35 protein-coding genes (1 of these 35 running past the window's edge) are annotated in these 45,850 nt (G+C 73.6%); 19 read left to right on the forward strand and 16 right to left on the reverse strand.

The window, feature by feature from the left end; genetic code table 11:
- On the forward strand, positions 1 to 462 hold the 3' portion of the coding sequence (locus ACH5A8_RS30875) for an RICIN domain-containing protein (protein WP_399007281.1). Its footprint begins 1,362 nt before the window's first position; 462 of the gene's 1,824 nt are visible here — the last part of the coding sequence; its start codon lies beyond the left edge, outside the window; it ends in the stop codon at positions 460 to 462.
- A gap of 79 nt (positions 463 to 541) precedes the next feature.
- A complete protein-coding gene (locus ACH5A8_RS30880; RefSeq protein WP_399007282.1) occupies positions 542 to 3,676 on the forward strand; it encodes a SpoIIE family protein phosphatase in 3,135 nt (1,044 codons plus the stop codon).
- A gap of 22 nt (positions 3,677 to 3,698) precedes the next feature.
- Here ACH5A8_RS30880 and ACH5A8_RS30885 read toward each other — a convergent pair whose 3' ends face one another.
- Positions 3,699 to 4,571 carry an SGNH/GDSL hydrolase family protein gene (locus tag ACH5A8_RS30885; RefSeq protein ID WP_399007283.1) on the reverse strand — a complete coding sequence of 291 codons (873 nt, stop codon included), beginning with the start codon at positions 4,569 to 4,571 and terminating at the stop codon, positions 3,699 to 3,701.
- Between the two features lie 561 nt (positions 4,572 to 5,132).
- Here ACH5A8_RS30885 and ACH5A8_RS30890 point away from each other — a divergent pair.
- From ACH5A8_RS30890 to ACH5A8_RS30930, 9 genes are all read left to right on the forward strand, one after another.
- Positions 5,133 to 5,657, forward strand: a complete 525-nt coding sequence (locus ACH5A8_RS30890; protein ID WP_399007284.1) for a hypothetical protein — start codon at positions 5,133 to 5,135, stop codon at positions 5,655 to 5,657.
- A 396-nt stretch (positions 5,658 to 6,053) separates the two neighbouring features.
- The gene (locus ACH5A8_RS30895; RefSeq protein ID WP_399007285.1) at positions 6,054 to 8,180 is read left to right on the forward strand and encodes a hypothetical protein; all 2,127 of its coding nucleotides are present in this window, start codon (positions 6,054 to 6,056) and stop codon (positions 8,178 to 8,180) included.
- A gap of 88 nt (positions 8,181 to 8,268) precedes the next feature.
- A complete protein-coding gene (gene pelF / locus ACH5A8_RS30900; RefSeq protein WP_399007286.1) occupies positions 8,269 to 9,951 on the forward strand; it encodes a GT4 family glycosyltransferase PelF in 1,683 nt (560 codons plus the stop codon).
- Positions 9,948 to 11,354, forward strand: a complete 1,407-nt coding sequence (locus ACH5A8_RS30905) for a hypothetical protein (protein ID WP_399007287.1) — start codon at positions 9,948 to 9,950, stop codon at positions 11,352 to 11,354. The genes pelF and ACH5A8_RS30905 overlap by 4 nt, the downstream gene beginning before the upstream one ends.
- 239 nt (positions 11,355 to 11,593) lie before the next feature.
- Entirely contained in the window at positions 11,594 to 12,595 is a 1,002-nt protein-coding gene (locus ACH5A8_RS30910) for a GDP-mannose 4,6-dehydratase (RefSeq protein ID WP_399007288.1), read from the forward strand.
- A gap of 31 nt (positions 12,596 to 12,626) precedes the next feature.
- Positions 12,627 to 13,340: an NDP-sugar synthase gene (locus ACH5A8_RS30915; protein WP_399007289.1), complete on the forward strand. Its 714-nt coding sequence runs from the start codon at positions 12,627 to 12,629 to the stop codon at positions 13,338 to 13,340.
- A gap of 7 nt (positions 13,341 to 13,347) precedes the next feature.
- Positions 13,348 to 14,274: an NAD-dependent epimerase/dehydratase family protein gene (locus ACH5A8_RS30920; RefSeq protein WP_399007290.1), complete on the forward strand. Its 927-nt coding sequence runs from the start codon at positions 13,348 to 13,350 to the stop codon at positions 14,272 to 14,274.
- Positions 14,271 to 14,933: a spherulation-specific family 4 protein gene (locus tag ACH5A8_RS30925; protein ID WP_399007291.1), complete on the forward strand. Its 663-nt coding sequence runs from the start codon at positions 14,271 to 14,273 to the stop codon at positions 14,931 to 14,933. Before ACH5A8_RS30920 ends, ACH5A8_RS30925 begins: the two co-directional genes overlap by 4 nt.
- Positions 14,930 to 15,865 (forward strand): endo alpha-1,4 polygalactosaminidase, encoded by a 936-nt coding sequence (locus ACH5A8_RS30930; protein ID WP_399007292.1) that lies wholly within the window; start codon positions 14,930 to 14,932, stop codon positions 15,863 to 15,865. Before ACH5A8_RS30925 ends, ACH5A8_RS30930 begins: the two co-directional genes overlap by 4 nt.
- Positions 15,866 to 16,159: 294 nt before the next feature.
- Here ACH5A8_RS30930 and ACH5A8_RS30935 read toward each other — a convergent pair whose 3' ends face one another.
- From ACH5A8_RS30935 to ACH5A8_RS30955, 5 genes are all read right to left on the reverse strand, one after another.
- Positions 16,160 to 17,356 carry a cytochrome P450 gene (locus tag ACH5A8_RS30935; RefSeq protein ID WP_399007293.1) on the reverse strand — a complete coding sequence of 399 codons (1,197 nt, stop codon included), beginning with the start codon at positions 17,354 to 17,356 and terminating at the stop codon, positions 16,160 to 16,162.
- Positions 17,357 to 17,541: 185 nt separating this feature from the next.
- On the reverse strand, positions 17,542 to 18,462 hold the full coding sequence (locus ACH5A8_RS30940; protein ID WP_399007294.1) for a Rieske 2Fe-2S domain-containing protein: 921 nt from the start codon (positions 18,460 to 18,462) through the stop codon (positions 17,542 to 17,544).
- Between the two features lie 492 nt (positions 18,463 to 18,954).
- Complete coding sequence (locus tag ACH5A8_RS30945; protein ID WP_399007295.1) at positions 18,955 to 20,160, reverse strand: spore photoproduct lyase family protein; 1,206 nt, start codon at positions 20,158 to 20,160, stop codon at positions 18,955 to 18,957.
- A gap of 107 nt (positions 20,161 to 20,267) precedes the next feature.
- Positions 20,268 to 20,498: a DUF2945 domain-containing protein gene (locus tag ACH5A8_RS30950; protein ID WP_399007296.1), complete on the reverse strand. Its 231-nt coding sequence runs from the start codon at positions 20,496 to 20,498 to the stop codon at positions 20,268 to 20,270.
- 139 nt (positions 20,499 to 20,637) lie between these two features.
- Entirely contained in the window at positions 20,638 to 21,525 is an 888-nt protein-coding gene (locus ACH5A8_RS30955; protein ID WP_399007297.1) for an SDR family NAD(P)-dependent oxidoreductase, read from the reverse strand.
- 71 nt (positions 21,526 to 21,596) lie between these two features.
- Between ACH5A8_RS30955 and ACH5A8_RS30960 the strand changes: the two genes are divergently transcribed.
- Positions 21,597 to 22,520, forward strand: a complete 924-nt coding sequence (locus tag ACH5A8_RS30960; RefSeq protein WP_399007298.1) for a LysR family transcriptional regulator — start codon at positions 21,597 to 21,599, stop codon at positions 22,518 to 22,520.
- 188 nt (positions 22,521 to 22,708) lie between these two features.
- Here the strand turns inward: ACH5A8_RS30960 and ACH5A8_RS30965 are convergent, their stop codons facing one another.
- From ACH5A8_RS30965 to ACH5A8_RS30975, 3 genes are read right to left on the reverse strand one after another with little or no spacing between them, the layout of a single operon-like run.
- Complete coding sequence (locus ACH5A8_RS30965) at positions 22,709 to 24,115, reverse strand: NAD(P)/FAD-dependent oxidoreductase (RefSeq protein WP_399007299.1); 1,407 nt, start codon at positions 24,113 to 24,115, stop codon at positions 22,709 to 22,711.
- Positions 24,108 to 25,322, reverse strand: a complete 1,215-nt coding sequence (locus ACH5A8_RS30970; RefSeq protein WP_399007300.1) for an MAB_1171c family putative transporter — start codon at positions 25,320 to 25,322, stop codon at positions 24,108 to 24,110. Before ACH5A8_RS30970 ends, ACH5A8_RS30965 begins: the two co-directional genes overlap by 8 nt.
- Complete coding sequence (locus tag ACH5A8_RS30975) at positions 25,319 to 25,930, reverse strand: toxin (RefSeq protein ID WP_399007301.1); 612 nt, start codon at positions 25,928 to 25,930, stop codon at positions 25,319 to 25,321. The genes ACH5A8_RS30970 and ACH5A8_RS30975 overlap by 4 nt, the downstream gene beginning before the upstream one ends.
- Before the next feature lie 337 nt (positions 25,931 to 26,267).
- Here ACH5A8_RS30975 and ACH5A8_RS30980 point away from each other — a divergent pair, with 337 nt between their 5' ends.
- Positions 26,268 to 27,185: an SGNH/GDSL hydrolase family protein gene (locus ACH5A8_RS30980; RefSeq protein ID WP_399007302.1), complete on the forward strand. Its 918-nt coding sequence runs from the start codon at positions 26,268 to 26,270 to the stop codon at positions 27,183 to 27,185.
- Between the two features lie 96 nt (positions 27,186 to 27,281).
- Here the strand turns inward: ACH5A8_RS30980 and ACH5A8_RS30985 are convergent, their stop codons facing one another.
- On the reverse strand, positions 27,282 to 29,840 hold the full coding sequence (locus ACH5A8_RS30985) for a discoidin domain-containing protein (protein WP_399007303.1): 2,559 nt from the start codon (positions 29,838 to 29,840) through the stop codon (positions 27,282 to 27,284).
- A gap of 273 nt (positions 29,841 to 30,113) precedes the next feature.
- Here ACH5A8_RS30985 and ACH5A8_RS30990 point away from each other — a divergent pair, with 273 nt between their 5' ends.
- Complete coding sequence (locus ACH5A8_RS30990; RefSeq protein ID WP_399007304.1) at positions 30,114 to 30,719, forward strand: hypothetical protein; 606 nt, start codon at positions 30,114 to 30,116, stop codon at positions 30,717 to 30,719.
- 91 nt (positions 30,720 to 30,810) lie between these two features.
- Here ACH5A8_RS30990 and katG read toward each other — a convergent pair whose 3' ends face one another.
- The 3 genes from katG to pgm form a co-directional block, all read right to left on the reverse strand.
- Entirely contained in the window at positions 30,811 to 33,042 is a 2,232-nt protein-coding gene (gene katG / locus ACH5A8_RS30995; protein WP_399007305.1) for a catalase/peroxidase HPI, read from the reverse strand.
- A 24-nt stretch (positions 33,043 to 33,066) separates the two neighbouring features.
- Complete coding sequence (locus tag ACH5A8_RS31000) at positions 33,067 to 33,513, reverse strand: Fur family transcriptional regulator (protein WP_399007306.1); 447 nt, start codon at positions 33,511 to 33,513, stop codon at positions 33,067 to 33,069.
- A 525-nt stretch (positions 33,514 to 34,038) separates the two neighbouring features.
- On the reverse strand, positions 34,039 to 35,679 hold the full coding sequence (gene pgm / locus ACH5A8_RS31005; protein WP_399007307.1) for a phosphoglucomutase (alpha-D-glucose-1,6-bisphosphate-dependent): 1,641 nt from the start codon (positions 35,677 to 35,679) through the stop codon (positions 34,039 to 34,041).
- A gap of 410 nt (positions 35,680 to 36,089) precedes the next feature.
- Here pgm and ACH5A8_RS31010 point away from each other — a divergent pair, with 410 nt between their 5' ends.
- Positions 36,090 to 37,079 carry an ANTAR domain-containing protein gene (locus tag ACH5A8_RS31010; protein ID WP_399007308.1) on the forward strand — a complete coding sequence of 330 codons (990 nt, stop codon included), beginning with the start codon at positions 36,090 to 36,092 and terminating at the stop codon, positions 37,077 to 37,079.
- Between the two features lie 123 nt (positions 37,080 to 37,202).
- Positions 37,203 to 37,889 carry a GPR1/FUN34/YaaH family transporter gene (locus tag ACH5A8_RS31015; RefSeq protein ID WP_399007309.1) on the forward strand — a complete coding sequence of 229 codons (687 nt, stop codon included), beginning with the start codon at positions 37,203 to 37,205 and terminating at the stop codon, positions 37,887 to 37,889.
- Between the two features lie 150 nt (positions 37,890 to 38,039).
- Here ACH5A8_RS31015 and ACH5A8_RS31020 read toward each other — a convergent pair whose 3' ends face one another.
- The 3 genes from ACH5A8_RS31020 to ACH5A8_RS31030 all read right to left on the reverse strand — a co-directional run bounded on the left by ACH5A8_RS31020 (position 38,040) and on the right by ACH5A8_RS31030 (position 41,237).
- The gene (locus tag ACH5A8_RS31020; protein WP_399007310.1) at positions 38,040 to 38,408 is read right to left on the reverse strand and encodes a cytochrome C oxidase subunit I; all 369 of its coding nucleotides are present in this window, start codon (positions 38,406 to 38,408) and stop codon (positions 38,040 to 38,042) included.
- Entirely contained in the window at positions 38,405 to 40,090 is a 1,686-nt protein-coding gene (gene ctaD / locus ACH5A8_RS31025) for a cytochrome c oxidase subunit I (RefSeq protein ID WP_399007311.1), read from the reverse strand. The genes ACH5A8_RS31020 and ctaD overlap by 4 nt, the downstream gene beginning before the upstream one ends.
- Before the next feature lie 163 nt (positions 40,091 to 40,253).
- Positions 40,254 to 41,237 (reverse strand): LysR substrate-binding domain-containing protein, encoded by a 984-nt coding sequence (locus tag ACH5A8_RS31030; RefSeq protein ID WP_399007312.1) that lies wholly within the window; start codon positions 41,235 to 41,237, stop codon positions 40,254 to 40,256.
- A 94-nt stretch (positions 41,238 to 41,331) separates the two neighbouring features.
- Here ACH5A8_RS31030 and mdlC point away from each other — a divergent pair, with 94 nt between their 5' ends.
- The 3 genes from mdlC to ACH5A8_RS31045 all read left to right on the forward strand — a co-directional run bounded on the left by mdlC (position 41,332) and on the right by ACH5A8_RS31045 (position 45,720).
- Complete coding sequence (mdlC, locus tag ACH5A8_RS31035; RefSeq protein ID WP_399007313.1) at positions 41,332 to 42,912, forward strand: benzoylformate decarboxylase; 1,581 nt, start codon at positions 41,332 to 41,334, stop codon at positions 42,910 to 42,912.
- 28 nt (positions 42,913 to 42,940) lie between these two features.
- Positions 42,941 to 44,395 carry a benzaldehyde dehydrogenase gene (locus ACH5A8_RS31040; RefSeq protein WP_399007314.1) on the forward strand — a complete coding sequence of 485 codons (1,455 nt, stop codon included), beginning with the start codon at positions 42,941 to 42,943 and terminating at the stop codon, positions 44,393 to 44,395.
- Positions 44,396 to 44,478: 83 nt separating this feature from the next.
- Positions 44,479 to 45,720, forward strand: coding sequence for an MFS transporter (locus ACH5A8_RS31045; RefSeq protein WP_399007315.1), 1,242 nt, complete (start codon positions 44,479 to 44,481; stop codon positions 45,718 to 45,720).
- The last annotated feature ends 130 nt before the right edge of the window (positions 45,721 to 45,850 follow it).

The following is a 45,850-nucleotide window of genomic DNA, read 5'->3' on the forward strand; positions in this document are numbered from 1 at the left end:
CGTGTCCTCGCCCAGGCGTCCCACGGCTCCGCGACCACCTCGGACGCCCGCGCGAACGGCTCCGCCCGGCAGTCGTGGATCTTCACCGCCGACGGTGACGGCTCGTACCGCATCACCAACGCGGCCACCGGCGGCCTGCTGGGCGTCGACTCCTCCAGCACCGCCCAGCGCGCCTGGGGCACCCGGCCGACCGTCACCGCGGCCGGGCCCGGCGGCGCCGGTGTCGGCCGGCAGTGGTGGGTCGTCCCCGACACCTCCGCCGGCGGCATCCCCAAGGGCGCCTACCGGCTGGTCAACCGCTACAGCGGCCTGGTGATCGGGCTCCGCGCCGACGGGAAGCGGCGGGCGGAGACCACACCGGTCCGCTTCTGGCGGGACGCCCGCGGGCACGGCGTCGGCGGTGGGCGCACCGCGGCCGAGCAGACGCTGGCCCTCACTCCCACCGGCCCGGCGCCGTCCTGAGAGGCGGGGGCCGGGGCCGCCTCCGGCCGGTCGCCGGGCGCGCCGAGCGGATGCCCCCTGCTCCGCTTACGCTGGCCTGGTGGAGTCCTACCCAACTCCTCCGGGCGGTCACGGCAACCGGGAGCCGCCGGTCGCCGGTGTACGCCCGGAGATCCTCGCCTCCTGGCAGCGCTCGCACTCGCTCGGCATCGACCAGGAAGGCGTGGTCCTGCCGGTCGAGAGCGATCTGAACCCGGACTCCCGACTGGTCAGGGCCGCCGCTCCGGTGCTCGACCGGTTGCGCGAACGGTTCTCCGGTCTGCCGGTGACCATCGCGCTGGCCGACTCGCACGCGCGCCTGGTGGACCGGCGGGGCGATCCGGCGGGCCTGGACCTCATGGACGCCGCCTCGCTGGTGCAGGGGGCCAACGTCGACGAGCGGTTCATGGGGACCAGCAGCGTCAGCATGGTGCTGAGCACCCGGGCGCCGTTCGTCGTCGTCGGCCAGGAGCACTTCCTGCACAACCTGAAGGAACTGACCTGCATGGCCTCGCCGGTGCGCGACCCGCTGGGCGGCACCGTGCAGGGCGCGGTCAACCTGTCGGTGCCGCGGGTGCTGGGCGAACCCGGGATGGCGTTGGTGCTGCAGGACGCCACCGAGCGCATCGGCGAGCGCCTGATGGAGCTGAGCACGGCCCGCGAACGCGAGCTGATGCGTTCATTCCGCCTGGCGCGGCGGACCGGCGGGCAGGTCCACCTCGACATCGGCTCCGGAGAGCTGCTGCGGCCCGGCGGGCCGGCGCCCAGGCTGAGCGCGCAGGAACGGATGGTGCTGCTGGAGCGGGCCATCGAGCTGCTCTCCTCGCGGGGAGAGCCGTACGCCGAGGTGCCGCTGGCGGGCGGGCGCCTGGCTCTGCTGCGCCGCCGGGAGCTGCGGCACGGCGAGGCGGGCGGCGCGGCGGTCGAGGTCGGGTTCGCCGATCCCCGCGGCGCGGCGGCTCCCCGCCCCGTCACGGTCACCGCGACCGCTCCCGACGGCCGTGAGGTGCCGCTCCTGGGCGCTCCCGGTCCGGCGGCGGGCCCGGGCGCGGGCGCGGACGTGGCCCGGGCGGCGGCCGGCACGGAGGCGCCCGTGACGGCGATCGTCCCGCCCGCTGCCGCATCGTCCGCGACGGGACCGGAGGCGGGCGGACCGTCCGGAACCCGGCCGTCCGCGGCGCGACCCTCCGGGGCCGAGCCGGACACGGCCGCTCCGCCCGCGGCCCGACCGACCGGAGAGGGAGGCTCCCGTCCGGCCGGCGCGGGACCCGGGGAAACCGGTCCGGCCGGCGCGGGACCCGAGGAAGGGGAAGCCGGGGAGGCCCACATGCGCCCCGGTGAGGCCGGACCGGCCGGCGGTGGACAGCCCGAGGCCGAACCGGCCGACGCCTGGCTGCTGCTGGTGGGCGATCCGGGCGTCGGCCGGCTCGCCGCGGAGGCGCGGGGCCGGCTGTCGCTGCTGAACGAGGCGGGCATCCGGCTCGGCACCTCCCTGGACATGCGGCGCACCGCCGAGGAGCTGGCGAGGATCGCCGTGCCGGGGTTCGCCGATCTGGTCGTCGTCGACCTCGTCGAGAGCGCGTCGGCGGGCGAGGAGTCCACGCTCGGCCGGCCGTGCCCCGAGAAGACGCTGCGCCGCGTGGCCGTCTGGGCGGGCGAGGAGCGCGGCGACGTCCCGGCCGACCACCTGGACGAGGCGGTCGCCTACCCGGCCGGAACGCCCCAGGCCCGGTGCCTGGACACCGAGCAACCGGTCGCCGACTCGGTGCCGACCGCCGCGCTGGCCGGGCTCGCCGACCGGAGCGCTCATCCGGTGGAGCTGCTCGGCGAGGGCGTGCACTACTACCTGGGCGCCCCGTTGTGCGCCCGGGGCTGTGTGCTGGGCCTGGCGGGCTTCTACCGCCGCGGCGGTGAGCGGCCCTTCGAACAGGACGACCTGACGCTGGCGGGCGAGCTCGCGGCCCGGGCCGCGATCAGCGTGGACAACGCCCGCCACTACCGCCGGGAGCACCAGGCCTCCCTCACCTTGCAGCGCAGTCTGCTGCCTCGCGCGCTGCCCCGGCTGAGCGCCGTCGACCTCGCCTCCCGGTATCTGCCCGCGGACGCGCGGGCCGGTGTGGGCGGGGACTGGTTCGACGCGATCCCGCTGTCCGGGATGCGGGTGGCGCTGGTCGTCGGGGACGTGCCCGGCAACGGCCTGCAGGCGGCGGCGACCATGGGCCGCCTGCGGACGGCGGTACGGACGCTGGCCGGGCAGGATCTGCTGCCGGAGGAAGTGCTGAGCCACCTGGACGATCTGGTCAGTCACACCGTGGACGAGCCGGCCGGCGGCCCGGACGGCGACGAGGACCCCGCGACCGGGGCGACCTGCCTGTACGCCGTGTACGACCCGGTGTCCTGCCGCTGCACGGCGGCGCGCGCCGGTCACCCGCCGCCCGCCCTGCGGCCCCCGGACGGCGGGGCGCGGCTGGTCGATCTGCCGGCGGGTCCACCACTCGGACTCGGCGGGATCCAGCCGTACGAGTCGGCCACCGTCCCCGTGCCGGCGGGCAGCCTGCTGGCCCTGTACACCGACGGCCTGTTCAAGGAGGACCGCGGTTACGGGGACACCGACGCGCGCCTGGCGAGCCTGCTGGCCTCGCTGGACGAGGGCGGCCCGGCGCTCGGCGACGTCTGCGACCGGGTGACCGGGACCCTGCTGCCCGACGGCCCGCGCGACGACGTCGCCCTGCTGCTGGCCCGCGTCCACGCGCTGCCCGAGGACCGGGTGGCGTCCTGGGAGTTCACGTCCGACCCGTCGGTCGTGGCGCGGGCCAGGGCCTTGACCTCCGCCCAGCTGGCGGCGTGGGGGATGTCGGACCTGGACGCCGGCACGAGCCTGGTGGTCAGCGAGCTGGTCACCAACGCCGTGCGGTACGGCGGCCAGGGTCCCGTGGGGCTGCGGCTGCTGCGGGGCGACTCGCTGATCTGCGAGGTCTCCGACCGCAGCAACACCTCTCCGCGCATCCGGCGGGCGGCCACGACCGAGGAGGGCGGGCGCGGGCTGTTCCTGGTGGCGCAGTTCACCAAGAACTGGGGCGCGCGCTACATGCCGCAGGGCAAAACGGTCTGGGCCGAGCAGGTTCCGCACGGCGGGCAGCCCGCGCCGGAGATCGACGAGCAGGCGCTGCTGGACATGTTCGACGACCAGGGGTGACCGCCGGGCGGGCGGGTTCCGGTCAGCCGAGTCCGAGGACGCTCAGGGTCCGTTCCGCCATGCGCCGCTCGCCCAGGGCGTTGGGGTGGACGGGGACGACGTTGGTGCCGAACAGGAGCGGTTCGATCCACCGGGTGCCCTCGGGCCGGCAGGCGTCGTGGCCCTCGGAGGCCTGGGCGAAGTCCACGTAGGTCGCGCCGGTCTCCTCGGCGGCACGTTCGACGACGGCGTTCAGGTGTGCCTGGATGCCGCGCAGGTAGGCGACGTCACCGGAGGCGACGGGCAGTTTCACGAAGCAGGAGGGGTCGGGGGCGGCCGGGGTGATCCAGGGGTAACCGAGGACCGCCACGCGGGCGTTCGGCGCCTTGTCGCGGACGGCGCGCAGGGCCGCCTTGAGCGCGGGGTAGGTGTTCGCGTCGATCTGGTCGTCGAAGAGGGTGCCGTTCTCGTCCTTGCAGGGGCTGCCGGTCCCGCCGCTGAGGACGCCCGCGGAGGCGCAGGCGGTCAGGGCGTTGATGAAGGTGCCGTTGTCGTTGCCGCCGATGGTCAGGGTGACGAGGTCGGTCTCCGCGCCGAGCGCCTGGACCTGGGGGGCGACTCCCGTGTACTGGGCCTCGGTGAAGTCCTTGGTCTGGGCCCCGCCGCAGGTCACGTCCTTGAGGCGGGCGCCCGTCCGGGAGGCGAGGACGTGGGGGTAGTTCGCCGTGGAGCGCAGACAGAGCAGGTTGGTGAGGTCGACGGGCAGGACGCCGGATCCGGCGCTGTAACTGTCGCCGAGGGCGACGTAGTCCAGGGAGGTGGCGGCCTGGGCGGTGGCGCCGGAGAAGGCGAGGGTCAGCGCCCCGAGGGCAGCTGTTGTCGCGACCATGACATGACGCAGAAAGCGTTTCGGCATGTGTGCTCTCTCTTCTCGGAGACGGACGCGGGACGGCGGGCAGGGCGACGCCCCTGAGGGGCCGGGCGCACGGGAGCGGTCGGGCAGGAGGAAACCGGCGACCGCCGCGCACGCGGGAGCGCGCACGCCGGCGGCCACGGAGGGGACCACAGGGCTACCGGTAGGTACTACCGATAGGTAATGTGCAGCCGCCCGAGAGCGGGGTCAACATTGCGGACCGAAGTTCTTGAAATGCTCACGACCCGCCCAGGCAAGCGCCGACCGCCCGCGCGCGGCAGGCCGCGCAACCGCTTCCCACCCCTCGGCCGCCACGGCGGTAAGCGTCAGGTACGCGCCAAAGTGGCCCCGGCCGGACCAGCGGATTCCGGCGGTCCCGTACACCGTGCGCCCCACCAAGCCACCCTGTCACCGTGCGAATACCCTGCGTGTTCGCACCTCGCACACCTGACCTCACGGCTTCACCACGCCGCCTCCACGTGACGCACACCTTCAGCCAGCCGGATGCCGGGCGGCACGCGCGGGGCAGACGGGCCGCCCGTCGCTTCCCTAGCCTCCCGGGCCATGCGATCACCTCTGATGCGGCGCTTCGGCCTCGCCACCGTCCTCGGTCTCGTCCTCGCCGTCTTCGGCCTCGCCCCCAGCGCGAGCGCGGACCCGGCGCCGGCCGCCCTGACGTTCACCACCGACACCGCGACCACCACTCCCGGCGGCACGGTCCAGCTGTCCATGACGCTGACCAACAACAGGACCTATGACATCTGGTTCGTCTACCAGACGATCGACCCGACCTGGCTGACCACCCAGCGGCCGGACCTGAAGTACAGCTTCACCGGCTGCAGCCTGGCCACGGCCGCCGGCAGCACCCCCTGTTCGGGCACCGGCCCGGCGAACCTCGGAGCCGACTACGGCGCGACCGTCCCGCCCGGCCAGAGCCGCACCGTCACCCTGACCCTGCAGGTGGCCGCCGACTCGGGCTGCAACGGCAACATCGGCTTCTACTCGTACTACTACGCCGAGTTCAGCGACAGCACCAACACCAGCGGCGGTCCCGTGTACACGCCGGAGACCCGCGTGCTCTGCGCCTGAGGTCCCGGCGCCGTCCGCCGTGACCTGATTTCGGCCTGAGGCCGCGGGCGTGGCACGGACGGCGACGACGGCACTCCCACCGGCGGACCGGGGACGGTCCGCCGGTGCTCGCACAGGTTCCGACCTGCGCAGGCGGCCCGCCCGGCCCCTCTCGCGCCGCGGATCGCACCCGCCCTCCGCAAGCGCGTTCCCGGGCGGCGGCCGTCACCGTGGTCACCTGCGTTTTTCCGTCAGGACTCGCAACACGGCCACAAAGGTCACACAAAGCCATCACCATATGACGCGACGGATGCGCGACGACCGGTCTCGAGGGGATGCCGGCGTCGCGCGCGGGGGTGCGTCCGCTCCTTGGGAGCCGTGCTCACCCCTGCTCCGGGGGGAGAGGACCTCACCGCAATGAAGCGGACCATTCGCACCACCGCGCTCACGGTGGGCGCGCTCGTCGCCGCGCTGGGACTGCCCGCGGGCGCCGCGCAGGCCGACGGCACCGCGCCCCGCGTCGACCTGCGGACGCTGATCGTCAGCGACGGCGGGCCGGCGACCGACGCGATCGCCGCCGAGCTCGACACCGCGGGAACGCCCTACACCGAGGTCGACCTGACACAGTCCGGGAGACCCGTGATCGACGCCGGCTTCCTGGCGGACACGGTGGACGGCCGCCCGCGGGCCAAGTTCCAGGCCGTCGTGCTGCCCAACGACAACCCGTTCCCGGCGGGCTCGGCCGAGATGACGGCCCTCGCGGCCTACGAGAGCGCCTACGGCATCCCGCAGGTCGACGCCTACACCTACGCCCGCCCCGAGGCCGGCCTGCAGTACCCGACCGCCGGCGGCTACTCCGGCAGCATCGACGGCGTCCGGGCCGAGGTGACGGCGGCGGGCAAGGCGGGTCCCTTCGGGTATCTGGACGGAGCCGTGCCCTTCGAGGACAACTCGCCCACCGTCGGCGAGAGTTACGCCTACCTCTCACACCCGGCGGCGGGCGCGGACTTCACCCCGTACGTCGAGGCGCCCATCCCGGGCCGGTCCACCCGCGGCTCGCTGGTCGGCGAGTACCGGCACGACGGACGGCGTGAACTCGTCGTCACCTTCGTCTACAACCAGTACCAGCAGCAGTTCCGCCTGCTGGCCCGCGGCATCGTGGAGTGGATGACCGGCGGTGTGCACCTGGGCGCCACCCGGAACTACTTCGCCGTGCACGTCGACGACGTGTTCGCCGCCGACGACCGCTGGGACAGCCGGCTCAACTGCACACCCGGCGACGTCGACTGCCCCGTCGGCGAGGGCACACCCGACCCCATCCGCATGTCCCCGGCCGACGTCGACCACGCCACCGCGTGGGAGCGGGAGCACGGTCTCACCCTCGACCTGGTCTACAACGGCGCCGGCAGCGTCGACCAGCGCTCGGACAACAACGGCGTGGACGCGCTCGCCGACAGGCTGATCGCCGACCGCGACGACTTCCGCTGGGTCAACCACACCTACACGCACGCCTTCCTCGGCTGTCAGCAGGACGTCACCGTGGTGCCCTGGAAGTGCGACACCAACGCCGACGGCAGCACCAAGTGGGTCAGCCGGAAGGACATCTCCGACGAGATCGCGCTCAACCGGGTCTGGGGGCAGAGCGCCGGACTTCCCCTGCAGAACGACGAGTTGGTCACCGGCGAGCACTCCGGGCTGAGGATCCTGCCGCAGCAGCCGGACGACAACCCCAACCTGGCCCTGGCGCTCGCCGACAACGGCGTCGCCTGGCTCGCCTCGGACAACTCCCGTGACCCCGCGCAGCGCCAGGTCGGCCCCGCCACCACCGTCTCCCGCTACCCGATGAACGTCTTCTACAACGCCGGGCGGTCCGACGAGCAGGTCGACGAGTACAACTGGATCTACACCAGCCGTGCCCAGGGAGGCAGCGGCATCTGCGAGGACAACCCCGCCACCACCACCTGTCTGCCCGCCCCGCTGGACACCGCGACCGGCTACGCCGACCACATCGTGCCGCTGGAGACCCGCATCGCCCTCGGGCACGTCCTGGCCGGCGACCCCAAGCCGCACTTCATCCACCAGTCCAACCTCGCCGAGGACCGCATCGCCTACCCGATCCTCGACGGCGTACTGGACGGCTACCACGCGCTGTTCGCCGACGACACTCCCCTGGTGAACCTGCGGATGAAGGACATCGGCGCCGAGCTGAAGCGGCGCGCCGCCTGGCAGAGCGCCGTACGGGCCGGGCAGGTCACCGCGTACCGCGTCGGCGGCACGGTCACGGTGTCGGCCCCGGGCGGCGTGGCGGTCACCGCCACCATGCCCGTCGGAACCACCCTGGGCGGCGGCTCGTTCGGCACGGCCTACGCGGGCGCCGTCTCCGGCTGGACCTCGTCGGCCGGGCGGCCGCTCACCCTCACCGTGCCCTCGTCCGCCCCGGCGACCGCCGCCACCCCGGGCTCCGCCGCGCACGGCCCGGTGACCGCGCCCGCGCCCGGCACCCGGATCCCCGCGGGTGTGAGCCGGCCGGTCGCGACGAGCTGAACGGCGCACCGACCACCACCGGTCCCGGCCGCCACCCCGCGGCCGGGACCGGCACGACCACCCCACACCTCGGCCGTGGAGCACCTCGATGCACGTTCACCACGGCGCGCGACACACCGACCGGGCGCGCGTCACCCTGCTCACCGAAGGCACCTATCCGCACAGTCACGGCGGCGTCAGCGTCTGGTGCGACCAGCTCGTCCAGGGCATGCCCGATCTGGAGTTCGACGTCCTCGCCGTCACCGGAACCGGCCGCGAGCCCGTCGTGTGGGACCTGCCCGCACACGTGTCCCGTGTGCTGTCCCTGCCGATGTGGGGCGCCCCGCCCGAGGGCCGTCCGCCGCGCGGGCGCGCCCGCAACCGGCTCACCGCCGCCTACGAGCGGTTCCTGACCGCACTGCTCGATCCGTGCGCCGAGGACGACTTCGCCCCCGCGCTGTACACGATGGCGCGGGCCGCCGCCGACGGCGCCCTCAGTCCCTTCCTGCGCGGCGACCGGGCCGTCTCCGTGCTGAGCGCCGTGTGGAACCGGCCCGGGCTGGTGGTGCGCGAGGCCCGGCCGACCCTGCACGACGCGCTGACCGCGACCGGGCTGCTGGAGCACGCGCTGCGGCCGCTGGCCGCGCCGCCGCCGAACGGCGGCGTGGCCCACGCGGTCAGCGGCGGAGTCGCCGTGCTGCCGGGGCTGGCCGCGCTCGAACAGCACGGTGTGCCGCTGCTGCTGACCGAGCACGGCGTCTATCTGCGCGAGCGCTACCTCGGTTACCGCACCGCGCCGTACCGCTGGCCGGTGAAGGCGGTCGTCCTCGGCTTCTTCCGGCTGCTGGCCGAGGAGAGCTACCGCAGGGCGGCGCTGATCACCCCCGGCAACCGCTACAACCGGCTGTGGGAGGAGGAGGGCGGCGCCGACCCGCGGGCGATCCGCACCGTCTACAACGGTGTGGACCCCGCCGCGTTCCCGCCGGCCGGGCCCGAGCCGCGGACGCCCACGCTCAGCTGGGCGGGCCGGGTCGACCCGATCAAGGACCTGGAGACCCTGATCCGCGCCTTCGCGCTGGTGCGGGCCGAACTGCCCGAGGCGCGGCTGCGGCTGTTCGGCGGCACGCCGCGCGGCGGGGAAGGCTACCGGGAGCGCTGCGAGGCGCTGGCCGCCGAACTCGGGCAGGCGGACGCCGTCCGGTTCGAGGGCCGGGTCGAGGACATCAAGGACGCCTACGCCGCCGGGAACGTGGTGATGCTGTCCAGCATCAGCGAGGGGTTCCCCTTCACCCTGATCGAGGCCATGTCGTGCGGACGGGCGACCGTCTCCACCGACGTGGGCGGGGTGCGGGAGGCCGTGGGCGACACCGGTCTCGTGGTGCCGCCGCGCGATCCCGCCGCCATGGCCGCCGCCGCGCTGCGGCTGCTGGGCGATGCCGGACGCCGCCGGGCGATGGGCGAGGCGGCCCGGCTGCGGGTGATCGAGCAGTTCACGCTGCGGCAGACCATCGACACCTTCCGCTCCATCTATCTGGAACTGTCGGCAGGGCGGCGGCCGGCACCGGCGGCCGTGCCGGCGCCGCCCTCCCGGGCCGACGCGCTCACCGCGCCCGCGGGACCGGCCCGCGGCGCGCCGGACGCGTACACGGGCGGGGCAACGGGCCTGCGGGCGGCACCGGACACTCGTCGTCCTGAGCCACCGGGGCACGTCACGGCACTCACACCCGGCCCGGCGGACACGGGGACGCCCACGTCGTCGGCCGGACCGGTCGCGGGGAGCGTGGCCATATGAGCGGGCCCATGTCGCTGGAGCCGGGCGGGGCGGAACAGGACACGCTGGCGCTCCGGCTCGCCGCACCCCGGCGGATCCGGCCGCGCCGGACGGACGACAGCACCCTCGCCCTGCGCCTGTCCCGGCAGGGTCCCGACGAGGCGGAGGTCAGCCGGCTCGCCGCCGAGACCGCCGACCGCGTCGGCCCCGCGGTCCACCCCTACGAGGTCGCCGCGCTGCTGGAGGCGGAGGGCCTGTCCGCCGACGTCATCCGGCACCGGTACGGGCACCCCGACCTGTTCTCCCTGGCCTCGGCGCTCTACGAGCGGGTCCCCCGCACCTTCCCCGAGCCCGCGCCGACGACGGATCCATGGCGCCCGGACCACGTGCGCTGTCTGCTGCGCGGTGTCCTGTTCGCGCTGCCCGGGCTCGCCTACCTGCTCGCCGGACCGCTGTGGCACCCCGGCCCACACGTGTCCGCGCTCGTCGTGGCGGGCGTCGTCTCCTGGGCGTGGGGACAGGCCCTCGGCCACCGCGCTCACCTGCGCATGGTCACCGGACGGCGGGAGGCCGGGCGCACCCTGCTGACCGGCGCCCCGCTGGGTGCGGTGCTGGCCACGGCAGCCGCGGCCCCGCTCACCGGCGGCACGACGGACCTGTGGGTGGTGGCGGCGCAGTCGGCGTACCTGGCCGCCGCGGGAGTGCTGCTGGTGCTGGCCCGGGAGCGGTGGCTGCTGGCCGCGCTCAGTCCCCTGGCCGCCGGCGCCGCGGCGCTGCCGTGGTGGGAGCCGGGACCGCTGCCGCGGGCGGGCCTGCCGCTGCTCGCGCTGCTGACCACGTTCGCCGTGACGGCCCGGGCGCTGCGCGCCGTCCTGTCGGCTCCGGCCGGCACCGGCGGCCCGCGTCCGCGCCTCGCGGTGTCCCTGCCTTACGGTCTGTTCGGCCTGTCCGCGGCGCTCCTGGTGCTGCTGGAGGGCCGACGGCACCCGTACGCGGTGATCGCGCTGACGGTGAGCATGGGATGGGCCGAGTGGCTGCTGTACCGCTTCCGCGGTTGGTCGGTGGCCGCGCTGCGCCGGGCCGCGACACCCGGCGGCTTCCTGCTGCGCTCGGCCGGGGTCCTCGGCCTGTGTCTGCTCGCCTATCTGGCGCCACTGCTGCCCGCGGCGCTGCTCACCGGGGCGCCGCCGGCGGAACTGCTGCTTCTGGCGGCCACGTTGTGGACGGCGCTGCTGCTCCAGGCGTTCGGCGTCGCCTGGCCGCCGGCCGCCGTGTGCGTCCTGGCCGCGGCCTGCGCGGGCGCGGTCACGCTGCTGCGGCTGCCACCGGGGGCGGCCGCGCTCCCGCTGTGCTGCGGCGCGGGCGCGCTGTGTCTGTCGGCCTGCGTGCTGCGGCTGCTCGGCCGTCCCGCCCCACACCTGTGACCGGGCCGACGGCGCCGGGTCCTGGGCCGACGGCGCGGCTGCTTCCGCGGACACGGGACACGTCATGTCCGTCCACCCGGCCGGAGAAACCGAGCGCGACGCCCCGGAGAGAGCCGGCGGCACACCCGCGCCACAACGCTCGAACACACCTTCGTGAACATCCGTGAACACCGCCGAGGGCGGCCGTGAGGACACACCTCGCGACATGTCCCGGGAGAACCCCTTGAAGGGAGCACGAGTTGACATCCGCACCGCTCGCCGCCGTCACCGGGGCCGAGGGCTTCATCGGCTCACACCTGACCGAGGCACTCGTCGCCTCGGGGCACCGGGTCAGGGCCATGGCCCAGTACAACTCCTTCTCCTCCTACGGCTGGCTGGAGACCCTGTCCGCCGACGTCCTGGACCAGGTGGAGATCGTCCTCGGCGACGTCCGCGACCCCGGCTCCGTCCGCGGGCTGCTCGAAGGGGCCGACTGCGCCTACCACCTGGCGGCCCTGATCGCGATCCCCTACTCCTACCAGGCGCCGCACAGCTATGTGGACACCAATGTGACCGGCACCCTCAACGTGCTGGAGGCGGTCCGCGCCCTCGGCACACCGCGCCTGGTGCACACCTCCACCAGCGAGACGTACGGCACCGCGCGAACGGTGCCGATCACCGAGGACCACCCCATCAACACCCAGTCCCCGTACGCCGCCTCGAAGGCGGGCGGGGACCGGCTCGCCGACAGCTACCACGCCAGTTTCGGCACCCCGGTGGTCACCCTGCGGCCCTTCAACACCTTCGGGCCGCGCCAGTCGATGCGCGCCGTGATCCCCACCGTCATCGGTCAGGTGGCGGCCGGGCAGCGCACCATCACCCTCGGCGACCTGCGCCCCACCCGCGACTTCACCTACGTCAAGGACACCGCGCGGGCGTTCCTCGCGGTGGGCGCCGCCGAGGCCGAACGGGTCGTGGGGCGCACCTTCAACGCCGGGACAGGCGGGGAGATCTCGGTCGGCGACCTCGTCGCGCTGATCGGCAAGGTGATGGACACCCCCCTGGACGTGCGAGAGGACGCCGAGCGGCTGCGCCCGGCGAACTCGGAGGTGATGCGGCTGGTCGCGGACGCCTCGCGACTGGCCGAGGCGACCGGCTGGCAACCCGCGCACACCTTGGAGCAGGGACTCGCGCACACCGTGGAGTTCTTCCGCGACCCGGCCAACCTGGCCCGCTACAAGACCGGCATCTACAACATCTGACCCGTCCGGCACGTCCACGAAGGAGAGGCCCATGCACGCAGTGATCCTGGCCGGCGGAAAGGGTGTCCGGCTGCGGCCCTACACCACGGCGCTGCCCAAGCCGCTCGTCCCCATCGGCGACCAGCACGCCATCCTGGAGATCGTGCTGCGCCAGCTCTCCGCGGCCGGCTTCGCCGGCTGCACCATCGCCATCGGCCACCTGGGCGAGATCATCCGCGCCTACGTCGGGGACGGCTCCCAGTGGGGGATGCGCGTCGACTACTCCACCGAGGAGAGCCCGCTGGGCACGATGGGCCCGCTGCTGACCATGCGGGACCGGCTGCCGGAGACGTTCCTGGTGATGAACGGCGACGTCCTCACCGACCTCGACTACGCCGACGTACTGCGCCGGCACCGCGCCTCGCAGGCCCCGCTGACCATCGCGACGTACGCCCGTCAGGTGAACATCGACTTCGGGGTGCTGACCACGGACGCCGGCAAGGTGGTCGCCTTCACCGAGAAGCCCCGAATGGACTATCGCGTCTCCATGGGCGTCTACGGGCTGTCCCGGTCGACGCTCGACGGCTACACGACCGGCCTGCCGCTGGGCTTCGACGAACTCGTCCTGGACCTGCTCGCCGCCGGACGTCCGCCGCACGCCTACGAGTTCGACGGATACTGGCTGGACATCGGCCGCCCCGACGACTACGACCGGGCCAACGCCGAGTTCACCACCCGCAAGTCGCTTCTGCTCAAGGGAGCCTGAGCACCGTATGCGCATTCTCGTCCTGGGCGTCACCGGATACCTCGGGCGCCACGTCGCCGCACACCTGCGGGCCCTGCCCGGCGCCCGGGTGTCCGGCGCCGGGCGCTCCCCCGGCGCCGGCGTCCGCGTCGATCTGGGCTGCGACCCGCCGGAGCGGGTGGCCGAGCTCGTGGCTCCGGTGGCCCCGGACGCCGTCGTCAACTGCGCGGGCGCCACCGGCGGTGACGCCGTCGCCCTCGCGGAGGTCAACGCCCGCGGCCCCGCCGTGCTCGCCGCCGCGCTCCGCGAGGCGGCGCCCGCGGCCCGGCTGGTGCACCTCGGCTCGGCCGCCGAGTACGGTCCCGGCACTCCGGGGACGAAGGTGACCGAGTCGGCGGCGACCTGCCCGCTCGGCCCGTACGGGGCGACCAAGCTCGCGGGCACGGCCGCGGTGACCGGCTCCGGGCTGGACGCCGTGGTGCTGCGGGTGGGCAACCCGGTGGGGCCCGGGGCGCCGGTCACCTCCCTGCCCGGCCGGATCTCCGCGCTGCTGCGCGACGCCGGCGCCGATCCCGGGGCGGTGCTGCGGCTCGGCGACCTGTCCGCGTACCGCGACTTCGTGGACGTGCGCGACGTCGCCCGGGCGGTGGGGCTCGCGGTCACGGCCGCCGGGCCGCTGCCGCCGGTGCTCAACATCGGCGGCGGCGAGGCGGTCCGCGTGCGCGAGCTGGTGCGGCGGCTGGCGGACACGGCGGGTTTCGCGGGGCGCGTCGAGGAGGCCGGGGGCGGCTCGGTCCGCTCGGCACGGGTGTCCTGGCAGTGCTCCGACGTCACCGCGGCCGGCGCCGCCCTCGGCTGGCGGCCGGAGCACTCCCTCGACGCGTCGCTGGCCGCGCTGTGGGCGGCCGTGCGAGGGCGGCCGCGCGGCCCGGAGGGAGGCGACGGCACACCATGAGTCTGCTGATTCCGCTGTACGTCCACCCGGCCGAGGACCCGGGCGCCTGGCACCGGCTGATCAGGGCGGCGGCGCACACGTACGCGGTGGTGCTGAACCCGGCGAGCGGACCGGGCGCCGCCCCCGACCCGGCGTTCACCGCCGTGGCGGGCGCCCTGCGGGAGGCCGGCGCCCGGCTGCTCGGCTACGTCGACACCGACTACGGGGCGCGGGACGCCGCCGAGGTCGCCGACGAGGTGCGCCGGCACCGCGAGTGGTACGCGGCCGACGGCTGTTTCCTGGACCGGGTGACCGCGGCCCCGGACGGGCTGGCCGCCTGCCGGAGGCTGGTCCGCTCCGCCCGCCGCCTGGGCGCGGGGACGGTGGTGCTGAACCCGGGGGTGCACCCGGCGCCCGGCTATGCCCGGCTCGCCGATCTGACGGTCACCTTCGAGGGCCACTGGTCGACATACGTGTCGGCGTTCAGCCGCCCGTCGTGGGCGGCCCGGCAGCAGCCCGGGCGGCTCTGCCACCTCGTCTACGGCGTGCCCGAGGCGCTGGTGCCGCTGGCCGTGCGCACCGCGCGCGAGCGCGGTGCGGGGGTCTGCGGCCCGGTGACGGGCGAACCCCCCAATCCCTGGGTCGAGTTGACCCCCGCACTGACCGGGGCGGAGCGATGAGGAGAACGGCACTGACGGGGGCGGCCGTGCTGGCGGTGGTGGCGGCCTCGGCGCTGTCCGGGTGTTCCGGGGCGGACCGGGGCGAGGGCGCCCACCGGCCGTCCGGCCCGGGCGGCACGACGCGGGCGCCTCTCCGGCCCTCGGCGTCCGGTCCGGCGCACCCGCCCTCGACCGGCCGCCCCTCCCCCACCACCGCGTCCGGCTCCCCCTCCGCGTCCGGCGGCCTCCGCGGGGCACGGTGGCGTCCGCGGCCGGGCCTGGCCTGGCAGTGGCAGCTCGACGGGAAGGTCGACCCGTCGGTCGAGGTGCCCGTCTACGACATCGACGGCTTCGAGAACTCCGCCGCGGACGTGGCCCGTCTGCACCGCGCCGGCCGCAAGGTGATCTGCTACGTCAACGTGGGCGCCTGGGAGGACTTCCGGCCCGACGAGGACGACTTCCCCCGGTCGGTGCTCGGCGGGGCCAACGGATGGCGGGGCGAGCGCTGGCTCGACATCCGCCGCACGGCGGTGCTGCGACCGATCATGGAGCGGCGGTTCGACATGTGCCGGGACAAGGGGTTCGACGCGGTCGAGCCCGACCTCGTGGAGGGTTACGGCAACCGCACCGGCTTCCCGCTCACCTCGCGCGACCAGCTCCGCTACAACCGTATGATCGCCGCGATCGCGCACGAGCGGGGCCTGTCGGTGGGGCTCAAGAACGATCTGCCGCAGATCCCCCAGCTCGTGGGGGACTTCGACTTCGCCGTCAACGAGGAGTGCGCGCAGTACGGGGAGTGCGAGCGGCTCACCCCGTTCGTGAAGGCCGGCAAGGCCGTGTTCCACGTGGAGTACGCGGAACCTACCAGCGGTTTCTGTCCCGAGTCCCGGAAGCTGAACCTGTCGTCCATGCTGAAGAAGCCGGAACTCGGGGTGTGGCGCAAGGCGTGCTGAGCGTCCGCCGCCTCCCGCACCGGAACGGCGACACGGTGCCCGAGCCGTGTCGCCGTCGTGCTGGTGCTGGGGCCGGAAAGGTCTGCCCGGTCACAGCACCAGTGCCGCGGCAGGCAACGTTTGCCCGTCGAGGAGCGGCGCCCGGTGCGTGCTCTCGCCGTGCCGGCCGGAAGCCCTCGTACTGGACGTACTCGGGCTTTCGGCCGGTGCGGCGAGTGGGGGTCCCCCCTGCTCGAAGAGCTTGGGGGAGGCGTGCCGGGCGTCGCGACGGGGCGAACGTCGCCTGTTGCGGCACTAGCGGCCGAAGCGCACGGGCAGGCTGCGCGGGCCGCGGATCATCATGCCCTGGCGCCAGGAGATCGCCGCCGGGTGGATGTCCAGGGCCAGGTCGGGGCAGCGCTCCAGCAGTGTCGTGACGGCGATGCGGGCCTCCAGGCGGGCCAGCGGCGCGCCCAGGCAGTAGTGGATGCCGTGGCCGAAGGCCACATGGCCGCGGGCGTCGCGGCGGATGTCGAAGCGGTCGGGCTCGGGAAAGCGCGCGGGATCGCGGTCGGCGTCGGCGATGGCGATCAGGACGAGTTCGCCGCCGCCCGGGACGGGGGTGCCGGCGATCGTCACCGGGTCGGTGGTGAAGCGGTAGGTCGGGGTCTCCACTGGGCCGTCGTAGCGCAGCATCTCCTCGACCGCCGCGTCGATGAGGGTGAGGTCGGCGCGCAGGGCGGCCAGTTGCCCGGGGTGGGTGAGGAGGGCCAGGACCCCGTTGGAGATGAGGTTCACGGTGGTCTCATGGCCTGCGACGAGCAACAGCCAGGCCATGCCGACGAGTTCTTCGTGGGTGAGGGCGTCGCCGTCGTCGTCCGAGCCGTGGATCAGGCCGCTGAGGAGGTCGTCGCCGGGGTTGCCGCGCTTGGCCGCCACGAGGTCCTCGATGTACCGCGCCATCGAGGCGGAGGCGGCCTTGCGCCGGCCCGGATCGGTGGCGTCGAGGGCGTCGTTGGAGCAGGTCCGGAAGGTCTCGCGGTCGAGATCGGGAACGCCGAGGAGTTCGCAGATGACGGAGATGGGCAGCGGGAAGGACAGCGCCTCGACGAGGTCGGCGCGTCCGTCGGGCGCGGCGAGCATCGCGTCCAGGAGCGCGTCGGCGGTCTTCTGGACGCGCGGGGCGAGTTCGTCCACCCGGCGGGGGGTGAACTCGCGGGAGACCAGCCCGCGCAGCCGGGTGTGGTCCGGCGGATCGGCCCTGAGCATGTGGGGGCCGGAGGAGACGGCGCCGAGCGGCAGCGAGGGGGACGCCTTGCTCCAGTCCTTGGTGAGCCTGGTGTCGGCGAGTGCGGCGCGCCCGGCCTCGTGGCCGACGACGAGCCAGGCCTCGGCACCGCCCTCCGGCATCCTGATGCGGTGCACCGGGCCCTCGGCCCGTAACCGGGCGTAGACAGGGTAGGGGTCGCGGGTGAACGACTCGCCGAGCGCGGCGAGGTCGACGACGGTCACGGGCTGCCACCTCACTGATCGGGTCGGGATCCGCCGGTCGGCTGGCCTCGGGAGGACGCGTCGGCCTCCGACCGCCTCCCGACTCTAGCCCCGGCGGCCGCCGGCCGGCCCCGGTTCGCCGGGATCCCGTGACGGCGCCCCGTCCGGTCCGGACGGGGCGCGGTCGGTGCGGCCGGAACGGCCGGTCACGTGCGCAGCCGGGCCTCCACCCGGTCGTCGACGATTCGGGTGTCGAACGCGGGCTGGGGGGCGGTGGCCGGTCCCTGGACGTTCCAGCCGTCGGAGAGGCGGAAGACGCTGCCGTGCCAGGGGCAGCGCAGGCATCCGTTCTCGACCGTGCCCTCGGAGAGAGGGCCGGCCATGTGGCTGCAGCGTTCGGCGAGGACGTACACGGTGCGAGGTCCCTGCCGGACCACGACGACGGCGATGCCGTCGATCTCGCGCTGCACGGGGCTGCCGTCGGGCAGGTCGGCGAGGTCGGCGACCGGGTGCCAGCCCGGGGAGACCAGGTGCGACACATGTTCGGCGTGGTTGGCCCCCGAGGCCTGCCGGTAGGCCAGGTGGCCGCCGAGCGCGCCGCCGGCGGCGACCGCGCCCAGTCCGGCCAGGCCCAGCAGCTTGCCGCGTCCTTCCCTGCCGCGCAGCCGTGCGGTGAGCGATCCGGTGTACAGGGCGAGGGCCGCCATGTTGGCGGCGGCGTGCACCGCGCCGACGCGCATCTGCTGCCGGTGCAGCTCGGCCCAGTCGACCAGGCCCGCCACGGCGGCCGGTGTGGCGGACAGCAGCCCGGTGGCGATCAGGGTGCGGACGGCGCGGCGCTGCCCCGGGATGAAGTCGAGGACGGCCGCCGACAGCCAGCTGCCGATGGGGAGCTGCACCATGAGGGGGTGGACGGGATGCCCCAGCCACCGCCCGTGCAGGCCGTCCCGGGCCGGGCCCAGGGGCACGCCTCGCACGGCGTCGCGGATCCGGTCGAGCATCCGGTCGGCTCCGGTGAACCGCTCGATCCTGTCGACGCCGCGCAGGATGCGGCCGGGGCCGGCGTCGTCGGGCAGGAGACGGCCGGCTGCCTCCGTGGCGCGGCGGGCGCGCGTGTTGTGTGTCATGGGTGCCGAGTAGCCGCCCTGGGCGCGGGCAATCGGTCCGGGCTGGGGGCACCGCGCCATGGGGGTCGGCGGCGCGGTGCCGTGAAGTGGGCGGGCGGGCCCGTCTCAGGCCTGCGGCGCCGCCGCGTCCGGGGCGGGTGCGTGGCCGTCGGGCGCCGTGCGCAGGGCGCTGACGAATCCGGCGGTGGGGACATCCGCGCCCGCACGGGCTTCGTCCAGAGCCATGTGTCCACGTCGGTCCAGCGGCTGCGGGAGCGCGGCCTCCTGGAGGCGGCCCAGGACCCGGCCGACGGCCGCCGCACCCTGCTGACCCTGACCGAGAGGGCGCGCCGCGCCGTCCACGAGCGCGCCACCCGGCCCGCCGAGGAGGCTCTCGCGGCCGCCCTGACCGATCCCCGGCAGGCCCGCCGGGTCGTGGAGCTCTGGACGAACTGGCGGATCACCTGCTGCCCCGAGGGACCACCGCAGGCGCCGCTTCGCGGGTGGTCCCGGTCAGAAGGCGTAGCGCAGGGTGAGCCAGGGGGCGTGGGCCGCCATCAGTTCCCGCAGCCGGCGTACGGCGGGGCCCTTCACGCCGGTGCGGTAGCGGACGTTGGCGGCGCCGTTCTGCGACTGCTTGGCCTGCTGCAGGTCCGGGCGCCACAGCGTCTCCTCGGCGCGCGGGTGCCAGCCGAGGTTGACCTCGTGCAGCGCGCGGTTGTGGGTGAGCAGGATGACCTCGGCGGCGGCCTGCGCCTTCACGGCCGGCGGCAGCACGTCGTCCAGGTGGCGCAGCAGCTCGGCCCAGTCCTCTTCCCAGCCGGGCCGCAGCACCACCGGCGACAGGTTGAAGTGGACCTCGTACCCAGCCTCCAGGAAGTCCCCCGCGGCGGCGATCCGCTCGGCGACCGGGCTGCAGCGGATGTCCAGCAGCCGGGAGTCCTTCGGAGGCATGACCGAGAACCGCACGCGCGTGCGTCCGCGGGGATCGAGACCCAGCAGGTCGCGGTTGACGAACTTGGTGGCGAAGCTCGCCTTGGCGGTCGGCCAGGCGCGGAAGGCGTGGATCAGGTCGGCGGTGTTGTCGCAGATCAGCGCGTCGACCGAGCAGTCGCCGTTCTCGCCGACGTCGTACACCCAGGCTTCGGGGTCGCACTGGTTGGGCTCGGGCTTGGGTCCCTGGCGGGCGATGTGCCGTTCCAGGTGGGCGATGATCGCGTCGACGTTGGTGAAGACGGTGATCGGATTGGCGTAGCCCTTGCGGCGCGGCACGTAGCAGTAGGCGCACGCCATGGCGCAGCCGTTGGAGGCCCCGGGGGCGATCCAGTCGGCGGAGCGGCCGTTGGGCCGGGTGGTGAGGGTCTTGCGGACCCCGAGGACCAGGGTCTCGGTCTTCACCCGCACCCATCGCTCGACGTTGCCCTCGTTGCCGTGCAGGTGCGGGATGCGCCAGTGCGAGTCCACCTCGACCAGGCGGGCGTGCGGGAAGCGGGCCAGGATCTGCCGTCCGCGCGGGGAGGCCGCCGCCTCGGGCTCGGCGTGGATCTCGCGCACGTCCAGGAGACGGGCGGCTTCCGGGGACAGGGCGGCGGGCTCCGGCACGTCGCCGGACCGGGCGGTGTGCGAGGAGGCGGGGGTGTGCCCGGGGTGCAGGGCGTCGAGCGGGAAGAGGCTCTCCTGCCGCGAGCTGTGCGGGCCGGGCCGGTCCGACGGGTGCATACGTGTTCCGGAGGTATGGGGGAGCGTGCGGTGTGCTCCTCCATTGTCCCGCGCCGGTGCGCGTACGGATCCCGCCGCCCGTCGGGATCCGTACCGCTCCTCCCGTCCTACTTCTTCCGCTTGAGGGCCGACGGCTTGTGCACGGCCGAGCGGCCGGACTTGTCGCTGCGCACCTCGTACTGGGGTTCGTCGGGCGAGGCGTCGACGGTGCGGCCCGCGGCCTCGGTCCGTTCGGTGATCTTCCGCTTCACCGTCCCCGTGGTCTCGCTGCCGTGACTGCGCCAGGAGACCTTGTCGCCCTTGGCCGGCTCCTTCTTCCCGGAGGTGTCCTTCGCCATGGGGGTGCTCCTTCCGGACACGGTACGGGCGTGTCCGCGTTCCACCCTGCTCGCTCCCGCCCCGTCCCGCACGCCGGGGCGTGCCGCCGGGCGCGGCGGATCACCGCGCACGGGCGGTGCGGGCCGGTGTGCGCGGTGGTCAGGGCACGAGCAGGGCGTCCTGCTCCGTGGACGGCTCTCCCCCGTGCCACGGCAGGGCCTTGCCGAAGCGGACCAGCTCGCCGTAGAGGGCCGGGTCGGCCCCCTCGGCGAACACCAGGTCCAGCACCGCCTCGGCCGCGCGGGCCGGGGTCTGGGCCTGGCTGTAGTCGCTGAACCAGGGCCGGGAGGCGCGGGTGTCGACCATGCCGGGGCAGACGGCGGCGATCAGGGTGCCGTCAGCGAGGTCGCGGTCGCGCCGCTCGGCGGCCACCGCGCGCACCGCGGCCACCTGGGCGACCTTCGAGGGCACGTTGACCCACAGCGGCCAGCCCGCCTCCCGCGCGGTCCCGGAGTGCACGGCGCTGCGCCAGGACTCCACGGCGTACTCGACCTGGTCGAGACTCGCGCCGTCGAACAGGGGGCGCAGCCGGGGGTCGAGGCGGCCGAGCGTGCCCAGGCTGCTGGCCACGACGAGCAGCCGGCCGCCGGGGTTCAGCACCGGGCCGAACGAGCGCAGGACGCTATGGGTGGCGCCGTTGGCGACGTCGATGAACCGGTCGGCCTGTTCGGCCTGCGACCTGTCGGGCAGCAGCGGGGCGACGGCGTTGGAGATCACCACGTCCACTCCGCCGTGCCGCTCGCCGAGTTCCGCGGCCAGGGCGGAGACGGCCCCGGCGTCGGTGACGTCCAGGACCCGCCCCTCCACCCGGCCGCGGGCGGCGGGCGACCGCGCGATCTCTCCGACGGCGTCGCGGACACGGCCGGCGTCACGGCCGGTGAGCAGGACCAGGTCGTCCGGCCCCATCCGGGCGGCCAGTCCCTCGACGAGGGCCCGGCCGAGCCCCTGGTTGGCCCCGGTCACCAGCGCGATACGTGATGTCTTCATGAACTCCACGGTATGAGGCGGCAGTTGATGCGTCCAACGAGAGTTGCGCACGGCTAGTATGCGTGATCGTCATGGACTTCACCGATGTGTCGCTGACCGCGCTGCGCGTCTTCCGCGCCGTGGCCGAGCGCGGGACCTTCACCGCGGCGGCGGAGTCGCTGGGCTACACCCAGTCGGCGGTGTCCCGGCAGATCGCCTCGATCGAACGGGCCGCGGGCACGGAGTTGCTGGAGCGGCGGCGCGAGGGCGTTCGGCTGACCCCCGCGGGCCGCGTCGTGCTGCGCCGGGCCACGGTCGTGCTCGACCAGATCGACGCGACCGCGCGGGAGCTGTCCGGGCTGCCCGCCGAGGGCGGCGTCGTGCGGGTGGGCTGGTTCCCCAGCGCCGGCGGCGTCCTGCTGCCCAGGGCGCTGGCCGCCCTGCGCCGCACGGACCCGGCCGTCCGGGTGGTCGGCCGGGAGGGCGCCACGCCCGAACTCGTGCGGGCCCTGCGCGCGGGCAGCCTGGATCTCGCGGTGCTGGCGTCGGTGCCGCCGTTCCGTCCCCCGGACGCCGAGTCGCCCCCACTGGTGCTGCGGACGCTCACCGAGCGCGCCCTGTGTGTCGCGGTGCCCGCCGCCGATCCGCTGGCCCGCGGCGACTTCGTCGACGTCGCCGACCTGCGCGGCCGGCGCTGGATCGCCGCTCCCCCGTCGGACGAGGACCGGCTGATGGGGGTGTGGCCGGGGCTGGACGAGCGGCCCGACATCGCCCACACCGCCCGGGACTGGCTGGCCAAACTGCATCTCGTGGCCGCCGGCTGCGGTCTGACCACGCTGCCCGCCTCGCTCGCCGGGGCCGCGCCCCCGGGCGTACGCGTCCTGCCGGTCCGGGGCGGGCCCCAGGAGCAGCGGCGCCTGCTGCTGGCACGGCTGCCGCACCCGCCGGCCGAGCCCGTCGTCCGGGTCGCCGCCGCACTGCGCGCCGCGGCCGTGGAGATCGGCGCGCCGACGTAGCCCGCACGGGCGGTGCTGCGCCCGGACACGCGGTCGCGGCCGGGCTCGGGCGCGCTTCACCGTGGCGCGGCGGCCTTGCCAGGCCGGGCGGTCCCGGTGAGCCGTGCGGGTCGTGACCCGCCGTAGGCTCGTGGCCGACGGCATGGGCGTCCGTTCGCGTCCTCGCCCCGAGGCGGCCGCCGGCCGGGTCAGCGCGGGGTGGTGGCGGCCTTCCGTTCGGTCTCGGTCAGCGGGGGCTGCTCAAGGTGCGGCCTCCTCGGGCCCAGCAGCATCGGGACGAGCATGTCGGCGGAGAACAGCCGCGTGGCCGGCTTCTCCAGGCTCATGACGTCCAGCAGCGCGCCCATCGCACGCGGGTTGCGCGCCCCGGTGGCCACCGCCCGGTCGACGAACCGGGCGAGGAGGCGCTCCACGGCGGTGGGCGGCGTGTCGGCGGCGCCCGGGTAGAAGGCGTCCTGGCCGACGGCGAGGTCCCAGGCGCCGGCGACGGGACGGGACGCGGCGCGCTGGAGGCGGCGCGCGGTGCCGGGGGCGGTGAGGGCGGTGGTGCGCAGGACGTCGCGGACGGCGAGGGCGCACTGCGCGGCGACGGTGAGGCCGTGCCCGTAGACGGGGTTGTACGCGGCGACGGCGTCGCCGACGACGAGGTAGCCGTCGGGCCAGTACCTGGCCTTCTCGTAGTAGCGGCGGTGGTTGGCGGTGCTGCGGGAGAGGGTGACGTCCTCCAGCGGTTCGGCGTCCTCGAGCAGCTCGCCGATGACGGGGTCGCCGAGGCTGAGCGCGAAGTCCACGAAGGCGTCCGGGTCGGCGGTCGGTTCGGCGCCCCGGGTGCCGGCGAGGGTGACGATCCACCGGCCGCCCTCGACGGGCAGGATGATGCCGCCCCGGCCGGGGCCCTTGGCCGGGTTGGCCTGCACGTTGATCAGGGGGAAGTCGATGTCCGCCGTGGTGCCGGGGGCGCGGTGCAGGCGTGTGGCGTAGGTGACGCCGGCGTCGACGCGCCGTTCGGTGACGCGCGGCAGGCCGAGCTCCTCGAGCCACTGCGGGGAGCGGGAGCCACGGCCGGAGGCGTCGACGACCAGGTCGGCGGCGAGGGTCTGCTCGCTCCCGCCCGTGCGCACCCGCAGCCCGGTGACGCGGCCGGCGTCGCCCGTCGGACCCAGCGCGGTGGTGTCCTGGCGGAGCGTGACGCGCTCGTGGGCGAGGACGCGCTCGCGCAGTACGTGGTCGAGCAGGTCGCGGGAGCTGACCAGATTGCGGTGGTGGGTGGCCAGGAAGCGCCGGAACCAGACCTCGTTCGGCGCCCTGGAGACCATGTCGCCCATGATGTGGACCAGTCGGCCGCCCCGGGCGACGACGTCGTCGGTCACTGCGGGCAGCAGTTCCTCGAAGGCCTGTACGCCACCGCTCCAGACGAGGTGGGCGTGCCGGGCCTGGGGCACGCCGCGGCGCGGCTCGGCTCCGTCGGGCAGGGTGTCGCGTTCGACGACCGTGACGTCGGCGAACTCGGTGAGCGCGGCGGCGGCGAAGAGGCCCGCCGCGCTCGCGCCTATGACGATCGCGGTGGGCCGGCCGGTGGTGGCTCTGTCAGACATGGACGTTCAGGCTTTCTGTGCTGGTCGCCCGCCGGCGGATGCCGTCGACGGTGCGAGGGTGGCGCAGGGCGAGGGAGACGGCGTCGATGTGGTCGCTCAGGTCGGCGCCGGTCCCGGTCGGCCGGGCGGCGGGTCCGGCCTCGTCCGCCCTTGCGTCCGCGCCCGTGTCCCCGGCACGGTAGGCGTCGACGGCGGCCAGAACGGCGACGGCTCCGGCCAGGCCGTGCGCCTCGGCCTCGCCGCGCGTGGCCGCCGCCGTGCGGTGGGCGCGTTCGTACAAGCCGTGGTCGAGACGGCTGGCGAGCACGCGCAGCGCGTCGTGGATGCGCTGGCGCCGTTGCAGCAGGCGCAGGTCCAGCGGTGACCAGAAGCCGATGCGGGCCTTGGCCGCCGCGGGCGCCAGGACCTTGACCGTCCGCCACAGCGGTCCCAGCCGGCGGTACTCGGCCCGGTCGCGCGCCCAGTGCGTCAGGGCGGGACCCGCCTGGGGGACGATGAATCCGACGGCCAGCAGGGTCGCCTGGGCGAGGGCGAAGGGCGGCGCGGCGCGGGTGCTCAGGGCGTCCCAGTCCGTCCCGGTCCAGCGGGCCGTCACCGCGGTCAGTTTTGCCGCGTCGAAGACCAGGCCCGCGGCGTAGCCCAGCTGGAGGAAGACGACTCCGGTCTTCAGCCAGGGGTTCGCGATCTGGGTGAACCACTTCCACAGCAGGCGGGTCGAGATGAAGCACGAGGCGAGGTGCGCGAGCAGGTAGAGCAGGATGTGTTCGCGCATCCAGGGCGTGGTGGCGTAGTAGGTGTCCAGGTCGTAGATGCGCGGCACGGGCGCGTCGGCGAGCCAGAAGGTGGTCCACAGGGCGGCGACGACACCGGCGTACGCCCCGTACAGGCGGCGGATGGTGCGACGGCGTCGCCGGGAGGGCGGCTCCCGCCAGCGGATGATCATGGCCAGGCCGGTGGCGCAGGACGCGGTCAGGAAGGAGTAGGCCCAGGGCGACGCGATGTTCGGGACGCCCGTCAGCCGGTTGAGCCGGTCGATGTTGACCGGGGTGATCACGACGAGGACGGCCGTGGCGCACAGCAGCAGCAGGGTGGTCGCCCGTACCTCGGCGTCGCGCCAGGCGCGCAGGAACGTCGGCACCCTGAAGGCCACCGCGACCGCCAGGAGAAGGGTCGGGATGGCGTAGGGGATGTGGAAGTGGGAGTTCATCCCAGGATGCGACCCCCGCGGTTGAGGAGCGACAGGTTGATGCGGCCTTCCACGGTCGCCGGGCTGACCGGGCCCTCGGCGTACCGGCCCGTCATCCAGGTGCGGACCTCGCGGCCGAAGAGCAGGCCGAAGGTCTCGGCCTCCGCCTCGTGGTCGTCGGCCGAGTCGGCCCGGGCGGCCGCCGTCACCAGGGCCTCGCGGGGGACCTCGGCGCCGGACAGGATCCGCTCCGCGGCGCGGCGCAGCGCCTCGGGCGACTGGACGGCCGACGGCGCGCGGGCCGCCGCGGGCGCTCCGACGCCGTGCCCGGCACGGTGACCGCACTCCTCGTGCCACAACTCGTGTCCCAGGATGACGAGTTGCGCCTCGGGCACGGTGCCGTCCTCGACGACGATGATCGAACGGTCGCCGCAGTCCAGACGCAGGCCCGACACGGGGATGTCCGTGGGGAAGGCGCGGAAGGCCAACTGGACGGGGTGGCCCGCGCGCACGCTCATGGCCCGGCAGAACTCCCGCATGACCGCCTTGGGTTCCGCCGGCCGCCGCAGGGACTTCGACGCTTCCCGGGCCAGGGCGGTGAGCAGCGACTTCATCGCCTTGGTGGTCATCGGTCGGTGTCTCCTTCCGGGGCGGCACCGACCTCGGAACTCACGCCGTATCGGTTCATCGAAATGCATCTCGCACCTTACGGGCCGTACACCACCGACGACGATCGTTTCCTAGCCAAAAACGATCGGGAGATGACGGATGCGTCCGGTGACCGCTCCCCTCCCGGGAGCGAGACGACTGCCGGGACGGTGGAGGCGGCGGATCATCTCGATCCGCGCTCTGGCCCCGGGTACATACCGAGCGGTATACATGCCCCGTCGAACGCGTGAACGGCCGGATGCCGGCGCCGCGCGGTGACGGGTTTCAGCCGTGTCCAGGTTCAAGGGGGGCGTTCAGATGGGGAACGAGGCGCGTTCGGGCCGGATGGCGAAAGGCCGCCGATGGCGGGCCGCCGTGGGGGTCGCGCTCGGCGGCTGCGCGCTCTTCGCCTCCTCGGCGGCACCGGCCGCCGCGCACGGCGGGCCCGCCGGCCGCGCCACGGAGTACGTCTCCCTCGGCGACTCGTACACCTCGGGGCCTCTCATCCCCCGGCAGGTCGACGCGAACTGCGCCCGCTCCGACCACAACTACCCCTCGATCGTGGCCGAGCGGCGCAATGCGTCCGTGTTCCGGGACGTGAGCTGCTCGGGCGCGACGACCGAGGAGATGTGGCGGGCCCAGGGCGCCAACGGCGCCCAGCTCGACGCGCTGCGCCGGGACACCGCCCTGGTGACGGTCCAGATCGGGGGCAACGACGTCGGCTTCGGGTCCATCATCGCCACCTGCGCCCGTCTCGGCGCCCAGGAACCGGCGGGCGACCCGTGCCGGCGGTCCTACACCTCCTCGGGCGTCGACCGGTTGGCGGTGGACATCGCGCGCACCGCGCCGAAGGTGGACCGGGTCCTGCGGGCCGTGCGCGCCCGCTCCCCGCACGCCAGGGTGCTCGTCGTCGGCTATCCGGACCTGCTGCCCGACGACGGCAGCGGCTGCTTTCCCTCGGTGCCGTTCGCCGCGAAGGACTTCCCCTATCTGCGCGACACCGAGAAGCGGCTGAACCTGATGCTGCGCCTGGTGGCGGCGGTCGACGGCGCGCGGTACGTCGACACCTACGGACCCACCCGCGGCCACGACATGTGCAAGGCCCCGGCCGACCGCTGGATCGAGCCCCTGCAGCCCGCATCGCCCGCGGCCCCCGCACACCCCAACGCCCGGGGCGAGCAGGCCATGGCGGACGCCGTGCTGCGGGCCCTCGGCGAGGAGCACGGGCGCCGCTGACGCCTTCGGCGGCCACTCGGACGCGGGTGTGCGGCGGGCCGATGGATTCGGCCCGCCGCACACCCTCACGTCCTTCCGCGGGTCAGGTGTTCCGGATCAGGGGAACAGGGTCACCTTCGACGGCACGGTGTCCGTCCCCGAGGTGGGCGCGCCGGTGTCGTTGACGACGTGGGCGTACTGGCCCTTGCCGCCCAGGGAGATCACCTGGATGTCGTGCAGCTTGACGCCGGACTTCACCGGCACCTGGAAGCCGTGGTGCTGGACGATCGAGGGATCGGCCGTGAAGTTGCAGTAGCTGCCCAGGCCCCAGGCCTCGTGCTGGTTGACGGTGTCGGCGACCTTGTAGGCCGCGTAGCCGACGATGCCGTCGTGGGTGACGGCCGCGGCGTTCGGGACGTCGTAGGCCTTCTCGTTCTGGAAGAAGATCGTCTTGCCGCGCTCGCCGGCCCAGTAGACGTCGTACTTGTTGAAGTGCTCGACGAACAGGCCGGTGGCCAGGACGTCGTTGCCGTTGACGCGCAGGCCGTAGTCGGCCCGGTTGGTCTCCCAGCCGACGCCGTCGCCGTGGTCGGCGCGCCACAGCCAGGTGTGGTCGATGATCACGTTGTTGCTGTTGACGACGACCGAGTTGGTGGCGAGGCCGGGGCCCGCGCCGCCGATGCGCACGAAGACGTCCTGCATGGTGGTCGGGTTGGCCGAGTGGTCGGCCGAGGAGCCCGGCGCGCCGATCTGCAGGAGCGTGTCGGAGTTGGTGGCGCCCGCGTCGATCAGGAAGCCGGCCAGCTTGACACCGTCCACGTCGGCGACGTGCATCGCGTCCACGCCGTGGTCGGGCACGATCGTGGCGAGGCCGAGACCGAGCACCACGGTGTTGGCGCGGGTGACGTCGATCGTCCGGTCGAGGTGGTAGACGCCCGGGGTGAACAGCAGGTTGAGGCCCTGGGAGAGCGCCTGGTTGATGGTGGCGGCGGTCGATCCCGGCTTGACGACGTAGAACTGGTCGAGCGGCAGGGAGGTGCCGGCGTTCGCCGGCCAGGACACGCCGCGCGCGTTGGTGCGCTTGGCGGGCACGAACACCTTGTAGGTGTTGCCGTCCAGGTAGAGGAACGGCTTCTCCCGCGAGACGGGGGTGTTGTCCAGCGTGGTGTACGGGCCGGAGTCGAAGTTGGTCGCCGGAGCGCCCTGGACGCCGGAGAACGTCATGTTCCACACGCCGTTGGTCCAGCCGCCGACCGAGCTGTCGCGGGTGTACCACTGCTGCTGGGAGTACGGGCCGACGGTGCCGTCGATCCTGGAGTCGGCGATGTAGCCGCCGGAGGCCCAGCCGTAGCCGTTCGGGGCGAGGTTGAGGCCGCCCTTGACGTGGATGCGGCGGAACGGCGCGGCCTGGGCGACGGCCCAGCGGTCGGTGCCGTTGGACGGGGTGATGGCGAGGTTCTCCGCCGAACGCCAGAAGTTCTGCGTGGCGTTGCCGTTGAACCAGCCCGCGTCGACGGTGACGTCACCGTTGATCTGGGTGTCGTCCGGGTTGAGGCCCAGGCCGGAGATGGAGGTGTAGAAGCCGATCTGGGCGTTGATGCCGTTGTAGGTGCCGGGCTTGAGCAGGAACTGGTAGCGGCCCGAGCCGAACTGGTTGGACTCCTGCTGGGCGAAGACCTGGTCGAACTTCTGCTGGAGGTTGGGCGTCGACGGGTCGACCACGATCACGTTGGGACCGAGGTCGCCGCCGCCCTGGACCGGGCCGGTGGTGCCGGACGAGGTCGTGTGCACGGCGACCTCCCACAGCGAGTAGCCGTAGCCGGTGGCGCGGGCGGTGCCGTTGACGCGCACGTAGCGGCCCGAACCGCTGACGTCGTAGGAGGCGTTCCCGCCGGTGGCGCCGGTGACGCTCTTCAGCGTGGTCCAGCTGTTGCCGTCCGCGGAGGCCTGGATCTGGAAGTCCTTGGCGTAGGCGGCCTCCCAGTTGAGATCCACCTTGCACAGGTTCTGCACCGATCCCAGGTCCACCTGCACCCACTGCGGGTCCGAGGCGGCGCTCGACCAGCGGGTGCCGGTGTCGCCGTCGAAGGCGGCGGAGGCGGGGGTGCCCGCGTTCTCCGTCGAGGAGGCGGAGGCCGGCTTGCCCTTGGCCGCGTCGGCGCTGTCGCAGGATCCGGTGGAGCCGCCTCCGTCGCCGCCGCCGGCCGTGCCGAAGACCTGGAACTCCCAGAGGGAGTAGCCGTACTGGGTGGCCCGGTGGACGCCGTACATCCTGACGTAGCGGCCCTGGCCGGAGACGTCGAGGGTGTCGGTGCCCCCGTCGCCGCCGGTGACGCTCTTCAGGTCGGTCCAGCTGTTGCCGTCCGAGGAGATCTGGACCTTGTAGTCCTTGCCGTACGCGGCCTCCCAGTCGAGGACGACCTTGGTGACCGAGGCCGAGGCGCCGAGGTCCACCTGGAGCCACTGGCTGTCCGTGGCGGCCGAGGACCAGCGGGTGCCGGTGTCGCCGTCGACGGCGAAGGCGGCGGGGGTGCCGCCGTTCTCGTTCGAGGACGAGGTGGCGGTCTTTCCCTGGGACAGCGGGGTCTCGGCTGCCGCCGCGGACGGGGCGTGTGCGGGGAGGGTGATGAGCGCTGCCAGTGCGGCCAGCGCGACACCCAGGGCTCTTGGTCTCATGGGGGTCCCTGCGATCGAAGAGGGGTCGGCGACGAGCGTGAAACGGGGGGAGGTACGTGCGACTCGACGACTCGCGCCCGCCGCTTAGTTCACGTCTTGATTTAACTGATGAGACCACTGGTGCGGCAAGCCTTGTGACACGGGAATCTTTCAAGCCTTGACGAAACGGGTCCCGGACCTGGGCGTGGAAGCGTTCAAAAGGTGACGTGAGGCGCGAAGCGAATGAGTAGGGGTACTCATGACATCGGCCGCCGAGGCGGGAACGATCACGGCATGACGAAGCTCAGAAGGACCCGGGCCGCTGCCGGGGCGCTGCCCGCGGCGGTGGCGGTTGTCGCCGTGCTGGCGGCGGGATGCGGGACCCAGCGGCCGGACGACGACGCCGGCGGCCTCCCCGGCGCCGCGCGGACCGGTGGCGCTGCGGCCACGTCGACCGCCACGGCCGTCCCGAGCAAGCCCTCCGACTTCCCGTGCCCGGGTGAGAGCCCCACGCCGACGCCGTCGCCGACCGCCTCGCACGCCGCCGAGCAGCCCCCGGACCACTACGCCGAGAACCACGGCTTCAGGGTGCCGATCCCCCTGCACGGCCAGAGTCGCTGCGACGGACTCGCGGCCGTGGCCCGCATCGAAAAGGCCCTCGAACCGCTGCGCCGGCGCGGCGACTTCGCCCCGGAGAGCACCCGCAAGGCGCTCACCGGCCTCGGCTACGCGGACGGGAAGGTGCAGTCCTACCAGAACGGCAACCCGGGCGTCGGCTTCCTGATCGTCGACTCTCCGCTGTGTCTGGAAGGCACGATGTACCGCAACGCCACCCGGGCGGACGCGTTCGCCGGTTACCCCGACGGCAGCGACTGCCAGCCGCCCAGCGGCGGCCACTGACGGCGGGGGCGCGCACCCGGACGCACGGATCGTGAGCGCGGAAAGGGGTGGGGGCCGGCCCCCACCGGCCGGCCCCCACCCTCTTGTGCGATCAGGCCAGGTCGAACCGGTCCAGGTTCATGACCTTGGTCCAGGCCGCGACGAAGTCGGTCACGAACTTCTCCTTGGCGTCGTCGCTCGCGTAGACCTCCGCGATCGCGCGCAGCTCGGAGTTGGACCCGAAGACCAGGTCGGCGCGGCTGCCGGCCCACTTGACCTCGCCGGTGGCGGCGTCGCGGCCCTCGAAGGTGGTCGCGTCCCCGGAGGTGGCCTTCCACTCCGTGCCGAGGTCGAGCAGGTTGACGAAGAAATCGTTGGTGAGCACGCCGGGCGTCGTGGTGAGGACGCCGAGCTGCGACCGCTGGTGGGTCGCGCCGAGGACGCGCAGACCGCCGACGAGGACCGTCGTCTCGGGGGCGCTGAGGGTGAGCAGGTTGGCCCGGTCGAGCAGCAGGTACTCGGCCGGCAGCCGGTTGCCCTTGCCGAGGTAGTTGCGGAATCCGTCGGCGGTCGGCTCCATCGCGGCGAAGGACTCGACGTCCGTCTCTTCCTGCGCGGCGTCGACGCGGCCCGGCGTGAAGGGCACCTCGATCTCGAAGCCCGCCTCCTTGGCCGCCTTCTCCACGCCCACGCCGCCGGCGAGGACGATCAGGTCGGCGAGCGAGACCCGCTTGCCGCCGCTTCGGTCCGCGTCGAAGGACTCCCGCACGCCCTCCAGGGTGCGCAGCACCGTGGCCAGCTGGTCGGGGTCGTTGGCCTCCCAGCCGCGCTGCGGCTCCAGGCGGATGCGGGCGCCGTTGGCCCCGCCGCGCTTGTCGCTGCCGCGGAAGGAGGCGGCCGACGCCCACGCGGTGGACACCAGCTCGGCCACCGACAGGTCCGTGGCGAGGATCTCGGCCTTGAGGGCGGCGACGTCCTCGGCGTCGATCAGCTCGTACGTCCGCTCGGGCAGCGGGTCCTGCCACAGCAGCGTCTCTGCGGGGACCTCGGGGCCCAGGTAGCGGGCGACCGGGCCCATGTCGCGGTGGGTCAGCTTGAACCAGGCGCGGGCGAAGGCGTCCGCGAACTCCTCGGGGTTCTCCAGGAAGCGCCGAGAGATCTGCTCGTAGACCGGGTCGAAGCGGAGCGAGAGGTCGGTCGTCAGCATCGTCGGGGCGTGCCGCTTGGCCGGGTCGTGGGCGTCGGGGACGGTGCCCGCGCCGGCGCCGTCCTTGGGCCGCCACTGGTTCGCTCCGGCGGGGCTCTTGAACAGCTCCCACTCGTAGGCGAACAGGGTCTCGAAGAAGGTGTTGTCCCACTGGGTCGGGGTGGGCGTCCACGTCACCTCGAGGCCGCTGGTGATCGCGTCGCCGCCCTTGCCGGTGCCGTAGGTGTTGCGCCAGCCGAGGCCCTGCTCCTCCAGCCCGGCGGCCTCGGGGTCGGGGCCCACGTTGTCGGCGGGGCCGGCGCCGTGGGTCTTGCCGAAGGTGTGGCCGCCCGCGATCAGGGCGACCGTCTCCTCGTCGTTCATCGCCATCCGGCGGAACGTCTCGCGGATGTCGCGGGCCGCGGCGATCGGGTCCGGATTGCCGTTGGGGCCCTCCGGGTTGACGTAGATGAGGCCCATCTGGACCGCGCCGAGGGGGCTCTCCAGCTCCCGGTCGCCGGTGTAGCGCTCGTCGCCCAGCCAGGTCGTCTCGGGACCCCAGTAGACGTCCTCCTCGGGCTCCCACACGTCTTCGCGGCCGCCGGCGTAGCCGAAGGTCTCGAAGCCCATCGACTCCAGGGCGACGTTGCCCGCCAGGATCAGCAGGTCGGCCCAGGACAGGGCGCGGCCGTACTTCTTCTTGACCGGCCACAGCAGGCGGCGGGCCTTGTCGAGGTTGGCGTTGTCCGGCCAGCTGTTGAGGGGGGCGAAGCGCTGCTGGCCCGCGCCGGCGCCGCCTCGGCCGTCGCTGATGCGGTAGGTGCCGGCGCTGTGCCAGGCCATGCGGACGATCAGCGGCCCGTAGTGGCCGAAGTCGGCCGGCCACCAGTCCTGCGAGGTGGTCAGCACCTCGGCGATGTCCCGTTTCACGGCCGGGAGGTCGAGGGACCGGAAGGCCTCGGCGTAGTCGAAGCCGTCACCGTAGGGGTTGGCCACCGCCGGGTTCTTGGCGAGGATCTTCAGGTTGAGCCGCTCCGGCCACCACTGGCGGTTTCCGCCGCCCTGGGTCGGGTGCGGGGCGCGGCCGTGCGCGACCGGGCAGCCGCCCGTTCCCTCCGTCTTGGCGTCGGTGACGATTGCGTCGTGGTTCTCGGACATGCGCATCCTTCCAAGCTGGGCGGATCACGGTGCTGAGGAACTGCGGGCGGTGACACAGGCGGGGCACAGGCCCCAGTAGATGACCTCGGCCTCGTCGACGGCGAAGCCTCGGTCGTCGGCCGCGGTGAGGCAGGGCGCGTCGCCGGCCGCGCAGTCCACGTCGGCGACGGCGCCGCACGACCGGCACACGAGATGGTGATGGTTGTCCCCGACGCGCCCCTCGTACCGGGCCGGACTGCCGGCCGGTTCGATGCGGCGGACGAGTTTGGCCGCGGTGAGCGCGTGCAGGGCCTCGTACACGGCCTGCAGGGAGACGTGTCCGACGCGGTCGCGCACTCCGGTGGCGATGGCCTCGACACCGAGGTGGTCACCCTGGCGGACGGTCTCCAGGAGGGCGACGCGGGCGGCCGTCACCCGCAGGCCCGCACCGCGCAACTCCTGTGCGGTGGCAGAGCTCTGGGCTGCCGTCATGAGCCCAGAACCTACCGCCTCAAACACGAATCGTTCAAGAAAACGAATGGTCAAAGTCTGCGGGGCGGACGCGCCGGGGGCGGCGCGGCGTCGACGAGGTGTCGGAGAGGAGGCGGAGGGGCGGCGGCCCGGTGCCGGCGGGAGGTCGGCGAGGTGCTGACGGGGCGCGGCCCGGGCGCGTACGAGACACCGGAGAGGGGGTGGCCGCGACGGCTCGGTGACGGGCGAGGCCGGGCGCAGCTACGCGGGGGCGGCGAGGAGACGGCCGGAAGGTCCCGCCCGGCGGTGGGGCGACCGGGAGGTCCCGCCCGGTGGCGAGCGCGCCGGCTCGGTGACGGGGGGCGTCAGAAGACCGACGGACGGGAACCGCTCGGTGGCGAGGAAGGCGCCGGCGAAGCGGTGGGCGGGCGATGCCCCGGCGCGGGCCGGGGCATCGGCGCAAGGGGCGTCCGGGCGGCGCCCCCCACCGGGGCCGGCCGGGGCCGACCACCTGGCCCCGGTCGGCCCCGGGAGGGCGGTCCCGGCTCAGCCGCCGAGCGCCGCCAGCACCACCTGCTTGGCCTCGTCCTGGACCTGGCCGAGGTGGTCGGGTCCGTGGAACGACTCGGCGTAGATCTTGTAGACGTCCTCCGTGCCCGAAGGGCGGGCCGCGAACCAGGCGTTCTCGGTGACGACCTTGATGCCGCCGATCGCGGCGCCGTTGCCCGGCGCCTCGGTGAGCACGGTGGTGACCGGCTCCCCGGCGAGGGTGTCGGCGGTGACCTGCGCCGGGGACAGCTTGGCGAGGCGGGCCTTCTCCTCACGCGAGGCGGGGGCGTCGATGCGGGCGTAGGCGGGCTCGCCGAAGCGCGCGGTGAGCTGGGCGTAGTGCTGGGACGGCGTCTTCCCGGTGACGGCCGTGATCTCGGAGGCGAGCAGGGCCAGGATGATGCCGTCCTTGTCGGTGGTCCACACCGAGCCGTCGCGGCGCAGGAACGACGCCCCCGCGGACTCCTCGCCGCCGAAGCCGAGCGAGCCGTCGACCAGTCCGTCGACGAACCACTTGAAACCGACGGGGACTTCGACGAGCCGGCGGCCGAGGTCGGCGGCGACCCGGTCGATCATGCCGGAGGAGACGAGGGTCTTGCCGACGCCGGCCTCGGCGGGCCACCGGGTGCGGTGGGCGTAGAGGTAGGCGATGGCGGTGGCGAGGTAGTGGTTGGGGTTCATCAGGCCGCCGTCCGGGGTGACGATGCCGTGCCGGTCGGCGTCGGCGTCGTTGCCGGTGGCGATCTGGAAGCGGTCGCGCTGTTCGATGAGCGAGGCCATCGCGTACGGCGAGGAGCAGTCCATGCGGATCTTGCCGTCCCAGTCCAGCGTCATGAACCGCCAGGTGGGGTCGGTCAGCGGGTTGACCACGGTCAGGTCGAGGCGGTGCTGCTCGGCGATACGGCCCCAGTAGGCCACGGAGGCCCCGCCCAGCGGATCCGCGCCGATGCGCACGCCGGCGTCGCGGACCGCGTCCAGGTCGAGCACGTTCGGCAGGTCGGTGACGTAGGCGCCGAGGTAGTCGTGACGACCGGTGCCGGGGGCGGCCAGCGCCCTGCTGTACGGGATGCGGCGGACGTCCTTCAGGCCGGCCGCGATGATCTCGTTGGCCCGGTCCTGGATCCAGGAGGTGGCGTCCGAGCCGGCCGGGCCGCCGCTCGGCGGGTTGTACTTGAAGCCGCCGTCGGCGGGCGGGTTGTGCGAGGGGGTGACCACGACGCCGTCGGCGAGGCCCGAGGCGCGCCCCCGGTTGTGGGCGAGGATCGCGTGCGAGACGGCCGGCGTGGGGGTGTAGCCGTCCGCGCTGTCGACGAGCACGGTCACGTCGTTGGCGGCGAACACCTCCAGCGCGGTGACCTTCGCGGGCTCGGACAGGGCGTGGGTGTCCGCGCCGAGGAAGAGCGGCCCGTCGGTGCCCTGCCCGGCGCGGTACTCGCAGATGGCCTGGCTGGTCGCGGCGATGTGGTCCTCGTTGAACGCCGCCGCCAGGGACGATCCGCGGTGCCCGGAGGTGCCGAACGCCACGCGCTGGCCCGGTTCGGCCGGATCCGGGTGGAGCGCGTAGTACGCGGTCACCAGCCGGGCCACGTCGATCAGGTCCTCGGGCCCGGCCGGCTTGCCCGCTCGCTCGTGCTGCATGACACCCACTCCTCGACATTCGATCGTGTATCCGCTCGCGATCTCATCTTCCCCCGGCCGCAGACGGCAGGCGCACCGGCAAGGCGACGCGAGCGCCGGACACGGACGGTTTCCGGCCGCCGCACCGGCGGAGCCGGACGGCTCCCGGCCCCCGTCCCGGGCGGGGGACCCTCCCTTTCCCAACGCACCGGCCCGGGCATCCCGCCGGTACTGTCCCTGAGCGGTGCGCCCGCGGCCACAGCCGCCATGCCCCGCCGACACGCCGCCCGGCGGCGAGTCGTCCGTGTCCGGGGCTTCGGTCCGGGGCGCACGCCCAGGGCTCGCCCCACACGTCGCGTGTTCATCCGACTGCTCGGGGTAGGGGCACCGCAGACACACCGTCGTCCACCGGTCACCGAAGGAGCCGTCCCGTGAGCTCGCTGTCCGAACGTCGGCTGCTCCCGCCGATCCCGGCACCCCGCCGCGTGACGGACTCGCCCGAGACCACGGACTCGCCCGGGACCACGGAGCTGCCGGGGGCCACGGATCTGCCGGGAGCCAGGAGCCTTCCAGGACCTCCGCACCTTCCCGGAGCGGTGGATCTGTCGCGAGCGGCGGAGACGGACGCGACCGGGACCGGTGCGGTGCCGCCGCAGTCACGCAACCGGGTGCTCGCGCACACCGCGGTGGCCGCGGCCCAGCATGTGCTGCTGGAGCGCTACCGGCTGGCCTCCCCGGAAGAGGCGTTCGCGCTCCTGCGGCAGGCGTCGCAGACCCACAACGTCAAGCTGCACACGCTCGCCGACGCGCTGGCCGGCAGTCCGCCGCCGCCTCCCGGGGCGGCGCGGTGGTTCCCCGGCCGCGCCCGGCACGGCTCGCCGCCGCTGCCGGGCCTGGACCTGGACCGGCACGCGCGCACCCAGCACGGCGCGGTGCTCAGGGCCGCCCTGCACAAGGCGCTGCACGTCGCCGGCACGTCGATGGGCAACCTCCAGCTCGCCGAGGGCGGCGTCCTGCGCCTGGAGAAGCACTCCGGTCTGCCGCGCCGTTTCACCGACTTCTTCGCCTTCGTCGAGGACTCGACCACCTCGTGCGCCCTGGCCGCCCGCCGGCACGACCAGGTGACGGTACGCGACGTGGCGACCGCGACGGTCTTCGACGAGGCGTCCCGGCAGGTGATCCTCGACGCCGGCAGCCGCGCCTGCCACAGCGTGCCCCTGCTGACCGAGGAAGGCCGGCTCGCCGGCGTCGTCTCCACGCACCACGCCCGGCCCCTGTCCGACCTGTCCCAGGTCCAGTACGACGCTCTGGACAAGCTGGGCCGCGTCGTGGGCCGGTGGCTGTCCTGGCACCGGCGCACCCTGGTCCTCGACGCCCTCGAACACCTCCACGCCTCGGGCATCGCCGCCGCGGGCGCCTGAGCGGCCCCGCCCCGCAGGCCGGGACCCCGCCCCACGGGCCGGGACCGTGGGTCGTCGCCGAGGCATGTCCGCGGCCGGCCCGCACCGGAGTTTTCCCCGAGTGCCGACGGGTACGCGGCGGGCATGATCCCCCCTCCGGCTCCGGGGAACGGTCCCGAGGCCGCCACCGTCACCGTCCGGCCGTACGGCAATCCCCTGCCGCTGGGCTTCTTCTCCTTCGGCATCGGCATGGCGTTGCTCTCCGGGACCGCGCTCGGTGTGATCAGTGGCGACCAGGTCCGCCCCATGGGCATCCTGCTGGCGGTCTTCGTGTTCCCGCTGCAGTTCCTCGCCGCGGTGATGGCCTTCCTGACCCGGGACACCGCCGCCGCGGCGGCGCTCGGACTGTTCGCCACGTCGTGGGCGGCACAGGGCGTGCTGCACATCGTCGCGCCGCGGCAGCAGACCAGCGTCGCCCTGGGCATGTACCTGAGCGCCTTCGCCCTGATGCTGCTGCCGCTGGCGGTGACGGGTTTCCTGGGCAAGACGCTGCTGGGCGCGGTGCTGAGCGTCTCCACGGTGCGCGCCGCGCTGGCGGCGGCCTACCAGCTGGGCGCGCCGCACACGCTCGAACTCGCCAACGGGGCCGCGGCGTCGCTGCTGGTGGCGCTGGCCCTGTACGCGGGCACCGCCTTCCTCGTCGAGGACCTGCGGCAGCGTACGGTCCTGCCGATCCGGCGTCGCGGGGAGGCGAAGCGGGCCATCGAGAGCGACCTGGGCGACCAGCACTCCCGACTGCCGCGGGAGCCCGGCATCCGCAAACAGCTCTGAGCCCGGCGAAGACGTCCGCGAGCGACCCGAGGCGCCCGAACACGCCCGCCGGGCGGTCACGGGCCGTCCGTAAGCAGCCCCGAGCGGCCGTAGGGCCGCCGCACGGAGGCATCCGGGAGCGGCTGTGGAGCGTCCGGCGGCTCCCCCGCGTCAGGACTGGGTGACCGCGACGGCAAGGAGCGCGGCCGCCGCGACGACGGCCAGCGCGGCGACGAGGAAGGCGAGGCAGCGGGCGCGCAAGTGGCGATAGCGCTCCTCGTACTCACCGCGCAGTGCCCGGCAGCGGTCCGCGACGCGCTGGAGGTCCGCCCGCGCCCGGTTCAGGCAGTCGCGGACGTAGTGCTCCTCGATCTCCTCGCGCTGGGCGGTGGTCAGCCACTCCAGCGGTTCGGTGAAGGCGCGGGCCCGCTCCTGCGCCTCGGCGACCCGGGCCTGCCACAGCAGGTAGCCCTCCACCTGGTTGACCACGTCGCCGGGCTGCCCGGAGTCCCGGCCGGTGCGGCCCGCCGCGTCCGTCATGCCGGCAGGCCCAGGTTCTCCCGCTTGTCCGTGAGCGAGACCTCGGGGTGGTTCAGGTCGAACGCCGGGGACTCGCTGCGGATCATGGGCAGGGTCACGAAGTTGTGCCGGGGCGGCGGGCAGGAGGTGGCCCACTCCAGCGAGCGGCCGTAGCCCCACGGGTCGTCGACCCCGACCTTCTGGCCGTACTTGGCCGTCTTCCACACGTTGTAGAAGAACGGCAGCAGGGACATGCCGAGCAGGAAGGAGCCGATGGTGGAGACCATGTTCAGAGCGGTGAATCCGTCGGCGGCCAGGTAGTCGGCATACCGTCGGGGCATGCCCTCGGCGCCCAGCCAGTGCTGGACCAGGAAGGTGGTGTGGAACCCGACGAACAGTGTCCAGAAGGTCACCTTGCCCAGCCGTTCGTCCAGCATCTTGCCGGTCCACTTGGGCCACCAGAAGTGGAAGCCGGCGAACATCGCGAAGACGACCGTGCCGAACACCACGTAGTGGAAGTGGGCGACCACGAAGTAGCTGTCGGTGACGTGGAAGTCCAGCGGCGGCGAGGCCAGCAGGACGCCGGTGAGACCGCCGAAGAGGAAGGTCACCAGAAACCCGGTGGCCCACAGCATCGGCGTTTCGAAGGACAACGACCCCTTCCACATCGTCCCGATCCAGTTGAAGAACTTCACTCCGGTCGGCACCGCGATCAGGAAGCTCATGAAGGAGAAGAACGGCAGCAGCACCGCTCCGGTGGGAAACATGTGGTGCGCCCACACCGTCACCGACAGGCCCGAGATCGCGATCGTCGCACCGACAAGGCCCATGTAGCCGAAGATGGGCTTGCGGGCGAAGACGGGGATGATCTCCGTGACGATGCCGAAGAACGGCAGGGCGATGATGTAGACCTCCGGATGGCCGAAGAACCAGAACAGATGCTGCCAGAGGATCGCGCCGCCGTTGGCGGGGGCGAACACCTGGGCACCGAACTTCCGGTCCGCCTCCAGCACGAGCAGCGCCGCGGCCAGGACAGGGAAGGCGAACAGCACCAGGACGCTGGTGAGCATCACGTTCCAGGTGAAGATCGGCATGCGGAACATCGTCATCCCGGGCGCGCGCATGCTCACGATCGTGGTGATGAAGTTGACCGCGCCGAGAATCGTGCCGAATCCGGACAGAGCCAGACCCATGATCCACAGGTCACCGCCGATGTCGGGCGAGTGATGCGAGTCGTTCAGCGGCGAGTACGCGAACCACCCGAAGTCGGCCGAGCCGTTCGGCGTCAGGAAGCCGCTCACCGCGATCAGCGAGCCGAACAGGTACAGCCAGTAGGCGAGCATGTTCAGCCGCGGGAAGGCCACGTCCGGGGCGCCGATCTGCAGCGGCATGATCCAGTTCGTGAAGCCGGAGAACAACGGCGTCGCGAACATCAGCAGCATGACCGTGCCGTGCATCGTGAACAGCTGGTTGAACTGCTCGGTCGACAGGATCTGCAGGCCCGGGCGGCCCAGTTCCGCGCGCATCAGCAGCGCCATGATGCCGCCGACCACGAAGAAGGTGAAGGAGGTGATCAGGTAGAGGGAGCCGATCGTCTTGTGATCGGTGGTGGTCACCCATTTCACCACCACGGCTCCGGGCCGCAGGCGACGACGGGGAGGACCGGCGGTTTCCCGCGTGGAGTGCTGCTGAACGTCTGTCATGCGGCCCGTGACACGCTTTCTCTCAAGCTCTCAAGACATGGATGCGTGAGTTCCGCGGGATCGCCCGCAGGGCTCCGCACCATCCTCGCGTCACGCGCCCGTGAAACGGCGTCGCGCTGTCGCCGAGATGGCCCAACGGCCTGGCGGAATGCACCCGGTCGGCCTACTCCTGACGTGCCCTCGACCGGGCCGTGACGTGGTCCGGGTGCTGCGGATCGACCGCGTAGGGCGGCAGTTGGGCGGGGCTGACCCGCTCCCCCAGCACCTCGGCCATGAACTGGACCAGCCAGCGCTGGGCGGGGCTGCGCGAGGCCTCGTGCCGGGCGTAGAGGGCGACCTCGACCGGTTCGGTCTCGAACGGCAGCCGGACCAGGCGCAGGTGGTGGGAGGCGGTGAAGACCTCGCCGACGTACTCCGGGACGATGGCGATCAAATCCGTCTGCTCCAGCAGGTAGGGCAGCATCGAGAAGCGGGTGGCGTCGACCGCCACCCGGTCCAGGAGGTCGTGCGCGGCCAGCACGGCGCGCGGCACGACGTGGCCGCTGGGCCCGAAGACCGTGGCGTGGTGCTCGGCCGCCAGCTCGGCGAGGGTGACCGAGTCGCCCCGCACACGGGGGTGGTCGGCGGCGACCATGGCGACGTAGCGCTCGTGGAAGAGCGGGATCCGCTCGGTCCGGTGGGAGGTCAGCACCGGCGTGGCCACGAAGGCGTCGAGGTCGCCCCGGCGCAGCTGGTGCTCGGCCTCGTCGACGTCCAGCGGCCGGACGCTGAAGGAGACCTTCGGCGCGCGCTCGCGCACGGCCGCCAGGAGGCGGGGCAGCAGGGTCGCCTCGCCCAGGTCGGACAGGGCCAGCGTGAAGCGGCCCGGCATCGTCCCGGGGTCGAAGGCGTCGGCCTGGCGGATCGTGCCGTCGATCTCGGCGAGCGCGCGCCGCAGCGGCTCGTACAGCCGGCGGGCGCCCGCGGTGGGCGTCAGACCGCGGCCGGTGCGCCGGAACAGCTCGTCGTCGAAGTGGCGGCGCAGCTTGCCCAGGCTGTAACTGACGGTTGGCTGCGTGACGTGGAGCGTCTCGGCGGTGGCCGTCACGCTGCCGGTCTCATACAGCAGCACGAAGACGCGGGCGAGGTTGAGATCGAAACTGCCCATATCGAAGGAGTCTATATCGCAGCCCCGGAACATTTATTGGTGCCCATGTCGGGGACTGCCTAGCGTGCGTTGCGTCACTTGGAAAGGAACGTCTGTGCCATCCGTACGTCGTGTTTCCCACGAGTTCCTGGAGCGCCGGGGGCTGACCACCGTCTTCGGCAACCCGGGCTCCAACGAGCTGCCCTTCCTCGCCGATCTGCCCGGCGGTTTCCGCTACGTCCTCGGTCTGCACGAGGGAGCCGTCGTCGGCATGGCCGACGGGTACGCCCAGGCGAGCGGCCGGCCGGTGCTGGTGAACCTGCACGCCGCCTCCGGCTCCGGGAACGCGATGGGCGCGCTGACGAACGCCGTGGCCTCGCGCACGCCCCTGGTGGTGGTGGCCGGCCAGCAGGTGCGCCCGGCCGTCGGCCCGGAGGCCAATCTGGCCAGCGTCGACGCCCCGGCGCTGATGAAGCCGCTGGTCGGCTGGGCCGCGGAGCCGGCCTGCGCCCAGGACGTCCCGCGCGCGCTGGCGCAGGCGGTCTTCGAGGCGGAGCTGCAGCGCCGGCCGACCTATCTCTCCGTCCCGTACGACGACTGGGCGGCCGAGGCCGACGAGAACAGCCTGGCGGTGCTGGACCGGCGGGTCGAGCGTGCGTCGGTGCCCGGCGAGAAGCAGGGCCGCCGGCTCGCCGAGCGGGTCGCCGCCGCGCGGCGGCCCGCGCTGGTGCTGGGCGGCGACATGGACTCGGCCGGGTTGTTCGACGCCGGCGTGCGGCTGGCCGAGCGGCTGGGCTGCCCGGTATGGGCCGCGCCCTCGCTGTTCCGGCTGCCCTTCCCCAACCGCCACCCGCTCTTCCGCGGGGTGCTGCCGGCCGGTATCGCACCGGTCTGCGAGGCCTTCGAGGGCCACGACCTCGTGCTCGTGCTGGGCGCGCCGGTGTTCCGCTACCACGAGTACCTTCCGGGCCGGTACCTGCCGCGGGGCACGGAACTCATCCAGGTGACCGAGGACGCCTCCGCCGCCGCGCGGGCGCCGATGGGCGAGGCGCTGGTCGCCGACCCCGGAGCCGTCGTCGACCTGCTGCTCGAGCGGCTCGGCTCGGCCGCCGCGCCCGCCGGGCCGTACCGGCCGGTGCCCGCCCCGGCCGCCGCCGAGGGCGACCGCCTCCACCCCGAGCAGGTGTTCGCCGCGCTGCGCGACGAGCTGCCCGAGGACACCGCGTACGTGGTCGAGTCGACCTCGACGAACGCGGCCTGGTGGCGTCAGATGGACCTGCGCCGGTCCGGTTCGTACTACTTCCCGGCGGCCGGCGGGCTCGGCTTCGGGCTGCCCGGCGCGGTCGGGGTGGCGATGGCGCAGCCGGACCGGCCGGTCGTCGGCGTCATCGGCGACGGTTCCGCCAACTACGGCGTCACGGCCCTGTGGACGGCGGCCCAGCAGCGGATCCCGCTGACGATCGTGCTGCTGCGCAACGGGACGTACGGGGCGCTGCGCTGGTTCGGCGGGCTGCTCGGGGTGCCCGACGCCCCCGGCCTGGACATCCCGGGGCTGGACTTCACCAAGATCGCGCAGGGCTACGGCGTCCGCTCCGTGCACGCCGGCGACGCGGACGAGCTGCGGGCCGTGCTCGCCGAGCCCGCGGACGGGCCGCGGCTCGTCCAGGTGGACACCGCGCTCACCACCCCCTCCTGACGGACCTCCCCCGAGAAAGGCACCTGTGATGGCATTCCTGGACAGCGACGTCTGGGCCAAGAAGTTCTTCAGCGACGGCTGGCGGGACAGCGCCACCGAGCATCCGGTGGTCGAGCCCGCGACGGGCGACCGGATCGGCGCGGTCGGCCTGGCCACGGCCGAGGACGCGGGGCGCGCCGCCGCCCGGGCGGCCGAGGCGCAGCGGGCGTGGGCGGCGACGGCACCGCAGGAGCGGGCGGCCGTGCTGCGCCGGGCCGGCGAGCTGTTCGCAGAGCACGCCGGCGAGATCGAGGACTGGCTGGTACGCGAGGCGGGGTCGGTGCGGGCCAAGGCGTCCTTCGAGGCGGGTCTCGCGGTGGGCGAGTGCTTCGAGTGCGCGGGACTGCCGACACATCCGCAGGGCGAGGTGCTGACCTCCGAGGAGGCCCGCTGGTCGCTGGCCCGGCGCCGGCCCGCCGGTGTGGTGAGCGTCATCGCGCCGTTCAACTTCCCGCTCCTGCTCGGGCTGCGCTCGGTGGCGCCCGCGCTCGCCCTGGGCAACGCGGTGCTGCTGAAGCCTGACCCGCGCACCGCGGTGAGCGGCGGTGTCGTCATCGCGCGCGTCTTCGAGGAGGCGGGGCTGCCCGCCGGCATCCTGCACATGCTTCCGGGTGACGGCTCGGTCGGGCAGGCGGTCGTCGAGGCTCCTGAGGTCCGGGTGATCTCCTTCACCGGCTCCACGCCGGTGGGACGGGCGATCGGCGAGCGTGCGGGCCGGCTGCTGAAGCGGGCGCACCTGGAGCTGGGCGGGAACAACGCGCTGGTGGTGCTGCCCGGCGCGGACGTGGCGAAGGCGGCCTCGGCCGGCGCCTTCGGCTCCTATCTGCACCAGGGCCAGATCTGCATGACGACCGGCCGGCACCTCGTGCACGAGTCGCTGCTGGAGGAGTACACCGCCGCGCTCGCCGCGAAGGCGAAGGCGCTGCCGGTCGGCGACCCGGCCCGTGAGGAGGTGGCGCTGGGCCCGATCATCGACCGGCGTCAGCTGGAGCGGATCCACGGCATCGTCACCGAGTCCGTCGCGGCGGGCGCCACCGTCGCCGCGGGCGGCGAGATCGTGGGCGCCGGCTACCGGGCGACCGTGCTGACCGGGCTGACCACGGACATGCCGGCCTGGCGCGAGGAGATCTTCGGCCCCGTCGCCCCGGTCATCGGTTTCTCGACGCTGGAGGAGGCCGCGCGGATCATCGACGACTGCGAGTACGGGCTGTCCGTCGGCATCCTCGGGGACGTCGGCACGGCGATGAAGCTCGCCGACCGGATCGAGTCCGGCAAGGTCCACATCAACGAGCAGACCGTCGGCGACGAGCCCAACGCCCCGTTCGGCGGGGTCAAGGCCTCCGGCACCGGCTCCCGGTTCGGCGGCGCCGCCGCCAACGTGGAGGCCTTCACCGAGACCCAGTGGGTCACGGTCCGCCCGGACATCGCCGACTACCCGTTCTGACGGCCCGCTCCCCCTCCTGCCTCCCCCCACGTCCCCCCGCGCGCATCCCCGTCCCCGCACCCGCCCCCCAGGGAGGTATGTCCATGACATCCACCGCCCCGTCCCCCGCTCCCGCCACGGCGCAGGCCCCCTCCACCGGGCGCAGCGCCTGGACGGTGGTCCTGTGCTGGATCACCGTCATGCTGGAGGGTTACGACCTCGTCGTCCTCGGAGCGATCATCCCGACCCTGCTCAGGACCCATCACCTGGGCATGACCGCCGGCGACGCCACGACGATCGCGACGTTGTCGCTGGTCGGCGTGGCGATCGGCGCCGTCTGTGTCGGACCGCTGGCCGACCGGCTGGGGCGGCGGCGGCTGCTCATCGGCTCGGTGGCGCTGTTCTCCGTCTTCACCCTGCTGGTGCCGCTGGCCGGCTCGGTGACCGTGTTCGCCCTGCTGCGCCTGGTGGCCGGGCTGGGCCTGGGCGCCTGCATGCCGGTGTCGCTCACGATGATGGCCGAGCACATGCCGGAGAGCCGGCGGGCACGGGCCAGCACGCTGACGATGACCGGCTACCACACCGGCGCCGTGATCACCTCGCTGCTGGCGCTGCAGGTGACCGACGACTGGAAGATCCTCTTCTACGTCCTCGGCGTCGCCGGTCTCGTCATCGCCGTGATCCAGTGGTTCCGGCTGCCGGAGTCGGAGGCCTTCGTCCGGGCCGAGAAGACGCCCGCCGTCGAGCGGGTGCCGTTCACCGAGCTGCTCAAGCCGGCCTATCTGCGCGCGGGCATCGGCGTCTGGGTCGCCTCGTTCATGGGCCTGCTGCTGGTCTACGGCCTCAACACCTGGCTGCCGAAGCTGATGAACGACGCCGGCTACCCCGTCCCCACGGCCGTCACCCAGCTGCTGGTGCTCAACGTGGGCGGTGTCGTCGGCCTGGTCGTCGGCGGCGTCGTCGCCGACCGGCGGGGCATCAAGGGCACCACGCTCGTCTGGTTCGCCGTCTCGGTGCTGATGCTGGCGTGCCTGAGCGTCAGGATGGACAGCGACCTGCTGCTCGACGTCGTCGTCTTCCTCACCGGCGTGTTCGTCTTCTCCGCGCAGGTGCTCGTCTACGCCTATGTGACGCAGTTCTACCCGGCCGCCGTGCGGGGCACCGCCCTCGGCTCGGCCTCCGGCATCGGCCGCATCGGCTCGATCGTCGGTCCGTCGATCACCGGCGCCCTGGTCACGGCCGGCATCGGCCACCCCTGGGGGTTCTACTTCTTCGCCGCGGTCGCGGTGCTCGGCTTCGCTGCCGTGCTGACCCTGCCACGCCGGGCGGAGAACGCGATGGCCTAGTGCCGCAACAGGTGACGTTCGCCCCGTCGCGGGCCGAGATGGGGGGGGGCGGGTGGGCCGGGGGCCGCCCCGACAGCCCGGGCCGGGTGGGCCCCGGGGCCGGTGGGGGGGCGCCCCCGGCGTGGCACGC

Source organism: Streptomyces sp. NPDC018610, assembly GCF_044391765.1.
GTDB lineage: Bacteria > Actinomycetota > Actinomycetes > Streptomycetales > Streptomycetaceae > Streptomyces.

Bases quoted from the DNA above. Each gene is read 5' to 3' on its own strand.
- ACH5A8_RS30940 (WP_399007294.1), bottom strand. From the start codon at position 18,462: ATGACACACAACACGCGCGCCCGCCGCGCCACGGAGGCAGCCGGCCGT.
- ACH5A8_RS31045 (WP_399007315.1), top strand. From the start codon at position 44,479: ATGACATCCACCGCCCCGTCCCCCGCTCCCGCCACGGCGCAGGCCCCC.
- pelF (WP_399007286.1), top strand. From the start codon at position 8,269: ATGCACGTTCACCACGGCGCGCGACACACCGACCGGGCGCGCGTCACC.
- ACH5A8_RS30905 (WP_399007287.1), top strand. From the start codon at position 9,948: ATGAGCGGGCCCATGTCGCTGGAGCCGGGCGGGGCGGAACAGGACACG.
- ACH5A8_RS31015 (WP_399007309.1), top strand. From the start codon at position 37,203: ATGATCCCCCCTCCGGCTCCGGGGAACGGTCCCGAGGCCGCCACCGTC.
- ACH5A8_RS30960 (WP_399007298.1), top strand. From the start codon at position 21,597: ATGGACTTCACCGATGTGTCGCTGACCGCGCTGCGCGTCTTCCGCGCC.
- ACH5A8_RS30930 (WP_399007292.1), top strand. From the start codon at position 14,930: ATGAGGAGAACGGCACTGACGGGGGCGGCCGTGCTGGCGGTGGTGGCG.
- ACH5A8_RS30965 (WP_399007299.1), bottom strand. From the start codon at position 24,115: ATGTCTGACAGAGCCACCACCGGCCGGCCCACCGCGATCGTCATAGGC.
- ACH5A8_RS30915 (WP_399007289.1), top strand. From the start codon at position 12,627: ATGCACGCAGTGATCCTGGCCGGCGGAAAGGGTGTCCGGCTGCGGCCC.
- ACH5A8_RS30985 (WP_399007303.1), bottom strand. From the start codon at position 29,840: ATGAGACCAAGAGCCCTGGGTGTCGCGCTGGCCGCACTGGCAGCGCTC.
- ACH5A8_RS30920 (WP_399007290.1), top strand. From the start codon at position 13,348: ATGCGCATTCTCGTCCTGGGCGTCACCGGATACCTCGGGCGCCACGTC.
- ACH5A8_RS30955 (WP_399007297.1), bottom strand. From the start codon at position 21,525: ATGAAGACATCACGTATCGCGCTGGTGACCGGGGCCAACCAGGGGCTC.
- ctaD (WP_399007311.1), bottom strand. From the start codon at position 40,090: ATGACAGACGTTCAGCAGCACTCCACGCGGGAAACCGCCGGTCCTCCC.
- ACH5A8_RS30970 (WP_399007300.1), bottom strand. From the start codon at position 25,322: ATGAACTCCCACTTCCACATCCCCTACGCCATCCCGACCCTTCTCCTG.
- ACH5A8_RS31020 (WP_399007310.1), bottom strand. From the start codon at position 38,408: ATGACGGACGCGGCGGGCCGCACCGGCCGGGACTCCGGGCAGCCCGGC.
- katG (WP_399007305.1), bottom strand. From the start codon at position 33,042: ATGTCCGAGAACCACGACGCAATCGTCACCGACGCCAAGACGGAGGGA.
- ACH5A8_RS31040 (WP_399007314.1), top strand. From the start codon at position 42,941: ATGGCATTCCTGGACAGCGACGTCTGGGCCAAGAAGTTCTTCAGCGAC.
- ACH5A8_RS30895 (WP_399007285.1), top strand. From the start codon at position 6,054: ATGAAGCGGACCATTCGCACCACCGCGCTCACGGTGGGCGCGCTCGTC.
- pgm (WP_399007307.1), bottom strand. From the start codon at position 35,679: ATGCAGCACGAGCGAGCGGGCAAGCCGGCCGGGCCCGAGGACCTGATC.
- ACH5A8_RS31030 (WP_399007312.1), bottom strand. From the start codon at position 41,237: ATGGGCAGTTTCGATCTCAACCTCGCCCGCGTCTTCGTGCTGCTGTAT.
- ACH5A8_RS30980 (WP_399007302.1), top strand. From the start codon at position 26,268: ATGGGGAACGAGGCGCGTTCGGGCCGGATGGCGAAAGGCCGCCGATGG.
- ACH5A8_RS30975 (WP_399007301.1), bottom strand. From the start codon at position 25,930: ATGACCACCAAGGCGATGAAGTCGCTGCTCACCGCCCTGGCCCGGGAA.
- ACH5A8_RS30945 (WP_399007295.1), bottom strand. From the start codon at position 20,160: ATGCACCCGTCGGACCGGCCCGGCCCGCACAGCTCGCGGCAGGAGAGC.
- ACH5A8_RS30925 (WP_399007291.1), top strand. From the start codon at position 14,271: ATGAGTCTGCTGATTCCGCTGTACGTCCACCCGGCCGAGGACCCGGGC.
- ACH5A8_RS31000 (WP_399007306.1), bottom strand. From the start codon at position 33,513: ATGACGGCAGCCCAGAGCTCTGCCACCGCACAGGAGTTGCGCGGTGCG.
- ACH5A8_RS30990 (WP_399007304.1), top strand. From the start codon at position 30,114: ATGACGAAGCTCAGAAGGACCCGGGCCGCTGCCGGGGCGCTGCCCGCG.
- ACH5A8_RS30950 (WP_399007296.1), bottom strand. From the start codon at position 20,498: ATGGCGAAGGACACCTCCGGGAAGAAGGAGCCGGCCAAGGGCGACAAG.
- ACH5A8_RS30890 (WP_399007284.1), top strand. From the start codon at position 5,133: ATGCGATCACCTCTGATGCGGCGCTTCGGCCTCGCCACCGTCCTCGGT.
- ACH5A8_RS30885 (WP_399007283.1), bottom strand. From the start codon at position 4,571: ATGCCGAAACGCTTTCTGCGTCATGTCATGGTCGCGACAACAGCTGCC.